57 protein-coding genes (2 of these 57 running past the window's edge) are annotated in these 55,754 nt (G+C 63.3%); 33 read left to right on the top strand and 24 right to left on the bottom strand.

Features of this window, described 5'->3' with window-relative positions; genetic code table 11:
• The 3 genes from PAF12_RS10975 to PAF12_RS10965 all read left to right on the top strand — a co-directional run.
• Window positions 1–17, top strand: the 3' end of a protein-coding gene (locus PAF12_RS10975) for a GAF domain-containing protein (RefSeq protein WP_271106972.1). The gene continues 934 nt to the left of window position 1, outside the view; only the last 17 of its 951 coding nucleotides appear in the window; its start codon lies off the left edge, out of view; its stop codon occupies window positions 15–17.
• Window positions 18–148: 131 nt separating this feature from the next.
• Window positions 149–1,675, top strand: coding sequence for an aldehyde dehydrogenase (gene adh, locus PAF12_RS10970; protein ID WP_271106971.1), 1,527 nt, complete (start codon window positions 149–151; stop codon window positions 1,673–1,675).
• 73 nt (window positions 1,676–1,748) lie between these two features.
• Complete coding sequence (locus PAF12_RS10965; protein ID WP_271106970.1) at window positions 1,749–2,075, top strand: DUF779 domain-containing protein; 327 nt, start codon at window positions 1,749–1,751, stop codon at window positions 2,073–2,075.
• Window positions 2,076–2,115: 40 nt separating this feature from the next.
• Here PAF12_RS10965 and PAF12_RS10960 read toward each other — a convergent pair whose 3' ends face one another.
• On the bottom strand, window positions 2,116–3,021 hold the full coding sequence (locus tag PAF12_RS10960) for a MurR/RpiR family transcriptional regulator (protein ID WP_271106969.1): 906 nt from the start codon (window positions 3,019–3,021) through the stop codon (window positions 2,116–2,118).
• A 397-nt stretch (window positions 3,022–3,418) separates the two neighbouring features.
• On the opposite strand from PAF12_RS10960, the gene PAF12_RS10955 reads away from it, so the two are divergent.
• Window positions 3,419–5,095 carry a GMC family oxidoreductase gene (locus PAF12_RS10955; RefSeq protein ID WP_271106968.1) on the top strand — a complete coding sequence of 559 codons (1,677 nt, stop codon included), beginning with the start codon at window positions 3,419–3,421 and terminating at the stop codon, window positions 5,093–5,095.
• Window positions 5,096–5,115: 20 nt separating this feature from the next.
• Here the strand turns inward: PAF12_RS10955 and PAF12_RS10950 are convergent, their stop codons facing one another.
• The 6 genes from PAF12_RS10950 to PAF12_RS10925 form a co-directional block, all read right to left on the bottom strand.
• On the bottom strand, window positions 5,116–5,940 hold the full coding sequence (locus PAF12_RS10950; protein WP_271106966.1) for an alpha/beta fold hydrolase: 825 nt from the start codon (window positions 5,938–5,940) through the stop codon (window positions 5,116–5,118).
• Window positions 5,941–5,995: 55 nt separating this feature from the next.
• Entirely contained in the window at window positions 5,996–6,784 is a 789-nt protein-coding gene (locus PAF12_RS10945) for an enoyl-ACP reductase (protein ID WP_271106965.1), read from the bottom strand.
• Window positions 6,785–6,792: 8 nt separating this feature from the next.
• Complete coding sequence (gene fabB, locus PAF12_RS10940; protein WP_271106963.1) at window positions 6,793–8,022, bottom strand: beta-ketoacyl-ACP synthase I; 1,230 nt, start codon at window positions 8,020–8,022, stop codon at window positions 6,793–6,795.
• A 166-nt stretch (window positions 8,023–8,188) separates the two neighbouring features.
• Complete coding sequence (fabA, locus tag PAF12_RS10935; protein ID WP_271106962.1) at window positions 8,189–8,698, bottom strand: bifunctional 3-hydroxydecanoyl-ACP dehydratase/trans-2-decenoyl-ACP isomerase; 510 nt, start codon at window positions 8,696–8,698, stop codon at window positions 8,189–8,191.
• 88 nt (window positions 8,699–8,786) lie between these two features.
• Window positions 8,787–9,647: a hypothetical protein gene (locus tag PAF12_RS10930; RefSeq protein ID WP_271106961.1), complete on the bottom strand. Its 861-nt coding sequence runs from the start codon at window positions 9,645–9,647 to the stop codon at window positions 8,787–8,789.
• The gene (locus tag PAF12_RS10925; RefSeq protein ID WP_271106960.1) at window positions 9,647–10,348 is read right to left on the bottom strand and encodes a hypothetical protein; all 702 of its coding nucleotides are present in this window, start codon (window positions 10,346–10,348) and stop codon (window positions 9,647–9,649) included. Before PAF12_RS10925 ends, PAF12_RS10930 begins: the two co-directional genes overlap by 1 nt.
• Window positions 10,349–10,512: 164 nt before the next feature.
• Here PAF12_RS10925 and infC point away from each other — a divergent pair, with 164 nt between their 5' ends.
• The 4 genes from infC to PAF12_RS10905 are packed head-to-tail and all read left to right on the top strand — an operon-like array spanning window position 10,513 to window position 14,695.
• On the top strand, window positions 10,513–11,055 hold the full coding sequence (gene infC / locus PAF12_RS10920; RefSeq protein ID WP_271109692.1) for a translation initiation factor IF-3: 543 nt from the start codon (window positions 10,513–10,515) through the stop codon (window positions 11,053–11,055).
• A 47-nt stretch (window positions 11,056–11,102) separates the two neighbouring features.
• Window positions 11,103–11,558, top strand: coding sequence for a dUTP diphosphatase (gene dut / locus PAF12_RS10915; RefSeq protein WP_271106959.1), 456 nt, complete (start codon window positions 11,103–11,105; stop codon window positions 11,556–11,558).
• Window positions 11,559–11,570: 12 nt separating this feature from the next.
• Complete coding sequence (locus PAF12_RS10910; protein ID WP_271109691.1) at window positions 11,571–12,647, top strand: HesA/MoeB/ThiF family protein; 1,077 nt, start codon at window positions 11,571–11,573, stop codon at window positions 12,645–12,647.
• 23 nt (window positions 12,648–12,670) lie between these two features.
• Window positions 12,671–14,695, top strand: a complete 2,025-nt coding sequence (locus PAF12_RS10905) for a M3 family metallopeptidase (protein ID WP_271106958.1) — start codon at window positions 12,671–12,673, stop codon at window positions 14,693–14,695.
• Window positions 14,696–14,731: 36 nt separating this feature from the next.
• Here the strand turns inward: PAF12_RS10905 and selD are convergent, their stop codons facing one another.
• Window positions 14,732–15,757, bottom strand: coding sequence for a selenide, water dikinase SelD (gene selD, locus PAF12_RS10900; protein WP_271106957.1), 1,026 nt, complete (start codon window positions 15,755–15,757; stop codon window positions 14,732–14,734).
• A gap of 107 nt (window positions 15,758–15,864) precedes the next feature.
• Here selD and PAF12_RS10895 point away from each other — a divergent pair, with 107 nt between their 5' ends.
• The 5 genes from PAF12_RS10895 (at window position 15,865) to glmM (ending at window position 22,335) form a co-directional block, all read left to right on the top strand.
• Window positions 15,865–18,408, top strand: a complete 2,544-nt coding sequence (locus PAF12_RS10895) for a putative PEP-binding protein (RefSeq protein ID WP_271106956.1) — start codon at window positions 15,865–15,867, stop codon at window positions 18,406–18,408.
• A gap of 235 nt (window positions 18,409–18,643) precedes the next feature.
• Window positions 18,644–19,156, top strand: coding sequence for a cell wall hydrolase (locus tag PAF12_RS10890; protein ID WP_271106955.1), 513 nt, complete (start codon window positions 18,644–18,646; stop codon window positions 19,154–19,156).
• A 79-nt stretch (window positions 19,157–19,235) separates the two neighbouring features.
• On the top strand, window positions 19,236–20,018 hold the full coding sequence (locus tag PAF12_RS10885) for a dihydroneopterin aldolase (RefSeq protein ID WP_271106954.1): 783 nt from the start codon (window positions 19,236–19,238) through the stop codon (window positions 20,016–20,018).
• Complete coding sequence (gene folP / locus PAF12_RS10880) at window positions 20,015–20,995, top strand: dihydropteroate synthase (protein ID WP_271106952.1); 981 nt, start codon at window positions 20,015–20,017, stop codon at window positions 20,993–20,995. Before PAF12_RS10885 ends, folP begins: the two co-directional genes overlap by 4 nt.
• On the top strand, window positions 20,992–22,335 hold the full coding sequence (gene glmM, locus PAF12_RS10875) for a phosphoglucosamine mutase (protein WP_271106951.1): 1,344 nt from the start codon (window positions 20,992–20,994) through the stop codon (window positions 22,333–22,335). The genes folP and glmM overlap by 4 nt, the downstream gene beginning before the upstream one ends.
• Before the next feature lie 6 nt (window positions 22,336–22,341).
• Here the strand turns inward: glmM and PAF12_RS10870 are convergent, their stop codons facing one another.
• On the bottom strand, window positions 22,342–23,466 hold the full coding sequence (locus PAF12_RS10870) for an FAD-dependent oxidoreductase (RefSeq protein ID WP_271106950.1): 1,125 nt from the start codon (window positions 23,464–23,466) through the stop codon (window positions 22,342–22,344).
• Window positions 23,467–23,495: 29 nt separating this feature from the next.
• On the bottom strand, window positions 23,496–23,918 hold the full coding sequence (dksA, locus tag PAF12_RS10865; protein WP_271106949.1) for an RNA polymerase-binding protein DksA: 423 nt from the start codon (window positions 23,916–23,918) through the stop codon (window positions 23,496–23,498).
• A 163-nt stretch (window positions 23,919–24,081) separates the two neighbouring features.
• Between dksA and PAF12_RS10860 the strand changes: the two genes are divergently transcribed.
• Window positions 24,082–24,924 carry a MoxR family ATPase gene (locus PAF12_RS10860; RefSeq protein ID WP_271106948.1) on the top strand — a complete coding sequence of 281 codons (843 nt, stop codon included), beginning with the start codon at window positions 24,082–24,084 and terminating at the stop codon, window positions 24,922–24,924.
• Window positions 24,925–25,056: 132 nt separating this feature from the next.
• A complete protein-coding gene (gene aroQ, locus PAF12_RS10855) occupies window positions 25,057–25,488 on the top strand; it encodes a type II 3-dehydroquinate dehydratase (RefSeq protein ID WP_271106947.1) in 432 nt (143 codons plus the stop codon).
• Here aroQ and PAF12_RS10850 read toward each other — a convergent pair.
• Together PAF12_RS10850 and PAF12_RS10845 are read right to left on the bottom strand one after the other, a co-directional pair.
• A complete protein-coding gene (locus tag PAF12_RS10850) occupies window positions 25,485–25,826 on the bottom strand; it encodes a putative quinol monooxygenase (protein WP_271106946.1) in 342 nt (113 codons plus the stop codon). The genes aroQ and PAF12_RS10850 overlap by 4 nt on opposite strands.
• Window positions 25,823–26,554 carry a DUF72 domain-containing protein gene (locus tag PAF12_RS10845; RefSeq protein ID WP_271106945.1) on the bottom strand — a complete coding sequence of 244 codons (732 nt, stop codon included), beginning with the start codon at window positions 26,552–26,554 and terminating at the stop codon, window positions 25,823–25,825. The genes PAF12_RS10850 and PAF12_RS10845 overlap by 4 nt, the downstream gene beginning before the upstream one ends.
• A 399-nt stretch (window positions 26,555–26,953) precedes the next feature.
• On the opposite strand from PAF12_RS10845, the gene PAF12_RS10840 reads away from it, so the two are divergent.
• Window positions 26,954–27,862: a 3-hydroxyacyl-CoA dehydrogenase gene (locus PAF12_RS10840; RefSeq protein WP_271106944.1), complete on the top strand. Its 909-nt coding sequence runs from the start codon at window positions 26,954–26,956 to the stop codon at window positions 27,860–27,862.
• Window positions 27,863–27,893: 31 nt separating this feature from the next.
• On the opposite strand, the gene guaA is transcribed toward PAF12_RS10840, so the two are convergent.
• Window positions 27,894–29,447 (bottom strand): glutamine-hydrolyzing GMP synthase, encoded by a 1,554-nt coding sequence (gene guaA / locus PAF12_RS10835; protein WP_271106943.1) that lies wholly within the window; start codon window positions 29,445–29,447, stop codon window positions 27,894–27,896.
• Between the two features lie 179 nt (window positions 29,448–29,626).
• On the opposite strand from guaA, the gene PAF12_RS10830 reads away from it, so the two are divergent.
• Window positions 29,627–30,202 carry a CAP domain-containing protein gene (locus PAF12_RS10830; protein ID WP_271106942.1) on the top strand — a complete coding sequence of 192 codons (576 nt, stop codon included), beginning with the start codon at window positions 29,627–29,629 and terminating at the stop codon, window positions 30,200–30,202.
• 28 nt (window positions 30,203–30,230) lie between these two features.
• A complete protein-coding gene (locus tag PAF12_RS10825) occupies window positions 30,231–30,755 on the top strand; it encodes a CAP domain-containing protein (RefSeq protein WP_271106941.1) in 525 nt (174 codons plus the stop codon).
• A 206-nt stretch (window positions 30,756–30,961) separates the two neighbouring features.
• Here the strand turns inward: PAF12_RS10825 and PAF12_RS10820 are convergent, their stop codons facing one another.
• The 7 genes from PAF12_RS10820 to PAF12_RS10790 all read right to left on the bottom strand — a co-directional run bounded on the left by PAF12_RS10820 (window position 30,962) and on the right by PAF12_RS10790 (window position 37,047).
• The gene (locus PAF12_RS10820; protein ID WP_271106940.1) at window positions 30,962–32,302 is read right to left on the bottom strand and encodes a branched-chain amino acid ABC transporter permease; all 1,341 of its coding nucleotides are present in this window, start codon (window positions 32,300–32,302) and stop codon (window positions 30,962–30,964) included.
• Between the two features lie 12 nt (window positions 32,303–32,314).
• Window positions 32,315–33,319 (bottom strand): branched-chain amino acid ABC transporter permease, encoded by a 1,005-nt coding sequence (locus tag PAF12_RS10815; RefSeq protein ID WP_271106939.1) that lies wholly within the window; start codon window positions 33,317–33,319, stop codon window positions 32,315–32,317.
• The gene (locus PAF12_RS10810; RefSeq protein ID WP_271106938.1) at window positions 33,319–33,657 is read right to left on the bottom strand and encodes a hypothetical protein; all 339 of its coding nucleotides are present in this window, start codon (window positions 33,655–33,657) and stop codon (window positions 33,319–33,321) included. The genes PAF12_RS10815 and PAF12_RS10810 overlap by 1 nt, the downstream gene beginning before the upstream one ends.
• A complete protein-coding gene (locus tag PAF12_RS10805) occupies window positions 33,654–34,121 on the bottom strand; it encodes a hypothetical protein (RefSeq protein WP_271106937.1) in 468 nt (155 codons plus the stop codon). Before PAF12_RS10805 ends, PAF12_RS10810 begins: the two co-directional genes overlap by 4 nt.
• Before the next feature lie 4 nt (window positions 34,122–34,125).
• Window positions 34,126–34,956, bottom strand: coding sequence for an ABC transporter ATP-binding protein (locus tag PAF12_RS10800; protein ID WP_271106936.1), 831 nt, complete (start codon window positions 34,954–34,956; stop codon window positions 34,126–34,128).
• Window positions 34,953–35,735, bottom strand: coding sequence for an ABC transporter ATP-binding protein (locus PAF12_RS10795; protein WP_271109690.1), 783 nt, complete (start codon window positions 35,733–35,735; stop codon window positions 34,953–34,955). The genes PAF12_RS10800 and PAF12_RS10795 overlap by 4 nt, the downstream gene beginning before the upstream one ends.
• A 130-nt stretch (window positions 35,736–35,865) precedes the next feature.
• The gene (locus tag PAF12_RS10790) at window positions 35,866–37,047 is read right to left on the bottom strand and encodes an ABC transporter substrate-binding protein (protein ID WP_271106935.1); all 1,182 of its coding nucleotides are present in this window, start codon (window positions 37,045–37,047) and stop codon (window positions 35,866–35,868) included.
• A 191-nt stretch (window positions 37,048–37,238) separates the two neighbouring features.
• Here PAF12_RS10790 and PAF12_RS10785 point away from each other — a divergent pair, with 191 nt between their 5' ends.
• Window positions 37,239–38,645 (top strand): class II 3-deoxy-7-phosphoheptulonate synthase, encoded by a 1,407-nt coding sequence (locus PAF12_RS10785; protein WP_271106934.1) that lies wholly within the window; start codon window positions 37,239–37,241, stop codon window positions 38,643–38,645.
• A 356-nt stretch (window positions 38,646–39,001) separates the two neighbouring features.
• On the opposite strand, the gene PAF12_RS10780 is transcribed toward PAF12_RS10785, so the two are convergent.
• Window positions 39,002–39,622 (bottom strand): thiamine phosphate synthase, encoded by a 621-nt coding sequence (locus PAF12_RS10780; RefSeq protein ID WP_271106933.1) that lies wholly within the window; start codon window positions 39,620–39,622, stop codon window positions 39,002–39,004.
• A gap of 86 nt (window positions 39,623–39,708) precedes the next feature.
• Between PAF12_RS10780 and PAF12_RS10775 the strand changes: the two genes are divergently transcribed.
• From PAF12_RS10775 to PAF12_RS10735, 9 genes are all read left to right on the top strand, one after another.
• Window positions 39,709–40,449: an RNA methyltransferase gene (locus tag PAF12_RS10775; protein ID WP_271106932.1), complete on the top strand. Its 741-nt coding sequence runs from the start codon at window positions 39,709–39,711 to the stop codon at window positions 40,447–40,449.
• 32 nt (window positions 40,450–40,481) lie between these two features.
• Window positions 40,482–40,649: a hypothetical protein gene (locus PAF12_RS10770; RefSeq protein WP_271106931.1), complete on the top strand. Its 168-nt coding sequence runs from the start codon at window positions 40,482–40,484 to the stop codon at window positions 40,647–40,649.
• Window positions 40,649–41,932, top strand: coding sequence for a UDP-N-acetylglucosamine 1-carboxyvinyltransferase (gene murA, locus PAF12_RS10765; RefSeq protein ID WP_271106930.1), 1,284 nt, complete (start codon window positions 40,649–40,651; stop codon window positions 41,930–41,932). The genes PAF12_RS10770 and murA overlap by 1 nt, the downstream gene beginning before the upstream one ends.
• Window positions 41,925–42,404, top strand: coding sequence for a DUF2948 family protein (locus tag PAF12_RS10760; protein ID WP_271106929.1), 480 nt, complete (start codon window positions 41,925–41,927; stop codon window positions 42,402–42,404). The genes murA and PAF12_RS10760 overlap by 8 nt, the downstream gene beginning before the upstream one ends.
• Complete coding sequence (locus tag PAF12_RS10755) at window positions 42,401–42,934, top strand: GNAT family N-acetyltransferase (RefSeq protein ID WP_271106928.1); 534 nt, start codon at window positions 42,401–42,403, stop codon at window positions 42,932–42,934. The genes PAF12_RS10760 and PAF12_RS10755 overlap by 4 nt, the downstream gene beginning before the upstream one ends.
• 48 nt (window positions 42,935–42,982) lie before the next feature.
• A complete protein-coding gene (gene hisD / locus PAF12_RS10750; RefSeq protein WP_271106927.1) occupies window positions 42,983–44,299 on the top strand; it encodes a histidinol dehydrogenase in 1,317 nt (438 codons plus the stop codon).
• 220 nt (window positions 44,300–44,519) lie between these two features.
• Window positions 44,520–44,999, top strand: coding sequence for a UPF0262 family protein (locus PAF12_RS10745; RefSeq protein WP_271106926.1), 480 nt, complete (start codon window positions 44,520–44,522; stop codon window positions 44,997–44,999).
• Between the two features lie 3 nt (window positions 45,000–45,002).
• A complete protein-coding gene (locus PAF12_RS10740) occupies window positions 45,003–45,461 on the top strand; it encodes a low molecular weight phosphatase family protein (RefSeq protein ID WP_271106925.1) in 459 nt (152 codons plus the stop codon).
• 36 nt (window positions 45,462–45,497) lie between these two features.
• Window positions 45,498–46,688, top strand: a complete 1,191-nt coding sequence (locus PAF12_RS10735) for an acetyl-CoA C-acetyltransferase (RefSeq protein ID WP_271106924.1) — start codon at window positions 45,498–45,500, stop codon at window positions 46,686–46,688.
• A 7-nt stretch (window positions 46,689–46,695) separates the two neighbouring features.
• On the opposite strand, the gene edd is transcribed toward PAF12_RS10735, so the two are convergent.
• The gene (gene edd, locus PAF12_RS10730; protein ID WP_271106923.1) at window positions 46,696–48,501 is read right to left on the bottom strand and encodes a phosphogluconate dehydratase; all 1,806 of its coding nucleotides are present in this window, start codon (window positions 48,499–48,501) and stop codon (window positions 46,696–46,698) included.
• Window positions 48,502–48,637: 136 nt separating this feature from the next.
• On the opposite strand from edd, the gene PAF12_RS10725 reads away from it, so the two are divergent.
• The 5 genes from PAF12_RS10725 to pgi are packed head-to-tail and all read left to right on the top strand — an operon-like array spanning window position 48,638 to window position 54,154.
• Window positions 48,638–49,831 carry an RSP_2647 family RNA methyltransferase gene (locus PAF12_RS10725; RefSeq protein ID WP_271106922.1) on the top strand — a complete coding sequence of 398 codons (1,194 nt, stop codon included), beginning with the start codon at window positions 48,638–48,640 and terminating at the stop codon, window positions 49,829–49,831.
• Window positions 49,828–50,367: an RSP_2648 family PIN domain-containing protein gene (locus PAF12_RS10720; protein ID WP_271106921.1), complete on the top strand. Its 540-nt coding sequence runs from the start codon at window positions 49,828–49,830 to the stop codon at window positions 50,365–50,367. Before PAF12_RS10725 ends, PAF12_RS10720 begins: the two co-directional genes overlap by 4 nt.
• A 55-nt stretch (window positions 50,368–50,422) precedes the next feature.
• Window positions 50,423–51,871: a glucose-6-phosphate dehydrogenase gene (zwf, locus tag PAF12_RS10715; RefSeq protein ID WP_271106920.1), complete on the top strand. Its 1,449-nt coding sequence runs from the start codon at window positions 50,423–50,425 to the stop codon at window positions 51,869–51,871.
• Entirely contained in the window at window positions 51,868–52,542 is a 675-nt protein-coding gene (pgl, locus tag PAF12_RS10710) for a 6-phosphogluconolactonase (RefSeq protein WP_271106919.1), read from the top strand. Before zwf ends, pgl begins: the two co-directional genes overlap by 4 nt.
• Window positions 52,532–54,154, top strand: a complete 1,623-nt coding sequence (gene pgi, locus PAF12_RS10705; protein ID WP_271106918.1) for a glucose-6-phosphate isomerase — start codon at window positions 52,532–52,534, stop codon at window positions 54,152–54,154. Before pgl ends, pgi begins: the two co-directional genes overlap by 11 nt.
• A 30-nt stretch (window positions 54,155–54,184) precedes the next feature.
• Here pgi and PAF12_RS10700 read toward each other — a convergent pair whose 3' ends face one another.
• Entirely contained in the window at window positions 54,185–55,384 is a 1,200-nt protein-coding gene (locus PAF12_RS10700; RefSeq protein ID WP_271106917.1) for an MFS transporter, read from the bottom strand.
• A 35-nt stretch (window positions 55,385–55,419) separates the two neighbouring features.
• Window positions 55,420–55,754, bottom strand: the 3' portion of a protein-coding gene (gene eda, locus PAF12_RS10695; protein WP_271106916.1) for a bifunctional 4-hydroxy-2-oxoglutarate aldolase/2-dehydro-3-deoxy-phosphogluconate aldolase. The gene runs 307 nt beyond the window's last position; 335 of the gene's 642 nt are visible here — the last part of the coding sequence; its start codon lies off the right edge, out of view; the stop codon is at window positions 55,420–55,422.

Here is a 55,754-nt window from a genome sequence, read left to right as displayed (position 1 = left end):
GGCTCGACCAAAAATAGCGTCCGACTGTCTCAGGGCTGAGACAGATGCCTCACCATGCGCGCGGCACCCCGATTGTCCGAATCTTCAGTTGCGACAAAATGACCCCTGATCGCCGGCGCGGGAGGCCGGTTGACACATGGAGGAAAAAATGGCCAACGATCAATCAGCCGAATTCAAGGGCGCGAATGCGGTCCCTTTCGCCAGCCGCTACGATAATTTCATCGGTGGCGAGTTCGTCGCGCCGCGTTCGGGACAATATTTCAACAATGTAACCCCGATCACCGGGGCCGAGGTGGGCGAGATCGCGCGCTCCAATGCCGACGACGTCGAACTGGCGCTCGATGCGGCGCACAAGGCGCGGGAGGCGTGGGGGAACAGTTCGACGACCGAACGCAGCAACGCGCTGCTGAAGATCGCCGACCGGATCGAGCAGAACCTGGAGAAACTCGCCATCGCCGAGACCTGGGACAATGGCAAGCCGATCCGTGAGACGATGGCCGCCGACCTGCCGCTGGCGGTCGATCATTTCCGCTATTTCGCCGGTGTCCTGCGCGCGCAGGAGGGCGGGATTTCGGAGATCGACCACGACACGATTGCCTATCACTACCACGAACCACTGGGCGTGGTGGGTCAGATCATCCCGTGGAACTTCCCGCTCCTGATGGCGACGTGGAAGCTGGCACCGGCGCTTGCAGCGGGCAATTGCATCGTGCTGAAACCGGCGGAACAGACCCCCGCCAGCATCATGGTTCTGGCCGAACTGATCGCGGATATCCTGCCGCCGGGCGTGCTGAACATCGTCAACGGCTTCGGGCTGGAGGCGGGCAAACCGCTGGCATCCAATCCCCGCATCGCCAAGATTGCCTTTACCGGCGAGACGACGACGGGCCGCCTGATCATGCAATACGCCGCCGAGAACCTGATCCCGGTGACGCTGGAACTGGGCGGGAAATCCCCGAATATCTTCTTCGAGGATGTGGCCCGCGAGGACGACGATTTCTTCGACAAGGCGCTGGAAGGTTTCGCCATGTTCGCGCTGAATCAGGGCGAGGTCTGCACCTGCCCGTCACGCGCGCTGATCCAGGAATCGATCTACGAGAAGTTCATGGAAAAGGCCGTGAAGCGGGTCGAGGCGATCCAGCAGGGCGATCCGCGCGCGCAAGGCACGATGATCGGCGCGCAGGCATCGAGCGAGCAGAAGGAGAAGATTCTCTCCTATCTCGACATCGGCAAGAAGGAAGGTGCCGAGGTGCTGACAGGGGGCGAGGCTGCCGATCTGGGGGGCGAACTGTCGAACGGCTATTACATCAAGCCGACGATCTTCAAGGGCACCAACAAGATGCGGGTCTTTCAGGAGGAAATCTTCGGTCCAGTGGTGTCCGTTGCCACCTTCAAGACCAAGGAGGAGGCTTTGGAGATTGCCAATGACACGCTTTACGGTCTCGGTGCCGGGGTGTGGAGCCGCGAGGCGAACACCTGCTACCGTGCCGGTCGCGCGATCAAGGCGGGGCGGGTCTGGACGAACTGCTATCACGCCTATCCAGCGCATGCGGCTTTTGGCGGCTACAAGCAGTCGGGCATCGGGCGGGAAAATCACCGCATGATGCTGGACCACTATCAGCAGACGAAGAACCTGCTTGTCAGCTACAGCCCCAAGAAGCTGGGCTTCTTCTGATATGCTGAAACCGGGCCGGGGCGATGCGTCCCCGGCCCGTGCCGTCGCCACAGGATCTGTCAGGGAGGAACATATGTCCACAGTCACTGCCACCCAAGCCGCGCTGGAGTTTCTGGATGAGATCGTCGCGGATCATGGTCCGGTCCTGTTTCACCAATCGGGCGGCTGCTGCGATGGCTCTTCGCCGATGTGCTACCCGGCGGGGGACTTCAGGATCAGTGAGCGTGACGTGAAAATCGGCGAGATCGGCGGCGCGCCCTTTTATATCTCCGCCAGCCAGTATGAGACGTGGAAGCACACCGATCTGGTGATCGATGTCGTGCCGGGGCGGGGCGGGATGTTCAGCCTTGATAACGGGCGCGAGAGGCGGTTTCTGGTTCGTTCGGATCTGTGCGTGTAAATGCCGCCTTTCTGGAGCGTAAACGCCGTGCAACTGACACTTAGTCGCCCATGACCTGCCTGTCATCGCCGTCGCGATGCCGGACAAGCTGCTCCTTGATATTCCTCAGATGGCGGGTGGACCGTTCCCGATCCTCATAAGCCACGAGATTGGCAAGCATGTCGATCACCGCGAGGAATGCGAAACGTGTCGATGTCGGGCGGAATATATTCTGCCCCTCCGGCAGGTCGACCGCCAGCAGCAGGTCTGAGGCGGCGGCAACGGGCGAGCCGCTCTGGGTCAGCGCAATGGTTGGGATGCCGCGTTCGCGCAGCATCTCGAAGCAGCGGACCAATTCGTCATTCCGACCCGTGAAGGAGGAGCCGAAGATGACCGCCCCCCGCTCCGCCGCGGCTGACAGCATTAGGTTCATGCCTTGATCGCTTGAGGCTGAAATCGTGCAGCCCAGCCTGAACAGCCGGTTCTGCAACTCGCTGGCGATGATGGTCGATCCGCCACCGGCGCCGAATGCGTAGATTATCCGCGCTTCGTTCAGCAGCGAGGCGGCTTTCGATATCGCGTCGAGGTCAAGGCTGTGATGCAGGTCGAACAAGGCGTTCCGAGCTTTGGTGACAATATCCTCCGCAACCTCTGCGGGCGTGGCGGTGATCGCCTCCGGCCGGAGATATCGCATGCCGACATAGGCGCTTCTGGCGAGCTGCAGCTTGAAGTCGGAAAACGATGCGCAACCCAGTCGGCGGCAAAACCGCGTTACAGTCGGCGGAGACACGCCAGCGCGGGCTGCGATATGGGTGATAGACGCATTGGTCGCGAAATTCAGATCCGCCAGGATGGAGTCCGCAAGCTGATGTTCGAGCGCGGAAACCAGCCCCGATTTCTGGGTAAGTGCGGCGATCAGATCCGGCGGGCCCGGCTTTTGGTATCCGTTCTTGATAGGGTCCGCCATTTTAGGGCTCATCCTGTAAATCCGATCGGCTTGAAAGACCCGGTGAAATGGCGGTTCAGCCTGAAAACGATATGAAATTGTTTTTTGTTACTGGTGTTATCTAGCCACGCGAAGAATGAATATTCCAGAAATTTCAGTATGATGACGAAAATTTTGTCACTTACGCGAGTGATGCGAGTGACCGGGTGCCGGGCTGAAATCCATATGGCGCGAACCTCCCCTGAGCCCGACGCCCGGTCGGTAAAATTAGGACGGGTCGAGATACTCGGTGATCTGTTCTGGAAAATCATTTTGCGGGGCAGATTGTCTCACAACCTGCGCCGCGCTTGCTGATCCACGAACGCCATGCATTAGTATTCAGCACCGTTTAGCGGGAAAACGAAACTTCGGGGGGAAGATGAGCAGTACAGCAGGGGGCCATGCAGGCTTTGATTACATTGTCGTCGGCGCTGGTTCGGCTGGCTGTCTTCTCGCTAATAGGTTGAGCGAAAATCCCGACAACCGGGTGCTGCTGCTGGAGGCCGGGAAACGCGATAATTATGCGTGGGTGCATATTCCCGTGGGTTATCTCTACTGCATCGGCAATCCGCGCACCGACTGGATGTTCCAGACCGCGCCCTCTGACGGGCTGAATGGCCGCAGCCTGCGATATCCGCGGGGCAAGACGCTGGGCGGGTCGTCCTCGATCAACGGCATGATCTATATGCGTGGACAGGCGCGGGATTATGATGGCTGGGCTGCGGCCACAGGTGAACCGGCCTGGGGCTGGCAGGCATCTCTGAAAGATTTCGTGCGGCACGAGAACCACTACCGACTGGATAATGGCAACGATCCGGTTACCGGGGACAACAGCCGTTTCTCTGATCTGCACGGTCATGGCGGGGAATGGCGCGTCGAAAAGCAGCGGCTTCGCTGGGATGTGCTGGACAGCTTTATCGAGGCGGCGGGTCAGAACGGCATCGCTCCCAGCGAGGATTTCAACAGCGGTGACAATGCCGGGATCGGGTATTTTGAGGTCAACCAGCGCGCAGGCTGGCGATGGAATACCTCCAAGGCGTTTCTGCGGCCCGCCCGGTCACGCAAGAACCTGACCGTCTGGACTGAAGCGCAGGTCGAAAGACTGATGCTGAAGCGTGACGATAATGGCCAGCTTCGCTGCACGGGCGTGGTGGTCAATCGGCGTGGGATCGGTCAGCAGGTTCCGGCCCGGGGCGAGGTGATCCTGTCCGCCGGTGCGGTCGCCTCACCCCAGATCTTGCAGCTTTCGGGTATTGGACCGGCAGCTTTGCTGAAGTCGCATGGTATCGAGCCTGTCGCAGATGCACCCGGTGTAGGGGAGAATTTGCAGGATCACCTGCAATTGCGCACGATATATAAGGTCTCCGGCGCGAAGACATTGAACACGCTGGCGGGGTCGCTGTTCGGCAAGGCGCGGATCGGGGCGGAATATCTGTTCCGTCGCACCGGGCCGATGAGCATGGCACCCAGCCAGCTTGGGGCGTTCACCCGGTCCGATCCCGACCGGCCGCACGCCAATCTTGAATATCACGTCCAGCCGCTGAGTCTGGAGGCGTTTGGCGGCAATCTCCACGATTTCCCGGCGATCACTGTCAGCGTCTGCGATCTCAACCCGACCAGCCGCGGACATATCCGCATTGCCTCGCCCGATTTCCGTGACCCGCCAGAAATCCAGCCGAATTACCTGTCCACCGATGAGGATCGCAAAACCGCCGCCGATGCGATCCGCCAAGTGCGCGAGATCATGTCGCAGCCCGCGATGACGCAATACACGCCTGAAGAATACAAGCCCGGACCAGATTTCCAGAGCGATGAAGAACTGGCAGAGGCTGCCGGAGAGATTGGCACAACGATTTTCCACCCCGTCGGGACCGTCCGGATGGGGCGGGCAGGTGACACGGAAGCCGTTCTCGATCCGCATCTGCGGGTCAAGGGTGTTCAGTCGCTGCGGGTCGTGGATGCGAGCATCATGCCCAGCATCACCAGCGGCAACACCAATTCACCGACCATCATGATCGCGGAGAAGGCGGCAGGCTGGATATTGGCTGGTGCCTGAGCCTGACGCTGCCGCAAGGCTTACCCGCAGGCGGCCAGCCAATCACGGATGACCTGCAAACTCTCCGGTTCGTCCAGCCACGGGATATGCGCCCTTCCCGGCACCTCGGCATAGATCCCATCGGGCCTCCGCCGCTGCATCTCCTCGTAGGAATCGCGGGAGAACAGTTCGGAATTCGCACCCCGGATCACGGCCACCGGGAACCCCGCCGTTGCATCCCAAAGCGGCCAGAGATCGGCGGGCTCTCCCTCGAAAGCAGCCATAAACGCCTCCCGCAAGGCCGGGTCGTATTTGATTTCCAGCCCGTCCGGGGTTTCGTAATAATGGCGCTGTGCGTCGTCCAGCCAGCGCCCCTCCGGCACGTTCTCAAAACCCTGCATGCTGGCGGGCAGTTTTGCGGCCAGTTCGGCATGGGTGGCTGACGCCGGGTTACGCCCGACATAGGCGAAAATATTCTCCAGCCCCGCACGCTCGATAACCGGGCCGACATCGTTCAGGCACAGCCCCGACAGCCGGTCATGCGCCGTTGCGGCCAGGAACAACCCGATCAGCCCGCCTCGCGAGGTGCCCAGAAGGGCGGCCTTCTCGATTTCCAGATGATCGAGCAACTGCACCGCATCCTGTGCCTCGCGCGGCACGGTGTAGCTGTCGGCCCCGGTCTGGTCGGACTGCCCGCGCCCGCGATAATCCATGCGGATCATCCGGCACCCGGACAAATGCGGCGCGACATAATCGAAATCGGCCATATTGCGGGTCAGCCCGGCGAGGCACAGCAGCGGCAACCCGCTCCCCTCATCCGAATAGGCCAGTTTCGCACCGTCATCAGCATTGAAAAACTTCGTCACCACACTCACCCTGGTCAAAATATCCCGGGGTCCGGGGCGGCGCCCCGGTCCGGCGTCAGAGATTTTCGCTCTGCGGCATACCCAAAACGTGATAGCCGCCGTCCACCATGACGATCTCGCCAGTGGTGCAAGCGCCCCAGTCGCTCGTCAACCAGACTGCCGTTCCGCCAATCGCTTCCAATGTGGCATTTGCCCGCAGCGGCGCGTTTGCCGCAGTGTGACGGTAGGTCTTGCGCGCCCCGCCAATGGCCGCACCTGCCAGCGTTTTCATCGGCCCGGGGCTGACTGCGTTCACCCGGATTCCGTCCGGGCCGAGATCGTTGGCAAGGTAACGCACGGTTGCTTCAAGCGCGGCCTTCGCGACCCCCATGACGTTGTAGAACGGCGTCACCCGGTTCGATCCGCCATAGGTCAGCGTCAGGATGCTGCTGCCCTCGGACATCATCGGATGGGCACGGCGGGCGACCTCGATCAGCGAGTAGCAGGAGATATCCAGCGAATGTTTGAAATTCTGCCGCGAGGTGTTCATGAACCGCCCGGTCAGCTCGTCCTTGTTGGAATAGGCGATGGCGTGGACCAGAAAATCAAGGCTGCCCCAGCGGTCGCTGATCTGCGCGAATGCCGCGTCGAGGCTGTCGTCATCGGTCACATCGACATCGACCAGAAAATCAGAGCCGACCGATTCCGCCAGCGGCTTCACCCGCTGCGCGAACATGTCGCCCTGATAGGAAAAGGCGAGCTCCGCCCCCTCTGCCGCCAGGGCACGCGCAATGCCCCAGGCGATCGAACGATCATTCGCGACTCCCATAACCAGTCCGCGCTTACCTTTTAAAAGATCGCCCATCACACCGTTCACTCCGCGTATTTTGACATCACAAGTGTCGCATTGGTGCCGCCGAAGCCGAAGCTGTTGGACAGGACGGAGTCGAATTCGACGTTATCCCTGCGGGCCAGCACAATCTCCTCGGGTTTCAACTCCGGATCGAGCTCCGTGACATTGGCCGAGGCGGCGATAAAGCCGTTCTCCATCATCAACAGCGAATAAATCGCCTCATGCACCCCGGTCGCGCCGAGGCTGTGGCCGGTCAGGGACTTGGTCGAGGCAATGGGTGGCGTGCTGCCTTCGCCGAAGATATTGCGGACGGCGCGGACTTCCCCGATATCACCGACCGGGGTCGAGGTGCCGTGCGCGTTGATATAGCTGATGCTGCGCCCCTCGGGCAGCGTGGCCAATGCGACGCGCATGGAACGCTCGCCACCCTCGCCGGAGGGCGCGACCATGTCATAGCCGTCGGAGGTCGCGCCATAGCCGGTGACTTCTGCATAGATTTTCGCGCCGCGCGCCTTCGCGTGCTCCAGCTCTTCCAGAACGACCACGCCGCCGCCGCCTGCGATGACGAACCCGTCGCGGGTCGCGTCATAGGGGCGGGAGGCGCTTTCCGGCGTGTCGTTATATTTCGACGACATCGCGCCCATTGCGTCGAACAGGCAGGACAGGGTCCAGTCCAGTTCCTCGCCGCCGCCCGCGAAGACGACATCCTGCTTGCCCATCTGGATCTGTTCGACCCCGTTGCCGATGCAATGCGCGGAGGTGGAGCAGGCGGAGGTGATCGAGTAGTTCACCCCCTTGATCTTGAACGGTGTGGCCAGACAGGCGGAGTTGGTGGAGGACATGCAGCGCGTGACCATGAACGGTCCCATACGCTTCGGCGCGCCTTTCTCGATCACGATCTGATGCGCGTCGAAGAAATTCGACGTCGACGGCCCGCCAGACCCCATGACCAGCCCGGTGCGCGGGTTGGAGACGTCGCTTTCCTCCAGCCCGGAATCTTCGATCGCCTGTTGCATGGCGATGAAATTATAGGCGGCACCCGGTCCCATGAAGCGCAGGTTGCGCTTGTCGATATGGTCCTCAAGCACGATTTCCGGCTTGCCGTGAACCTGGCTGCGGAAACCATGCTCCGCATATTCCGGCGCGAACACGATGCCGGAGCGACCGGCTTTCAGGCTTTCGGTGACTTCTGCGGCATTATTGCCGATGGGCGAGACGATCCCCAGCCCGGTGATGACGACGCGGCGCATAAACGCTCCCTTTCCGTTCGTGCAAGGGTCCGGCCCTTTTCACATGACGATAGTCACGCGGTTGCGACCAGACAACCCCGCGGGCGGTCGCAGGCGGCCCTGCTGTTCACTGCAAAACAATAACTCTCATGCGGAGACGATGATCGGCCCGTCCCCGAAACCCATGTCAGCTTTCCGACAGAGCGACTTTCATGTCCTTGACCTGATAGATCACCTCGCCATCGGCTTCGACGATCCCGTCGGCGACACCCATTGTCAGGCGGCGCGTCTGCACGGCCTTGGTGAAATTCACCCTGTAGGTCAGCAGCTTGCGATCGGGGCGCACCATGCCGGTCAGCTTGACCTCGCCCACGCCGAGCGCATATCCGCGCCCCTGCCAGCCGCGCCAGCCCAGATTGAAGCCGGTCAGCTGCCACAGCCCGTCCAGCCCCAGGCAGCCCGGCATGATCGGATTGCCCGGAAAATGACATTCGAAGAACCACAGATCGGGTTTGATGTCGAATTCCGCGATGACATGGCCCTTGCCATGTTCGCCGCCATCCTCCGAAATCTCGGTAATGCGATCCATCATCAGCATTGGCGGTTCCGGCAGCTGTGCGTTGCCGGGGCCGAACAGCTCGCCGCGCGCGCAGGCCAGAAGATCGTCTTTGTCGAATGATGTTTGTTGCATCGCCATTTATGGTTCAGCCTTCCATGTCAGACGCGGAAATCCGCAATTTGCAGCGACCTCTACCATCTGCACGGCTTTGCGCGCAAGAACGGCGCTAGAACCACTGGCCCGGCTCCATCAGGCCGAGATCCATGAGTTGCTGTGCCCGCCACTCGAATCTGCGGGAATTGCGCCATCTGAAGCTGCCGATTTCGTGGCGGGAGCCGGGGTTGCGCGCCAGTGCCTTGGCAACCCGGAATGAGGTGATTGCCGCCGTCAGATTATGATGCCACGGGCAGGCATAGGTGTTGTATTCCTCGAAATTGAACCGATGATCTGACAGAAGCCGCAGCCCTTTTTCGGTGCGGAACAAGGCGATCCTGTCGATACGGCGCTTGGCCTCGGGGATGAATTCCTCGAACCGCCAGCGAAGCCCGCCGTGAAAATCAAGCTGCCGCTCCATGATCTCGCCATCGGCATTCTGTCGGCCGAGCGCGTAGTAGCCGCTCTGGTCGAACATGGCTTCACCGAGGCTGACGGCGTTCGGATGGCGCGACAGGTCGGCGGCGTACAGGTCGATCACATAGGTCAGCATCGCGCGCCGGCGTTCTTCGGTGTGGAAGGTCAGCATTTCCCCGACCCGGCGCGATTCGGAGAAGGGGAAGAACAGGTATTCGGCATTATAGCCGTAATACATCCAGGTATTCTCCGGCACAGCCTGAATGACCGCATTGACCGCTTTGACATGCGCGTCGGGATGGCGCGTGTTCATGGTGACGTTGATGGTTCCGGTCGGCAGCAAGTCTTCGCTCAGCGGTTCGGAGGACACGGCGAGCGTGACCTTGAACCCGGCCTGCGCCGCGTGGGAGAGGGTGGTATCTATCTCGACATCATCTTCGCAAAGGATGATCGCGATTGGCCCCTTTACCAATTGTGCCGCTTGCGTGGCCAGAAAATCATTCAGGTTCTGCGCCATTACAGAAGCTCCCGAATCTCGGCGATGAATGGTGCGAAGTCGAAAACATCCACGCTGCCGGATGTTTCGCCGTCAGATGCTGCGGTTTCGCCCGCCTGCTGAGCTTCCGGCTCAGGCGATGCTACGTCGCTTTGCGCCGCCCGGGCGCGGTCGAGAATTTCCTTGATCTCCGTTTCCAGCGCGGCACGCTGCTGGCTTACCTGCGCGTCATCTGCCGGGGGCAATTCGGTCAATGCACGGGCGACGCTCTCCGGGGTTGCGGCGGGGGAGGTTGCCGACAATGCGGGTCCGAGAAGCTCTGCAAGCTGAGCCTGCGCGACTTCCATCGCCTTGGCCTCGGCGCGGGCGATTGCTTCAGCCTCAGCGCGGGCATCGGCGGCAGCGATTGCTGCTTCCGCAACACGCTCAACCTCAATCGCCATGTCGCTGCCGGTTTCGGGAGGGAGCGGATCGTCCTGCGGCGGTTGCGTCAGGGCAGCGGTTCCTGCGTCGTCGGTGGCTGGGTCTTGCGATGCCGTTGCGCCTTCCGGTTGTGTGGTTTTGGCTGTCTCGCCAAGGGTGGCGGGTGTTTCAGGGACACTGGTTTCCGCTTCTGCGGGGCGATCCGTTCCCCCCGGAAGCAGACCCGTCTGTGACAGGCCCCACCATGCTGCGGCCAGCATGGCGAGCAGGACGAGGCCAAATGCAAGCAATCTGATCATCCGAGTTCTCCGAATCCGACCTTTGTATTGCCACACGCATCGCGTGTGCGAAACCCCGTGAAAAGGGCGTGTCTTTTGTCGAGAACGTCGCGATTCCGGTTGAACAGGCTGTTGGGAGTGCCTATTTTGCGCGCCATTCAACGGATCATAAAAGGAATCCTGCCATAGCCCGTCGACCTCATAACGCGCCGCCCCCGAACCGAGACTCCGGCCCCCGTGTCAATGAACGCATTCGTGTCGCCGAAATCCGCCTGATTGGCGCGGATGGCGAAAACGTAGGCGTTGTTCCGCCTGCGCGCGGTCTGGAAATGGCCCGTGACGCGGGTCTGGATCTCGTCGAAATCTCGCCCAATGCGACGCCGCCGGTCTGCAAGATCATGGATCTCGGCAAGTTCAAATACGAACAGCAAAAGCGTGAGGCCGAGGCGCGGAAGAAGCAGAAGGTCATCGACGTCAAGGAAGTGAAGTTCCGTCCCGGCACGGACACGCATGATTACGACGTGAAGATGCGTAACGTGATGAAGTTTCTTGAGGGCGGCGACAAGGTCAAGGTGACGCTGCGCTTCCGTGGCCGCGAGATGGCGCACCAGCAGCTCGGCATGGATCTGCTCAACCGGGTGCGTGAAGACGTCGGAGAGGCCGGCAAGATCGAGAATATGCCGAAGCTGGAAGGCCGGCAGATGGTGATGATGATCGCGCCGAAATAAGGCCGGTCAAGCGAAAGGGGGCCGCCGAAGGGCGGCCTTTTTGTCAGATGAAACCAGAAATCCTGATCCTGCGCGACGATGGCGCGGATGGCGCGCTGCCGCTGCCATCCTATGAAACCGGCGGGGCTGCGGGTGCGGATCTGCGCGCCGATCTCGGTGGTGGCGAGATCACGCTGGCACCGCTTGAACGTCGGCTGATCCCGACCGGGCTGAAGATGCAGATCCCGCCGGGATATGAGGTTCAGGTCCGGGCTCGCTCGGGCGCTGCGCTGCGTGATGGTCTGTCGCTCGTTAATGGTGTCGGCACCATCGATTCCGATTATCGCGGCCCGGTCGGCGTCATCGCGATTAACCTGTCCGACACGCCGCTGGTCATCCGGCATGGCGACCGGATCGCCCAGATCGTTGTCGCGCCTGTGGTACAGGCGACGTTCACGGCGGTTGATGATCTGGATGAGACCGCGCGCGGCAGCGGCGGTTTTGGATCGACCGGAAAGGGCTGAGGCGTGGCCCTGCTGCTGCCCCTCGGACTGATCAGCGTCGCGGCAGTGGCGTGGATTATGGGTTGGGGCGTACTGCGGGTGCTGGCCGTTTTGCTGCTGACCTGGCTAGTCATTCTGGCGTTTCTGCTGGCCGCTCCGGCGTCCGAGTTCCGCGCCGCGATTGGCATTGATCCGCGCGCCTGGGTGGCGTTCGGCGTGATCTCCGCAATCGTCATGGGCTACGCCTCGATCATTCGCAGCGCAAAACGGAAAGCGACGGAGAAATGGGGCGATCCGCAGGCAGTCCCGGTTCCATCACCCGAAGAGGCGCATTCGGCGGCGGAAAGCGCCGATGCGCTTGATCGTTACGCGCGGCATTATGTCCTGCGGGAAATCGGCGGCCCGGGTCAGAAGCAGCTCCGCAATGCCTCGGTGCTGATTGTGGGCGCAGGCGGTCTTGGCGCGCCCGCGGCGCTGTATTTGGCGGCTGCGGGGGTGGGTCGGCTAAGCATTGCCGACCCCGATGAGGTCAGCATCTCCAACCTGCAACGCCAGATTATCTATCGCACGGACGACGATGGCCGTCCCAAGGGGCTGGCGGCGGCCGAGGCGCTGCGCGCGCTCAACCCCTATATCGACATCCACGCTATGCGCCGCCGGATTGGGAAGGATGATGCGGAACTGATCGCGGATTTCGATCTCGTGCTGGATGGCTGCGACAGCTTTGCCGACCGGGCGGCGGTCAATGCGGCCTGCGTCGCGGCGCGTGTGCCGCTGATTGCCGGTGCCATCGGGCAGTGGGAGGGGCAGGTCACGACCTACGATCCCGCTGGCGGTGCGCCCTGTTTCGCCTGCCTCTTCCCGGAGCCGCCCGCCGACGGTCTCGCCCCGTCATGTGCTGAGGCGGGGGTGGTCGGGCCGCTGCCCGGCGTGATCGGCTCCATGATGGCGCTTGAGGCGATCAAGCATATTGCCGGGGCTGGCGAGGGGCTGCGCGGTAAAATGGTCATCTTCGACGGGCTCTATGGCGAGACGCGGCGCATCGCCATTCATCGCCGCGAGGATTGTCCGGTTTGTTCAGGGGTGGAACCGCGCGGTTCGGAGACATAGGTTTCCGGCAAAGGAGACCCAGCATGAACCCTGAACTCACAGAATGGAGCGGCACGTTCGGGTTGCCGCGTTTCGACCTGATCGACGACGAAGATTTTGCGCCCGCAATGGATCAGGCGCTTACGGATGCCGAAGCTTCGATGGAGGCGATTGCCGCCAATCCAGAACCGGCCAGCTTCGCCAACACCGTCGCCGCGCTTGAAACGGCGGAGGAGCCGCTGAACAGGATTTGCGCAATCTTCTACACGCTGACCGGGGTGGATTCGAATGACCGGCGAGAGGCGCTGAGCCGTGAATTTGCACCGAAGCTTGCGGCGTATAACAGCCGTGTCGGGATGGATAAGCGGCTTTATGACCGCGTCGAAACCGTCTGGAACTCGGCGGATCAATTGCCCCCGGAGGATCGCCGCATCACCGAACTGGCACTGCGCCATTTTCGCCGCGCCGGGGCTGCGCTGACCGGGACGGAGCGCGAACGGATGGCGGAGATCCGGCAACGTCTGGCGGTGCTCTGTACGCAGTTCGGGCAGAATGTGCTGGCCGATGAGCGTGATTTCGTCATGCAGGTGGATGAGGCGCGTCTGGCCGGTCTGCCAGACTGGCTGCTGTCGTCGATGCGGGCAGCGGCGAAGGAGCGCGGGCGGAGCGGGCTGGTGGTGACGCTCAACCGCTCCCTGATCGTGCCGTTTCTGCAATATGCCGATGATCGCGAGTTGCGGGAACTGGCGTGGCGCGGCTGGATCGCGCGCGGCTCTGGCGACGGCGCGAACGGGGCGGAGACGGATAACACCGGCATCATCGCCGAAATCCTCGCCCTTCGGCATGAGCGCGCGCAGCTTCTGGGTTACGAGGATTTTGCCGCCTTCAAGCTGGAGCCGGAGATGGCGGGGACCGCCGCGCGTGTCGAGGAATTGCTGAGCGAGGTCTGGTCCGCCGCTAAGGCGCGGACGGATGAGGACGCGCAGATCCTGTCGGCGATGATGCAGCAAGACGGCGTCAACGCCGAACTCGCCCCGTGGGACTGGCGCTATTACGCGGAGCGGCGTCGCCAGCAGGAACATGATTTCGATCAGGGGGCGGTCAAACCCTATCTGACACTCGATGCCATGTTGGGCGCGGTTTTCGATGTCGCGAACCGGCTGTTTGCACTGGAGTTCGAACCGTTCGACGCGCCGCTCTGGTCGCCGGATGTCCGGGCGTGGCGGGTGACGCGGAACGGGCTGGAAATGGCGATCCTGCTGGGGGATTACTATGCCCGCCCCTCCAAACGCTCCGGCGCGTGGTGCGGCGCGCTGCGTTATCAGCACAATATGGGTGCAGGGCAGAGGGCGATTGTGACCAATGTCTGCAATTTCACCCCGCCCGCCGAGGCCGGTGCCCCTGCCTTCCTGTCATGGGACGATGCGCGGACGCTGTTTCATGAATTCGGCCATGCGCTTCACCATATCCTTTCGGATGTGAAATGGCCGTCGATCTCCGGGACATCGGTCGCCCGCGACTTCGTCGAACTGCCGAGCCAGCTTTATGAGCATTGGCTGGAACAACCCGAGGTGCTGGACCGCCATGCCCGCCATGCGGAGACGGGTGCTGCGATGCCAGCCGATCTGCGCGACCGGGTGATTGCAGCGGGCAATGCCGATCAGGGGTTCGCGACGCTGGAATATCTGCAAAGTGCGCTCGTCGATCTGGCGCTGCATCGTGGTGCGCCTGCAACGGACGTGATGGCGCGGCAGGCGGAGATACTCGCCGGGCTGGACGCGCCCGCAGCGATCCCGATGCGCCATGCCTCGCCACATTTCGGGCATGTGTTCTCCGGCGACGGCTATTCGTCAGGCTATTATTCTTACCTTTGGTCAGAGGTGATGGATGCCGATGCTTTCGATGCCTTTGTCGAGGCGGGGGATATCTTCGACCCGGAGACCGCGAAACGGCTGGAGCAGACGATCCTTTCGCGGGGTGGGTCCGCGCAAGCCGATGAGCTGTGGATGGCGTTCCGCGAACGGATGCCGGGTGTCGGCCCGCTGCTGAAAGGGCGCGGACTGGCCTGAGCGGCGCGGGCGGCGACAGCGCCGCCCGGCGAATTTCTATACGACCGTTATTCCGGCACCTTCGACGGCCTGACCGATGATGGCGGCCTTGGGATGGCGCTCGCGGATTGTTGCAAGCACCCCGTCCGCTTCGTCCGGCGCGACCGCGACCAGCAACCCGCCAGAGGTCTGTGGGTCGGTCAGGATCGTTTGCTGGGCATCGGTGAGGTCCGCCGGAAGCGTCACGGCGTCATGCACAGCGTTCCAGTTCCGACCGCTGGCGCCGGTGCCGTGACCGCTTTCTGCCAGCTCGGCGGCGCGGTTCAGCAGCGGGATCACTGCCCGCTCGATCCGCAGGGCGCAGCCTGCGCCGCGCGCCATCTCCAGCCCATGCCCGAGAATGCCGAAGCCGGTGACATCGGTGATCGCATGAACCCCCGGCATCTGCGCCAGATCCTGACCGATCCGGTTCAGCGTCGTGCAGCTTTCCACCATCTCGGCAATATCGGCCTCGGTCGCAGTGCCTTTCTTGATCGCGTTGGAATAGATGCCGACGCCAACAGGCTTGGTCAGGATCAGCTTGTCCCCGGCCTCGGCGCCGCCATTCCTGCGAACATCCTCCGGCGCGCAGATCCCGATCACGGCGAGGCCGTAAATCGGCTCCGGCGCATCGATGGAATGCCCCCCGGCGACAGGTATCCCGGCTTCGGCGCAGATATCCGCCCCGCCAGCAAGGATGTCGCGGATCGTCGCGGGGGCCATCACATTGATCGGCATCCCCAGAATGGCCAGCGCCATGATCGGGCGGCCGCCCATTGCGTAGATATCCGAAATCGCATTGGTCGCGGCGATCCGGCCAAAGTCGCGGGCATTATCGACCATCGGCATGAAAAAATCGGTCGTCGCTATGACGCAGGTCTTGTCGTCGATCTGCCAGACTGCGGCGTCATCCGATTCGGCATTGCCGACCAGAAGCTGCGGAAACATCTGCGCCACGGGCTGATCCGCCAGCAAATCGCGCAGCACAGCGGGTCCGAGTTTGCATCCGCATCCGCCGCCATGTGCCAGTTCTGTCAGCTTCATATCGGTCTCCTTGCTATCTCGGCGGCATTATCGGCGCATTTCACCGGCAGACAAGCTTATCTCGCACTTGCAGCATAAGCCGCGCCGTGGCTAATGTACCCGTCAAGATGACTCGTGTTTTTGATCCTTCCGACATTGTGGAAATCGCAGCCTGTGCCGCGGTCGGCGCGGATGTGCATGGCTGGCGGGCGAAATGCCTGCAGCGTTTGGTGCGGATGGACCTGCCGGTTCCACGCTCTTTCGCTATTGCGGCGAAGGCGGTGCGGGCGATGGCTCAGGGTGCGCGGCCCGAGGCACAGGCGCTGAGCGCGTTGTTTGCCAACGGCTCCGGTCTGGTCAGCGTCCGGCCCTCGGCGGTCAATCCCGAATGGGGCGGACCAGGAACGGTGCTGAATGTCGGCATCAATGATGAGAAATATCAGCGGCTGGCGGAAAGCCACGGCAAGGATGCGGCGGATGCGATCTATCTGGCCTTCGTGCAATCCTACGCGATCAATGTCGCCCGGCTGGACCCGGATATGTTCTCCGAAAGCGGCGATGGTGCGCTGACGCGGGTGCTGTCGGCCTATCGCGCCGAGATGGACGAGGAATTCCCGCAGGATCCCGTGCGCCAGTTGACCGAGGTGCTGCGCTCTATGGCGCGGTCATGGGATGCGCCGACGGCACGGATGCTGCGGCAGGCCAAGGGCGCGCCGGAGAATGCGCCGCTCGGTCTGGTGGTTCAGCAGATGGCGCTTGCGGTCGGTCCGGGAATTACCGGGTCCGGCACCATTCAGTTCGTTGACAGCGTATCGGGAACGGCGCGGATCACCGGGCGGTTTCGCGGACAGACCCACGGCACCACACGCGGGCAGGGGGGCGAGACGCTGTATCTGACCCGTGACGAACGCGGTCCGTCGCTGGAGGAGCTTGCCCCGGATGTGTTCGCGGCGCTTGTTTCGCACGGGCGGAAGGCACGGGAAAAGCTGCGCGAAGAGATGATGATCGAGTTCGTGATCTCTGACGGTGAGCTTGCGATCATCGACGCGGTCAGGGTGCAGCGATCTTCGCGCGCGGCAGTGCGGATTGCGGTCTCGCTGGCGGAGGACGGGGTGATCCCGGCGCAGGAGGCCGTGATGCGGGTCGAACCGCGCGCGCTTTCCGAGCTGATGCATTATCAGGTCGATCCCCGTGCGACACGCGACATTATCGCCAAAGGCATCGACGCCAGCCCCGGTGCTGCGACCGGAAAGCTGGTGTTTTCGGCCACGGCGGCGCAGGCATCCGCCGCGCGTGGCGAGGCCTGCGTTCTGGTCCGCCGGGAAACCGCGCCGGAGGATATTCGCGGCATGCACGCCGCCGTCGCCGTGCTGACCGAACGTGGCGGGATGACCAGCCACGCGGCGGTTATCGCCCGCGGCCTCGGCCTGCCCTGCATCGTGGGGGCAAGCGGCATTCGCATCGACGCCCGCGCCAGAATGCTGCGCGTTGACGGGCGCAGCTTCAAGGAAGGCGAGGAAATCACCATCGACGGCACGTCGGGCGAGGTGTTGGCCGGTGCGCCTGAAATGCTGGAACCGGCGCTTGATGACAGCTTCAACAAGCTGCTCGACTGGGCCGATGCCGAGCGTGATCTGGGCGTGCGCGCCAACGCCGACACGCCGGAGGACGCCCGTACCGCGCGGATGTTCAGCGCCGAGGGCATCGGGCTGTGCCGGACGGAGCATATGTTCTTCGACGAGATGCGCCTGCCGATCATGCGGGAGATGATCTTCGCCGACAGCCCGGAGGACCGGCGCGTCGCACTCGCCCGGTTGCTGCCGATCCAGCGTCAGGACTTTGCCGAGCTGTTCCGCATCATGGCCGGGCTGCCGGTCACGATCCGGCTGTTCGACCCGCCCTTGCATGAGTTTTTGCCGCAGGATCGCGACGGCATCCGCGAACTGGCCGAGTCGCTGGATCTGCCGCTGTCGAACGTCACCCGCCGGATCGAGGCGCTTTCGGAATTCAACCCGATGCTGGGAATGCGCGGCGTGCGCCTTGGCCTGACCGTGCCGGAAATCTACGACATGCAGGCCCGTGCAATTTTCGAGGCGGCGATTGCGACGGCCAGCACCGGCGAAGCCGTGGTGCCGGAAATCATGATCCCGCTGGTCAGCGCACGTCGCGAGGTGGAGATCGTCAAGAACCGCGTCGATGCCGTGGCCGCTGCGGTGCGCAATGAAACCGGGCAGGATTTCACCTACCGGCTCGGCGTGATGGTCGAAACGCCGCGCGCGGCGCTGCGGGCGGGGGATATTGCGCGACACTCTGCATTTCTGTCCTTCGGGACGAACGACCTGACGCAGATGACCTATGGCTTGTCGCGCGACGATGCCGGTCGGTTCATGGGGAAATATGTGCAGCAAGGCGTCTATGACGAAGACCCGTTCCATATTCTGGACGAGGATGGCGTCGGGGAATTGCTGCTGACCGGGGCCAAGCGCGCCCGCGATGTCGAGCCGGAGATCACGATTTCCGTCTGTGGGGAGCATGGCGGCAACCCGCAATCCATCGCGTTCTGTCACCGGGCCGGGCTCGACTATATATCCTGCTCGCCCTTCCGTGTGCCCGTGGCACGTCTTGCTGCGGCGCAGGAATCGATTCGGGGACGGCAGGCTAAAATATCCTGATTCGGGTCGATTATGGGGCATTTGTAGGTTTTCTGCGATTGCAAAATGGCGCGATCTTGCCAAATGTTGGTTTTGCGGTCGGCAGGTTCTTGCCCAAATACGGCCTAACTCGGCCTTCCAGCGAACCGGGCGGCCAACACCGTAGCCTGAACTGATCCGATCTGTGTAGTTTTCGCGTCAATCCACCGGCCTCTGCTCGGTCGGGTATTCGGAAACTAACAGGACTGCCAATTTCATGACGACGCTGACCCGCAAGATCTCCGCGCTCATTCTGAGCGCCTCGCTCGCTCTGCCCGTGACCGCCCCGATTGCTGCTGCCGATCCCGCTCGTGGTCCCGAGACGCTGACCCAGGCACGCTATGGCGGCGCAGATTCGCTCGCCTGCCTGACGGAGGCGCTGTATTTCGAAGCCCGTGGCGAAGGCCGTGCCGGCCAGCAGGCGGTTGCGGAAGTGATCCTGAACCGCGTCGACAGCCGGGCGTTCCCGGGCTCCGTCTGCGGGGTCATCTATCAGCGTGGCCAGTTCAGCTACAAGAAGGGTCGCCGCATGTCGAATGCCAAGGCCGCTGCGCGCGCTCGCCAGATCGCGACCGAAGCGCTTTCCGGCGCGCCGCGCGACCTGACCGATGGCGCCACCTATTTCCACACCACGGCGGTTCGCCCGTCCTGGTCGCGCCGTTTCACCCGGACGACGAAGATCGGCAGCCACATCTTTTATCGCAATGGCCGCCGCGTCGCGTCGAACTGATTGCGCGATACGACCGGAAGCGATTTAGGAACCGGCCCTGCCTCTTGCGGCGGGGCCTTTTCTTTGAAATCTGGTGGATATGGAAGAACCCGATCAGATTCACCTGCGCGATCACGTTATCGAGGCCGAAATCGGCGCGTTCCAGTCCGAGCGTGGCCGCAGGCAGCGTCTGCGCTTTAACCTGACGGTTGATCTGGCCGACCCGGTGATCGGCGTCGCGGATGATGTGGATCGCATCCTGTCCTATGACGTGCTGACCGAGGCCATTGCGACAGGCCTCGCGGATGAGCGGTTCAATCTGTTGGAAACGCTGGCAGAGAAAATCGCGGCCGAAATTCTGGCGCATCCGCGCGCCGGACGGGTGCATGTCACGCTGGAGAAGCTGGACCGGGTGCCGGGGGCGCTTGGGGTCACGCTGGTGCGGCGGCGCGGGCGTGTCGATGCAGATGGCGTCGCCTTCGCGCCCGTAATCCTGTTCCACGCGGCGGAAACGCAGCGCCCGTCCGGGGCCGTGGTACTGACGCCGGATGCGCCGGGGCTGGCCGTTCCGGCAGGCGGAAATGAGCGGCGCATCGCGCTTCTTGCCCTCGATCAGGCGGCGTGGGCGCTTGGCGGGCGGTTGGGTCTCGACGTCGCGGATAACCGGGCGGAGCTGGACTGGGCCGTCAAGGAGGCGCGTCCGATCGTCTGGGCACCCGCCCGGATGACCGCCGACATTGCCGGGATGGAGGCCGACCCGCTGGCGCTTGCGGTCTGGCTGGCGGAGAAGATGAAGGCGCAGCGCCTCGATCTGGCTTTGCCGGAGGGCACGGCGATGCCCGATCTTGCCACTGATATTCCTTTGCGCCGGGTTGGTTCATGACCGATTACTGGCGGGCAATACCGGAAGAGGGCGGGGTTTTCCCGCTCGCCGGGGGCTGGCTGCGTTTTTCGCGGGTGGAGCGGCTGAGCCGCGTTGAGCCGCCGGAGATCCTGCCCGCAAACGCCGCGCCGCAGGATGTCATCGACCGCCTGACCACGCCGCGCGATCCGATTTGCGGTCTGGGGCCGGGGCGTCCGCGCATCATGGGGATCGTCAATGTCACCCCGGACAGTTTTTCTGATGGCGGCGCCTATGACGGCGTCGAGCAGGGGCGGAAGCTGATTGGGGAGGGGGCAGAGATCCTCGACATTGGCGGCGAATCGACACGGCCCGGTGCGGCATTCGTCAGCGAGGACGACGAAATCGCGCGGGTGCGGCCGGTGATCTCCGCGCTGCGTGGATCGGTGCCGGTGTCGGTCGATACCCGCAAGGCGAGGGTCGCACAGGACGCGATTTCCGCCGGGGCGCAAATGATCAACGATGTCTCCGGCTTCGACTTCGATCCCGGCATGGGTGCCACTGTCGCCGCATCGGGTCTGCCGGTCTGTCTGATGCACGCACAGGGCGTGCCGGAGACGATGCAGGACGATCCGCGCTATGACGATGTGCTGCTGGATGTCTATGACGCGCTTGCCGCGCGGATTGCGCGGGCAGAGGCGGCAGGGATTGGCCGGGGGCGTATCCTCATCGATCCGGGCGTCGGCTTCGGCAAGACGCTTGACCATAATCTTGCCATACTGCGCCGCATCGGGCTGTTTCACACGCTTGGATGTGCTATCCTTATAGGCGTATCTCGAAAGACATTTATCGGAAAAGTTGCGCGCCAGCCCGATGCGACGGCGCGGTTGCCCGGCTCGCTCGCGGTGACGCTGGCAGCGGTGGCACAGGGTATACAGTTCCACAGGGTACATGACGTGGCCGCCACGGCGCAGGCATTTGCGCTCTGGCAGGCCGTAACGGAGACGAGGACGCAATGACACGCAAGATTTTCGGCACGGACGGGGTTCGGGGCCGGGCCAATACGGAGCCGATGACGGCGGATATGGCGCTTAGGCTGGGGGCCGCAGCGGGGCGGTATTTCCGTCGGGACGGGCGCAATGGTCACCGTGTGGTGATCGGGAAGGACACGCGGCTGTCGGGCTATATGCTGGAGAACGCGCTGACCGCAGGGCTGACCTCGACCGGGATGAACGTGCTGCTGCTTGGGCCCGTGCCGACGCCTGCGGTCGGGTATCTGACCCGTTCCATGCGCGCCGATATCGGGATCATGATCTCCGCCAGCCACAACCCGGCCCATGATAACGGCATCAAGTTCTTCGGGCCGGACGGTTTCAAGCTGTCGGACGAGGCGGAGGCGGAAATCGAAGCGATCCTGTCCGGTCAGGTCCGCCCCGCCGAGCCGCAGAATATCGGCCGGGCGCGGCGCATCGATGACGGGCGTGGCCGCTATGTCGAATACGCCAAGACCACCTTCCCGGCGGGGCGGCGGCTGGACGGGCTGAAAGTGGTCATCGACAGCGCCAACGGTGCTGCTTATCGCGCTGCGCCGGATGTGCTTTACGAACTCGGTGCGGATCTGGTCGCAATCGGTGACGATCCCGACGGGCATAATATCAATGACGGCGTCGGCTCGACCCATCCTGAGACTGCCGCGCAGGCGGTTCTGGATCACCGCGCCGATCTGGGCATCTGCCTTGATGGCGATGCCGACCGGGTGATCCTGATTGACGAAAAGGGCCGGGTCGCGGATGGCGATCAACTCATGGCGCTTATGGCAGCCCGCTGGGCGGAGCAGGACAAGCTGGCTGGGGGTGCCTTGGTCGCGACGGTGATGTCGAACCTTGGGCTGGAGCGGTTCCTTCAGGCGCGCGGTCTGCGGCTGGAACGGACCAAGGTCGGCGACCGCTATGTCGTCGAACGGATGCGCGAAGGCGGGTTCAATCTCGGCGGCGAACAGTCAGGCCATATCGTGATGACCGACTACGCCACCACGGGCGACGGGCTGATCGCCGGACTGCAATTCCTTGCCGCGATGATCGAGACCGGGCACAGCGCCTCCGATCTGGTTCACCAGTTCGATCCGGTGCCGCAGCTTCTGAAGAATGTGCGCTACGCAGCAGGCTCCGACCCGCTGTCGGTGGAGAAGGTGCAGGCGGCGATCTCGGCAGGCGAGGCGCGGCTGAACGGGACGGGACGGGTGCTGATCCGCAAATCCGGGACCGAACCGCTGATCCGGGTGATGGCCGAGGCCGAAGATGAGGTCATGCTGCGTGACGTGGTGGACAGCATCGTCGCTGCCGTTGAAGACGCGGTCTGAGACTGTTCAGGGGCGCTCGGCCAGCGGATCGTAATCATAGATCCAGTCGAACCGCGCCATCAGCGCCCCCGGTGCAAGACGGGAAATGGTCCGCAGCCCAAGATGGCCGGCCAGCCTTGCCGGGCCGCGCAGATGGTAGTTGCGGGCATTGCCATTCGCGGCCTCGACAATCCGGCGCACGCGGGGCACGCGCAGCGCCTGATACCGCTGCAATGCCGCGCCCTGATCGCCGATCCGGTCGAGGCATTCGGTCAGTACCCACGCATCCTCGATCGCCATGACCGCGCCTTGCGCCATGAAGGGCAGGGTCGGGTGCGCTGCGTCGCCCAGAATGACGCGCTGTCCGTCCTGCCAGACCGGCGCGACCTCATGGCGGAACAGACCCCAGATGCCGGTGCTTTCGACGCGCGCCAGCCAATCCGGCACCGGCCCGCCAAAGCTGGCGAATGCGGCACGCAGATTGTCGGGATCGTCCTCATGCGCCCAGCCTTCGTCCGCCCATGCCGTCTGCTCCCTGACGGCGACGATATTGCGCAACCCGTCGCCCAGCCGGTAGCTGACCAGATGCTGCCCCGGCCCCATATAGACACGGGCAAAGGCATCGGGCCGGTCATCTGCAATCAGCGCGCGCCATGCGGTCTGGCCGGTGAAGAAGGGTTTTGCCGCGCCGTTGAGAACCGTACGCACCCGGCTGTGCAAACCGTCCGCGCCGATCAGCAGGGGGACATCCGGCAGCTCGGTTACTTCGTGATCCAGCGTGATCCGGACGCCAGCATCACGCGCGGCATGCTCCAGCAGCTCGACCAGACGGGCCCGATGGATGAAACGGAAATTCTGATCCGGCCTGCGCGCTGCGAGCGGCAAGGAAGCCACGCGATGTCCGTTCTGGTTATGGAGCAACACCCCTTCCGAGCGGACCGCAACCCGGTTAAGCGCCTCCGTCAGGCCAAGCGCCTCAAGCACACGCCCGGCATTCGGCGAGATTTGCAGACCGGCCCCGACCTCGCGGAACGCCCCCGCCTTCTCCAGCACAGTCACATTCGCGCCGCGCCGGGTCATGGCGAGCGCCACGCTGAGACCGGCGACACCTGCGCCGATCACCGTGACGTCCCTGTTTTTCAGATAGCTCATTCCGGGTTTACAGCAGTGTCAGTCTCGCCTCAGTCGTCGCGATGCACACGCTCGCGGCGTTCGTGCTTTTCCTGCGCGGCGACGGTCATGGTTGCAATCGGACGTGCGTCCAGCCGTCTGAGGCTGATCGGCTCTCCGGTGACCTCGCAATAGCCGTATTCGCCTTCTGCGATCCGGCGCAGTGCGGCGTCGATCTTGCCGACCAGCTTGCGCTGACGGTCGCGGGTGCGCAGTTCAAGCGCGCGGTCGGTTTCTTCCGAGGCGCGGTCGGCGAGATCGGGGACGTTGCGCGCGCTTTGCTGCAAACCCTCCAGCGTCTCGGCTGACTGCTCGATCAGCTCGGCCTTCCATGTCTCCAGCTTTCGACGAAAATACTCCAGCTGACGATCGTTCATAAACGGCTCGTCATCGGCAGGGCGGTAATCATCTGGCAGGAAAATCTGCGGTTTCATGCGTCCTCCGACAGGTCGGGTGTTGGTCCCCCCGGATCCTCGGGCCTCCCATAATGGATGCGGATGACGATGTCACTACCCCCGACGCCAAAGCTCACATCATCGCGAGCTTGCCGCGCGGGCGGGGGCCGGATAGGGTCGCGCGCGAAAGAGAGGGTCCGCCATGCAATTCGCCTCCACTGCCAGCTATGTCGCGCCGCCGGAACTGGCCATTGCGGTCAATGCCGCGGTCACGCTGGAGCGTCCGCTTCTGGTCAAGGGCGAACCCGGCACCGGCAAGACCGAGCTCGCCCGTCAGGTCGCCGCCTCGCTGGAATTGCCGATCATCGAATGGAACGTGAAATCAACCACCAAGGCGCAGCAAGGCCTGTATGAATACGACGCGGTCAGCCGGTTGCGCGACAGCCAGCTTGGTGATGCCCGGGTGCATGACGTGGCCAATTACATCCGCAAGGGCAAGCTGTGGCAGGCCTTTGAAGCTCCGGGGAAGGTTGTGCTGCTGATCGACGAGATCGACAAGGCGGATATCGAGTTTCCGAATGACCTGCTGCAGGAACTCGACCGGATGGAATTTCATGTCTACGAGACCGGAGAAACCGTAGAGGCCGCGCATCGCCCGGTGGTCATCATCACCTCCAACAACGAAAAGGAACTGCCCGACGCATTCCTGCGGCGGTGCTTTTTCCACTATATCCGCTTCCCGGATTCGGAGACGCTGAAAGAGATCGTGGAGGTGCATTACCCCGGTCTGAAGCCGCGCCTGCTGGATGCCGCGCTGAGCCAGTTCTTCGAGATCCGCGAGGTGCCGGGGCTGAAGAAGAAACCTTCGACCTCCGAGTTGCTGGACTGGCTTAAACTTATCCTTGCCGAAGATCTCGGGCCGGAGGATCTGAAGAAAGAGCCGGGGGAGATGCTGCCGAAGCTGCACGGGGCCCTGCTGAAGAACGAGCAGGACGTGGCCCTGTTCGAAAAGCTGGCCTTCATGGCCCGGCGTCAGGGTCGCTGAAACGGGGCAGGGGCGCTGCCCCCTCGCGCCGAGGCGGCGCTTACCCCCGGGATATTTGGGCCAGGGTGAAGGGCGCTTGTCAGTCTGGCGGCGATGGCTGACAGTCGGGTTGGTGCTGCGAAGGAGAGTTGAATGAAAAGTGTTTTACTTCTGAACGGTCCGAACCTGAATCTGCTGGGGCAGCGGGAGCCGGAGATTTATGGCCATGAGACGTTGGCCGATGTCGAAGCGCTGGCGCGCGCGGCCTGTGCAGACGGGTTCGATGTCGTGCAGAAGCAGTCGAACTGGGAAGGTCAGCTGATCGACTGGATTCATGAGGCGCGGGAAAATGCGGTCGGGATCGTGATTAATCCGGGGGCGCTGACGCATACCTCCGTGGCGGTGCTCGATGCGCTGAACACGTTTGCGGGTCCGGTGATCGAGGTGCATATCAGCCAGGTCCATAAACGCGAGGCGTTCCGGCATGTTTCTTATGTCAGCAAGCGCGCCGATGCGGTGATTGCCGGGCTGGGCGTGGACGGCTATGCGGCCGCGGTGGCGCGGATCTGCAAGCTGGTCGGTTAGCCGTCGATGCGGTGAATATCGCGGGTGAGGGCGGCGGTTTTCTCGGCCCAGATGCTGGCGGCGGTGCGGGCTTTATGGGCCTTCAGCGCGGCTTCGTCTTCGTAGAGTTCCTCCACCTGCCAGATCAGCGGGTCGTCGGTCTGGGCGATGTCGAAGAACAGGCATCCCGGCTCTGCCCGGCTGGCGGCGATGTGGTCGGAAAGATGGGACAGAACGATCAGAAGTTGACTGCTGTCAACACAGATCAGCCTGCCGCTGAGGGCGATCTGGCCGGGGGCGGGTGCTGGGCGGTTGAGGGAGGCGGACGGGGCGTGATTCTGGCCGCAGGAGCAGGTCATGTGAGCCTTTCGATCAGGGCAAGGGCACAGGCCGGATTGCGGTGTTTCTGCCCTGAGATGACATAGAGGTAAAGGTCGCGATTGGCGGCCATGCGCCGCGCCTCCGCCGCCCAATGGTCCAGCCCCTGCTGGTCATATCCGTTCTCGATATCGGTCGTGCCCATGATGCGCAGATAGGCGAAATCCGCTGTTTCAACGTCGATATCGGGGAACTTGCTGTCGCCGGAGCGGATCAGCGCGATATTGCGCGCGCGGCAGAGAACGGCGGCTTCGGGGGCGGCGAAGCTGGGGTGACGCGCCTCGATGGCGTGACGAAGGGGCAGGCCGTCTTGCGCGTCCGGGAGCAGGGCGAGGAAGGCTGCGAAATCATCTGCGTCGAACTGCTTGGTTTCCGCGAATTGCCAGTTGATCGGACCCAGCTTCGGGCCGAGTTCGGTGATGCCAGAGGTCAGGAAACGCTGGACGGAGTCCCCGGCATCGGCCAGTATTTTGCGGTTGGTGGCGAAGCGGCTGGCCTTCAGCGCAAAGACGAAATCGTCAGGGGCTTCGGCGCGCCATTTGGCGAAGGTCTCGGGTTTCTGGCCGCGATAATAGGTGGCGTTGATCTCGATGCTGGAAAGCGCGTTACTGGCAAATTCCAGCTCGCGTTTCTGGGGCAGGCCTTCAGGGTAGAACACGCCGCCGCGCCATTCCGGGAAGTTCCAGCCGCCGATGCCGATGCGGATCATGTTGTCCTCCGTTTTGCTTGTCTTAGCTTATCGCAAAATCCGGCAGGCAACAGGATCGGGCGTTGCATTCCTGAGGATTGCGGGGTGGCGGCGGGGCGGGCCAGTGATTGCTGGGTTTGGCGGGGCACAGCGCGTACACAGGGCGTACACAGGCTGTACACAGATGGTACACGGATCGCGGCGCGGATCCGGGTGCGACGCTGAAATGCCGCGACGGATTTGCGTGGCTTTGTTTCGACGCGATGCCCGTGTCCCGATTGGCCGACGCCTTTGCCCGATGCGGCATGGCCGGCGCATTCGGCGGCGCGCGCGGTAGACAGTTCGCTGGCTTTTGTAGTTAAGTTGTCAGGTACTGTTTTTAGGATATTCGGAACATCCGCTCATCCAGAGGAGATAAGCATGAGTGTCGTTGAAAGCCTTGTTGTGGCTGGCGCAGGTGTCATGGGATCGCAGGTTGCCTGGCAGGCGGCGTGGCATGGCAAAACTGTCGTTGTCTACGATGCGTTTGAGGAAGGATTGAAACGCAGCGAGACATTTTTTTCGTCCTATGGGGATGAGTTCGTAAAAGAGCGTGGTGCGAGCCGCGAAGAGGTCGAGGCGGCAATGGCCCGGATCACCCGGACCACGGATCTGGAGGCGGCGCTTGCCGATGCCGATCTTGTCATCGAGCAGGTGCCGGAGAACCTGAAGATCAAGCAGGAGTTCTGGCAGAATGCTTCGCGCCTTGCGCCCGAAAAGACGATTTTCTGCACCAATACTTCATCGCTTCTGCCCAGCATGATGCTGGATTTCGTGGACCGTCCGAAGAAATTCCTGACGCTGCATTTCTGCGTGAAAGTGTGGGAGGCGAATATCGGTGAGGTGATGCTGACGCCGCAGACCGATCCCGCGATGCGCGAGACGGTTTCCGAATTTGCGCGCGAAATCGGGTTGGTGCCGATCCAGATCGAGAAGGAACAGCCGGGCTATATCCTCAACTCGCTTCTGATCCCGTTCATGCGTGCGGCAATCGAGCTGGTACGGACCGGTGTCGGCAGTCATCAGGATGTCGACCGGGTCTGGCGTATCTGCATGGGCGGGACCGGCCCGATCGAGATGCTGGACAAGGTCGGGATGCAGGTCGCCTATCACCTGTTGGAGGGGCTGGCGGAGATGGGCGATCCGACCGCTAAGGAACAGGCGGAATTCGTCAAGACCGAGTTCATCGACAAGGGCAAGCTCGGCATCGGCTCAGGCGCGGGTTTCTACAACTATCCCGATCCGGAATTCGCCCGCGAGGGGTTCCTTGAGCCAGACGGCAAGGGCTGAGATCACGGGCTGGGGCGGCGTGCCAGCCGCCCTATTCCCATTCGATTGTGCCGGGGGGTTTTGAGGTGATGTCGTAGGTGACCCGGTTTATGCCCTTCACCTCGTTGATGATGCGGGTGGCGGTCTCGCCCAGGAAATCGTGGCTGAACGGGTAGTAATCCGCAGTCATGCCGTCCACGCTGGTGACCGCGCGCAGGGCGCAGGCGTAATCATAGGTGCGCCCGTCACCCATGACGCCAACGGTGCGGACCGGCAGGATGGCGACGAAGGCCTGCCAGATTTCGTCATAGAGCCCGTGCTTGCGGATCTGGTCGATATAGACGGCGTCGGCCTTGCGCAGGATTTCCAGTTTCTCACGGGTGATCTCGCCGGGGCAGCGGATGGCGAGGCCGGGGCCGGGGAAGGGGTGACGGCCGATGAAGCTGTCGGGGAGGCCGAGTTCGCGGCCCAGTGCCCGGACCTCGTCCTTGAACAGCTCGCGGAGGGGTTCGACCAGTTTCAGGCCCATCTTCTCCGGCAGGCCGCCGACATTATGGTGCGACTTGATGGTGACCGAGGGGCCGCCCGAGAAGGACACGCTTTCGATGACATCGGGGTAGAGCGTGCCCTGGGCGAGGAATTCTGCGCCGTCGATCCCGTTGGCGTATTTCTGGAAGACGTCGATGAACAGCTTGCCGATGGTCTTGCGCTTGACCTCAGGGTCGGAGACGCCTTCGAGCGCGCCGATGAACAGATCGGATTCGTCGGCGTGGATCAGCGGGATGTTGTAGTTGTCGCGGAACATGGTCACGACTTCCTCGGCCTCGTTCTGCCTGAGCAGCCCGTGATCGACGAAGACGCAGGTGAGCTGGTCGCCGATCGCCTCGTGGATCAGCACGGCGGCGACTGAGCTGTCGACGCCGCCCGACAGCCCGCAAATGACGCGTTTGTCGCCGACCTGTTCGCGGATCTTGCGGATCGCCTCATCCCGGTAAGCGGCCATGGTCCAGTCGCCGGTGAAGCCTGCCATGCGGATGAAATTCTCCAGCATGGTTTTGCCGTTCGGGGTGTGATGGACCTCCGGGTGGAACTGCACGGCGAAGAAGCTGCGCGATTCGTCGGCGGTGATGGCGAAAGGCGCATTGGGCGAGGTGCCGATCACCTCGAACCCCGGGGCGAGTTCGGTGACGCGGTCGCCGTGGCTCATCCAGACCTGTTCGCGGTCGGAGAGGCCGGCGAAGATGCCGTCCTTTCTATGGCCTGGTGCGGGGGTCACGAAGGCGCGGCCATATTCGGCGTGGTGGCCCGCCTCGACCCGACCGCCAAGCTGGGTCATCATTACCTGCTGGCCATAACAGATGCCGAAGACCGGCACGCCCATCGACCACAGCGCATCCGGCGCGCGCGGGCTGCCTTCGCGGGTCACGCTGTCCGGCCCGCCCGAGAGGATCACGGCTTTCGGCGCAATCTCCGCCAGCGTGGCATCGGTGACGTTCTGATAGGGGTGGATCTCGCAATACACATCCAGCTCGCGCAGGCGGCGCGCGATAAGCTGAGTGACCTGGGAACCGAAATCGATGATGAGGAGGCGCTGATGCTGGGTCATGCTTGGGCATTTACGGCGCGGCGCGCGGCGAGGCAAGGGGCGCGGCGCTGCCGCAGCCCCGTCTGGCCCTGTCACTTTTAGGTTGCAGTTTATGTAAAGAACCGGGGAAACGCATTGCAAAACGGGCAGTTGTGAAATCAACTGTGGGAACAATGACTTCTAGCTGTCGGGAGCAAATTATGATTCGCACCCCTTCGCGACTGTTCATGGCGCTGATCGGCGTCGCTGCCTTGGGGCTCGCCGGCTGCACACCGGACGAGTTCGCCTCTGCCGGGGACAGCAATGCCTCGCTGTCCGTGGGTCAGGTGTTCGACCCGACACTGCCCGATCCTGCGGTTGAGGTGATTGGTCCCGTCTGCGCGGCGCCGGATGCCGATCTGGTTGCGCAGATGCAGGAGCAGATAAATGCCGAGCGGGTGAGGCTTGGCCGCTCCCCGTTGAAGTTTGTCGAAAACCTGGGCTTCGCGGCGCAGGCCCATGCCTGTGATATGGCGACGATGGGTCGGGCGACGGTGGTGGGATCAAACGGGTCGTCTGTGGTGCACAGGGTCCGTGCGGTCGAATATACCGCGTGTTCGTCGGCGCAGTTGATTGGGCGCGCGCGCGATCCTTATGCGCAGGTTGCGGCGTGGATGGGGCATCCGCCTGATGAAGAAATTGCCGTGCATCAGAAATTCGATGATGCCGGTATTGGGGTCGTCCAGTCGGGTGGCCGTTATTGGTGGTCGGTTGTTATGGCAGATAATTGCGGCTGATCGCAGCCCGCAACCTAAGGATACTTGAATGAAAATTATGAAGACGATTGCCGCGACGGCGGCTTTAACCGCTCTGGCGGGCTGTGTTGTGACGCTTCCGGTCGGGACACTCAGCGGCGGCGGCGGGGCGGCCGGGGCGATGGATATTCCTGAAAGCTGTCAGCTTTTGCCGGCAGAGGGGAATGCGGTTTTCGCCGGGGTCAATGCCAAGCGGCAGGCAGCCGGGCTGGCACCGGTTCAGCGCGTTGCCACGCTGGATCGCGCGGCGCAGGTGCAGGCCTGTTACATGGCAAAGACGCAATCGCTTGGCCACACCGGCGCGGGCGGCAGTTCAGCGGGACAGCGTGTGTATGCCGCGTGCGGGCGCTATTGTCAGATTTCGGAGAATGTCGGGAACACGCCGAATATTCCGATGGCGCTGCAATTGTGGACTGAATCGCCGGGTCACCGGAAGAACATGATGAACCGCCGTTACAAGCAGGGCGGTGCGGCGGTGGCGCGTGATGCCAATGGGCGGCTGTGGTCGTCTTCGGTTTTTGCGCGGAACTGCTGACCTGGCAGGCTGAGGGCCGTTGGTCCGCAGGGCCGTCATGCCCTGCGGAAATCGGCAAATGAGCCTGTCACAACAGCTTATCTGTCCCGATGGATGGAAGCAGGGCCGGGGATGGCAATCATCCCCGGCCCTTGCTTTCGGCGTTACAGGCAGATTGGGCCGGAAATAACGGGGCCGGTTGTCCGGCCCCGGTTCCGGGTGTTGCCCTACTTCTCCGGCACCAGCCCGCGTGGGGCGAAGCGCAGGACCAGAAGCAGCACCAACCCCATAGCGATGAAGCGCATATGCGGGGCGCTGCCGAGCAGATGTGATTTCACCTCGCCCGGCGGCAGCGGTGCGGTCAGCAGGCTGATCAGTTGCGGCCCCCAGCTTTCCGCCTTGATCCACAGGAACCAGATCAGGATCCCGCCAAGGGCGGCGCCCCAGTTATTGCCTGAACCACCCACAATCACCATCACCCAGATCAGGAAGGTGTAGCGCAGCGGGTTATACTGGGTCGGGGCCATCAGCCCGTCATGGGTGATCATCATCGCCCCGGCCACACCGATCACGGCGCAGCCGATGACGAAGACCTGCAAATGACGGCCGGTGACATCCTTGCCCATAGCCTCTGCCGCGGTTTCATTGTCGCGGATGGCGCGCATCATGCGGCCCCAGGGCGATTTCAGCGAAAGTTCCGCCAGCAGGATCATCAGGAGCAGCACGGCGGCGAAGAGCGCGGAGTAGTGCAGCTTCACCCAGATCCCCGACAGCTCCGCCGAGGACATGCCCCAGTCTGCGGCGCGCTGAACGAAATCGGGGTCCTGCTGAAGGTTGATCTCATACGGGACGGGACGCGGGATGCCGGTGACGTTCTTGACGCCGCGCGCCAGCCACTCCTCGTTCTTCAGGACGGCGACGATGATCTCCCCAATACCAAGCGTGGCGATGGCGAGATAGTCGGAGCGCAGCCCGAGCGCGACCTTGCCCACGCCCCATGCGGCGGCGGCGGCGAACAGGCCGCCGACCGGCCAGGACAACAGCACCGGCAGGCCGAGGCCGCCGAGATTGCCGAACTGCGCCGCCTGATTGGCCTCGATCGCGTCGACCGCCGGGTCGAACAGGAAGCGATAGGCGAAGAAGCCCACGATCAGCAGCGCGATGATGGCCGGTGCGCGGATGGCTTTCGGCGCACGTTGCCAGGTGATTGCGGTCAGCACGAGGGTTCCGAAACCCACGACGAGGGCGAACATCACCCGCAGGCCGCCCGCTGCCCATGCCCCTTCGACCGGCGCGACGGAGATCAGCACCGGGGCGAGGCCACCGATGGCGATGAAGCCGACGACGCCGGAGTTGAACAGCCCCGCATAGCCCCATTGCATATTCAGCCCGAGCGCCATGACGGCAGAAATCAGCCCCATATTCAGCATGGAGAGCGAGGTGTTCCATGAGCCGGTAAACAGCGCGTTGCTGGTTGTCCCCTCCAGCACGAACAGCACCACGAGGATTGCGAAGATCGCCGGTGCGCGCCAGGGGCTGGTGGCTTCGGCTTGACGTGTCGTTGCCATGATAGGTCCCCCTTACACCGATTTGCCGCGGAACAGGCCGGTTGGCCGGAACAGCAGGACGACGATCAGAATGATGAAGCTGACGGCGAATTTATATTCGGTCGACAGCAGTTGCAGCATGGCATCGCCGGTGTCGAAGCCCAGATACTCGACCACGCGTTTCCACGGATAGGTCACTGCGACCTCTGAGAAGGCGACGATGAAGCCGCCGGCGATGGCGCCAATCGGGCTGCCCAGCCCGCCCACGATGGCGGAGGCGAAGATCGGCAGCAAAAGCTGGAAGTAGTTGAACGGCTTGAACGCCTTGTCCAGCCCGTACATGGTGCCTGCAATGGTGGCGAGTGCCGCGGCGATCAGCCATGTCATGCGCACGACCCGCTCCGGGTCGATGCCGGACAGCAGCGCCAGATCCTCGTTATCCGAATAGGCGCGCATGGCCTTGCCCGACCGGGTCTTGTTCAGGAACCAGAACAGCGCCCAGACGACCAGCACGGCGACGATCAGCGTGATGACCTGGGTGGTGCGCAGGGCGAGGCCCTCTGACAGCCCGGTCATTTCGCGGAAGCTGCGCACGTCGATGACGAAGCGCGCGCCGTCCGCGAAGCGGATTTCATCGACGCCGATCAGCAGGCGGGTGATGCCGTTCATGATGAACATGACCCCGACAGAGGCCATGACGAGGATGATCGGGTCGGATTTCTTGCGGCGGTAGAAGCGATAGACCACCCGGTCGGTCAGCAGCATGGCGATGGCGCATCCGGCGATGCCGAAGGGCAGGGCCAGAAGGGCGACCGGGATCGGGCCGAGGCTGAGGCCGATGGACTGGAACGCCCATGTCACAAGGATGGTCACGGCGGTGCCGAATGCCATCGTGTCACCATGCGCGAAGTTGGAGAAGCGCAGGATGCCATAGATCAGCGTCACCCCGAGCGCGCCGAGCGCAAGCTGCGCGCCATAGGCCGCGGCGGGGATGAAAACGAAGTTCAGAAACACGACAATCGCGTTGAGGAGTTCCATCAGCGGACCCTCCCGCAGGTGCCGGCGTCCATTGAGGCGATGCCGCTGCCGTTCATGATGTTGAAACCATATCTTCCGGTCTGGGTGTTCAGCATAAGGGTAAACAAGTCTCCGGTTTCGGTCTGGCCCTGCCAGATCGGGTCGGTCCCGCCGTTCAGCAATTCGAGCGGCACGCGTTGCCCGCCGGTGCTCAGCGCGGCGTTGGTGCCGTCGTAATCTTTAACGATGATCTGCGGCCCGCCCTCGTCGGAGCGGCAGGACAGGTCGTCCGCGACCGCGACGGGCGGGACAGCGCAGATGGCGGCGATTGTGGGGGCGGCAATGCAACGTGGGTTCATTCGCATTGCCCCGCATAGGTGATCGACATGATCGGGTCGGTCAGATGGGTGGTGAACCGCGCCTCGCCGGTTTCGAGCAGGGTCAGAAGGCGTTGCTTGGCGGGCGACGTTTCCGTGGCCGAGGCAAGGGTGGTGCTGCCATTGTTGACCGCGGCCATTGCCACGGTTTCCGTCGGGTCGGACCACTCCGCCTCCGCCATGCCTGCGCCGTCGCTGATAACCGTCAGCGTGCCGGTATAGCCCGAGTCCGCACATTCATCGTCGATGCATTCGGTTGCGAATGTGCAGGTCAGTTGCACCGATGATGCATCCGGGACGCCGTTCGCGTCCGGTGCCGCGTCGGAGATCGGGGCGATCCCGTCAACCGGGGCTTCGCCGCCGGGCGGCAGCTCTTCGGTTGCGTCCTGCGCGAAGGCGGGCAGGGCGATGGCCAGCAGGCTGGCCGCGATGATGCTGGTTCTCATGGTCTCAGCCCCCCAGGAAGGTGCGGCGCACCTCGTCATTTTCCATCAGCTCCTTGCCGGTGCCAGTATGGGCGTTTGCGCCTTGCACCAGAACGTAAGCCTTGTCGGCGATGTTCATCGCCTGCTTGGCGTTCTGTTCGACCATCAGCACCGGCAGCCCGCCACGGGCAATGGCGATGATGCGGTCGAACAATTCGTCCATCACGATGGGAGAGACGCCTGCCGTCGGTTCGTCCAGCATCAGCAGGCTGGGTTGCGTCATCAGCGCGCGGCTGACGGCGACCTGCTGGCGCTGCCCGCCCGAAAGCTCCCCGGCGGCCTGCTTGCGCTTGTCGGCGACGGCGGGGAACAACTCATAGACCTGTTCCATCGTCTGACGGAAATCGTCGTCGCGGATGAAGGCGCCCATTTCGAGGTTTTCCTCGACCGTCATCGACGGGAAGATATTGTTCACCTGCGGCACAAAGCCCATCCCGGCCTTGACCCGGTCTTGCGGGTTCAGCGCCGTGATGTCGCGCCCGTTCAGTCGGACCGAGCCTTCGCGCAGGTTCAGCATCCCGAAGATGGCTTTCATCGCCGTGGATTTCCCGGCCCCGTTCGGGCCGACGATCACGGCGATTTCTCCCTGCTCGACGGAGATGGTGCAGTCATGCAGAATATCCGGCCCGCTGCCATAACCGCCAGTCATATTCTCACCGATCAGGAACGGGTCGCCCGCGTGGCCTGGACCGACCGGGCCTGAGCGGCGCGTGCCGTCGATCTCGCCCCGGCCCTTGGTGTTCACGATTGATGCGTCGCGGTTGCCGCGCCCGCTGAAGGGATCGCTGTCGCTCATGCGCCGATCATCTCCTTGTTCTTCAGACCCCGGCCAAGATAGGCTTCGATCACGGCTTCGTTCTGCATGATGCTGTCGGCGGAGCCTTCGGCCAGAACCTTGCCCTCGGCCATGACGATCACCGGATCGCAGAGCTTGCCGATGAAATCCATGTCATGCTCGATCACGCAGAACGTATAGCCGCGTTCCTTGTTGAGCCGGGTGATGGCGTCGGCGATGGTCATCAGAAGCGTGCGGTTCACACCCGCCCCGACCTCGTCCAGGAAGACGATCTTGGCGTCCACCATCATCGTCCGGCCCAGTTCGAGCAGCTTCTTCTGCCCGCCCGACAGGTTGCCCGCCTTTTCGTCGGCAAGGTGGTCGATGGTCAGGAATTCCAGCACCTCATCGGCTTTCTTGCGGAGCGCCGCTTCCTCATTGCGGATGCGGCTGCGCGCGAACCAGGTGTTGACGATCCGTTCGCCCGCCTGTCCCGCGGGGACCATCATCAGGTTCTCCCGCACGGTCATGGTGCTGAATTCATGGGCAAGCTGGAAGGTCCGCAGCAGCCCCTTGTGGAACAACTCATGCGGGGGCAGGCCGGTGATGTCCTCGCCATCCATGATGACGCGACCCTCTGTCGGTGCGTAGACCCCGGCGATGACGTTGAAGAGCGTTGATTTCCCGGCCCCGTTCGGGCCGATCAGCCCGGTGATAGAGCCGGTTTCGATTGTCAGGCTGGCGCCGTCCACGGCGGAAAAACCGCCAAACTTCTTGTGCAGGTTCTCGACCTGAATCATCATACCTCCCGTTGCGCACGGATGATGTTCATGCGGCAAGCTCGCCTATCATAAACCAGTTTTTACGTTTTTGTTACAAAAAGCCCGGCGCAGATTTTGCGCCGGGCCGTTTGATGTCACATCCAACCGATCAGTGGAAGCCCACAACCTCAAGCGCACCATCGGTGATGGTGGTTTCGCGGTAGGAGCCCGCGCTTTCGCCCGGTTCGACCAGCTCGACGGCAGTTGCGCCGACATAGTCGATATCGGTGCCAGCGGCGAGCAGTTCGAGGCCCTTGGCCAGCTCACCCGGCAGGATCTGTTCGCCCGGTGCGTTGGCGACTTCCATCACCTTGTCCTTGGCGGCAGCCGGATCGGAGGAGCCAGCAGCCTGCATCGACAGCAGGATCAGGGCTGCGGCGTCATAAGCCTCGCCCGAATAGGCACCGCTGCCGTCGAAACCGCCGGCTTCCGACAGTTCCATGAAGCGGTCGCGACCGTCGCCTTCGGCGGCAGGGTTGATACCGATGGAGCCGTTGATTTCCGAACCGAAGCGGTCAACCAGTTCCTGACCGACCATGCCGTCGGGGAAGACGAACATATCGAACGCGCCGGTGTCGAGTGCGCCACGGGTCACGCCCGAGCCACCCTGATCGACGTAACCGGCCACGACCAGCGCCTCGCCACCGGCAGCGGCCAGTGCCGCGACTTCGGCGGAGTAGTCGCCCTTGCCGTCGTCATGCGCGGCGGAGGTGGTGACATTGCCTTCCATACCCTCGAACGCGGCCTGAATGCTGTCGGCCAGACCCTTGCCGTAGTCGTTGTTGGTGTAGGTGATGGCAATCGATTCGATGCCCTTGTCCTTCAGCAGCTGTGCGATCACCTCACCCTGCCGCGCGTCGGACGGGGCGGTGCGGAAGAACAGACCCTGATCCTCGATGGTGGTCAGTGCCGGCGAGGTGGCCGAGGGCGAGATCATCATGACGCCATTCGGAATCGCCACGTTTTCCAGCGCGGCGATGGTTTCGCCCGAGCACTGGCCGCCGACCATCGCACGCACGCCTTCTGCAACCTGACGTTCAGCCGCGGCGGTACCGGCGGCTGCGTCGATGCAGGTGGTGTCCGACCGCGAGGTCGTCACCGTGGAGCCGTCGAGCAGAAGGCCGGATTCGCTGACTTCCTTGGCCGCGGCCTCTGCACCGGCGGCAATATCGGGAGCCATGGATTCCAGCGGGCCGGTAAAGCCCAGATGCAGACCGAGCTTCACTTCCTCGGCCCCGGCGGCCCCGGCGATCAGCGCGGTGGTGGCGGTGGCAAGAAGCAGATGTTTCATTCTGATTACCCCTGTTGGTCTTGTTGATGAACGAAAGCCTATCGGTGCAAGGTGTCGAAAGTAAAGATCATTATGAACTCGTGTTCAATTGAATCTATTTCGGGCCACCCCTGTTAGCGCTGGGGTTTCCCTTTGTTCCGGTGCGCATTATATAGCGACCTCGCATTGTATTTTATCAGAAGGGCCTCGCCATGACGCAGGAACACCGCACGACTTCCGCCGCCCCCGCTTGGGACAAGGCCGGCTGGCGCGGCTATCCGCGCGTTCAGATGCCGGATTATCCCGATAAGGCGGCGCTGAATGCCGCCGAGGCGCAGCTTGCGAAATACCCGCCACTGGTCTTCGCCGGTGAGGCGCGTCGTCTGCGCGCGGATCTGGCCGAGGTTGCTGCGGGACGCGCCTTCCTTCTGCAAGGCGGCGATTGCGCGGAAAGCTTTGGCGAGTTCTCCGCCGATAATATCCGCGACACGTTCAAGGTCATGCTGCAAATGGCCGTGGTGCTGACCTGGGGCGCGCAGCTTCCGGTGGTCAAGGTCGGTCGCATGGCCGGTCAGTTCGCCAAGCCGCGCAGCTCTGCGACGGAGACGGTGGATGGCGTGGAACTGCCCTCCTATCGCGGCGACATCATCAACGGGTTCGACTTCACCGCCGAGGCACGGATCCCCGATCCGCAGCGGATGCTGGCGGCGTACACGCAGGCGGCCGCATCGCTGAACCTGCTGCGGGCGTTCAGCACTGGTGGCTTCGCGGATATGCATCGCGTGCAAAGCTGGATCGCCGATTTCGTTGGCGGCCCGGAAGCGGAGCGTTACCGCGATATCGCCGGGCGAATCAGCGATGCGATGGCGTTCATGCGGGCGGCAGGAATCACCGCGAAGAATGCGCCGTCACTGGGCGAGGTCGATTTCTACACCAGCCATGAGGCGCTGCTTCTCGAATATGAAGAGGCGCTGGCACGGGTCGACACCACGACGGGTCTGCCGATTGCAGGTTCCGGCCATATGATCTGGATCGGCGACCGTACGCGGCAGCCCGATGGTGCGCATGTCGAATTCTGCCGAGGGGTGCAGAACCCGATCGGTCTGAAATGCGGCCCGACCACGACCGAGGACGATCTGAAAGTGCTGATGGAGAAGCTGAACCCGCAGAATGAAGCGGGCCGGCTGACCCTGATCGCGCGCTTCGGTGCGGGCAAGGTCGGCGACAATCTGCCGCGCCTGATCAAGGCGGTTCAGGCAGAAGGTGCGAATGTCGTCTGGTCCTGTGACCCGATGCACGGCAACGTCATCAAATCCTCAACCGGCTACAAAACCCGCCAGTTCGATTCGATCCTGCGCGAGGTGCGTGAGTTCTTCGCCATCCATAAGGCTGAAGGCACGATCCCCGGCGGCGTCCATTTCGAGATGACCGGCAAGGATGTCACCGAGTGTACGGGCGGTGTACGCGCTGTGACCGATGAGGATCTGTCGGACCGCTACCACACGGCCTGCGATCCGCGGCTGAATGCCAGCCAGTCGCTTGAGCTGGCGTTCCTCGTCGCGGAGGAACTCGGCAACCGTCGCGCGGAGGAGCAGGTGGCGCAAAGCAAGGCGGGGTGAGCCGTCGGGACATGTCGAAGGAAGGGGCCCTTGTGAGGGGCCTTTTTCGTTCGGGTCGGGGTATGGATCGGCGGCGGGTGTTGGTTGGGGTTGGGTGTGGTGCGCTGAAGCGCACCCTACGGGGTTGGAACGGCGGCGTGGATTGTTTGGGGTGGGGCACGGTGCGCTGAAGCGCACCCTACGGGATTGGAACGGCGGCGTGGATTGTTTGGGGTGCGACACGGTGCGCTGAAGCGCACCCTATGGGATTGGAACGGCGGCGTGGATTGTTTGGGGCGCGACACGGTGCGCTAAAGCGCACCCTACGGAATTGAATACGGAGGCGTAGGGTGCGCTTCAGCGCACCATAAAACCACCTACCGCCACAACATCGATAACGCCGAGACCGGATCGTCCTCGCCCCAAATCTCCGCGCCCAAGGCGAAAAAATCCGTGACCGGGCTGAGCCTGCCGATCAGCGTCGCATCTAGGCCCCCTTCCGCGACCACGGGCACCTCGATCATTTCCGACCACCAGGCGAACAGATCAGCCGGGGCCGTTTCGCCATCGCCCAGCCCGGTTTCACCTGCCGGGCCGAAGCTGACATAATCCGCGCCCGCCTCGCCGGCATTCATGCCGTCATGGCGTGAGTTGCCGCAGAACGCGCCGACGATGGCGTCGGGTCCGAGTTCCTTGCGGGCGTAGCGGACCTGCTTCGCGCCGCCGGTCAGGTGGACGCCGTCCAGCCCGTGCCGTTGCGCCAGCTGGATATGATCTTCGATGACAACCGCGACATCCTTGCCATGCGCCACGTCGCGCACCGCGTCTGCGATCCGGCCAAGCTGGGTCTCGTCGCCTGCGCCGGGAATGCGGATGCAAGACACCTCGAACCGTTCGAGCAATTCGGACAGCATCGGGGCGAACGCCCCCGGCTCGGCCCCGACCGGGGTGATAAGGTAAAGCTGAGGTGCCGTGGGGGCGTCGGGCAGTTCGGTCATGGCAGGTCCTTTTTCCCTTGCCTTAGCAGCGGCGTCCGGCACACGCCAGAGCTTGCGGGCTTCAGGGCGGGGCGCTAACAGACCGCATGACCGAGACCGCAACCCAGCCCGTTATCATCCTGACCCGCCCCCAGATGGGTGAGAATATCGGTGCCGCCGCGCGCGCCATGCTGAATTTCGGCCTGACCGAGATGCGGCTGGTCGCGCCCCGCGATGGCTGGCCAAATCCGAAAGCGGTCGCGATGGCCTCGGGTGCGGCAGGGCGAGTGCTCGACCGGGCGCGCGTGTTTCCGACGCTGGATGCGGCGATGGAGGGGATCACCTATGCGTTCGCGACCACGGCACGGGGGCGGGAACTGACCAAGCCGGTCTTCACGCCGGAAACCGCTGCCGCGCGAAACCGTGACGAGATTTCGCAGGGCGGGCGCTGTGCGTTCATCTTCGGACCGGAGCGGGCCGGGCTGGAGAATGACGACATTGCGCGGGCAAATGCCATTCTGACGGTGCCGGTGAACCCGGATTTCCCGTCGCTCAATCTCGGGCAGGCGGTTCTGCTGACGGGTTACGAGTTGTCGCGGGGCGCGCTGCCGGATCAGCCGATGCCGACGCATCGGCGACCAGCAGGCGAAGTTGCGGCTGACCGGGTGGAGATCCAGAAACTCGCCGATCATTACGAGGAAAAGCTGGGCGATGCGGGATATTTCTTCCCGGATGAAAAAGCGCCGTCGATGAAACTCAATTTGCGGAATATGTGGTCGCGCATGCCGCTGACCCGTGCCGATGTGCAGGTTCTTCACGGTTTGCTGCGCCAGCTCACCCGGCGCTAGACCTCTGCTTGCCGAAGGTTTAACACGACGCAATGAACACGACGCGCAAGCCAGAGAAGAGCCGACCGGACAGCCGCGAGGATCGGCTGGGAAAGGCGCTGCGTGCCAATCTGGCGCGGCGCAAGGCACAGGCGCGCGCACGGGCAGACAGCGACAAGGGCGGACAGGCAGAAAACGACGCCCCGGAAAGCGAGGAATAATGGATCAGATCATCGTTCAGGGCGGGGGAGAGCTTCACGGCGAGATACCGATTGCCGGGGCCAAGAATGCCTGCCTGACGCTGATGCCGGCGACGCTGCTGACGGATCAGCCGCTGATGCTGACCAATGCGCCGCGACTGTCGGACATCCGGACCATGACGGCGCTGCTGCAATCACTGGGCGCGGAAGTCGTCTCCATGCAGGAGGGCGAGGTGCTGGCCATGTCCAGCCACAATCTGACCAGCCACCGTGCGGATTATGAAATCGTGCGGAAGATGCGGGCCTCGATCCTGGTTCTCGGCCCGATGCTGGCCCGCGACGGCGAGGCTGTCGTTTCGCTGCCCGGCGGCTGCGCTATTGGCGCACGTCCAGTTGACCTGCATCTGAAGGCGCTTGAGGCTATGGGGGCGGAGCTGGACCTGCGCGATGGCTACGTCCATGCCAAAGCGCCGAGCGGGCGGCTGAAAGGTGCGGAGATCGAATTTCCGGTCGTCTCCGTCGGGGCGACGGAAAACGCGCTCATGGCGGCAACGCTGGCGAAGGGAACGACGGTGCTGAAACACGCCGCCCGCGAGCCGGAGATCGTCGATCTGGCCGAATGCCTTCGCCGCATGGGTGCCGAGATCGAAGGCGAGGCGACCGGCACGATCACCATTCAGGGCGTCGACAAGCTGTCCGGAGCCACGCATCCCGTCGTTGCGGACCGGATCGAATTGGGCACCTATATGCTGGCACCCGCGATCTGCGGGGGCGAGGTTGAATGTCTGGGCGGCCGGCTGGAGCTCATTCAGGCCTTTGCCGACAAGCTGGAAGAAGCCGGTATCGAGGTGACGGAAACCGAACGGGGCGTGAAGGTCTCGCGGAAGAACGGGCGGGTGCGTGCCGTTGACGTGGTGACGGAGCCGTTCCCCGGCTTCCCGACCGATTTGCAGGCGCAGATGATGGCGTTGATGTGTACCGCACAGGGAACCTCGGTTCTTGAGGAGCGTATCTTCGAGAACCGCTTCATGCATGCGCCGGAACTGACCCGCATGGGTGCGCGGATCGACGTTCAGGGCGGACATGCGACCGTGACCGGCGTTGAGAAACTGCGCGGTGCGCCGGTGATGGCGACCGATCTTCGCGCCTCGATCAGCCTGATCCTCGCCGGGCTTGCCGCGGAAGGGGAGACCGTGGTGAGCCGCGTCTATCACCTCGACCGTGGATATGAGCGCGTGGTGCGCAAGCTGCGGGGGGTCGGGGCAAATCTGGAACGGATCAAGGAAACCAATCCCGATGAATGATGCGAGTTTTCACGACGCCGATCCCGGCCCGCTGATGCTGCGTGCCGAGGGGGCGGAGGATATCTCTGTCCTGTCGATGCTGGTGCAGGATGCGGTGCTGACCGGGGCGGATATCACCTTCGACCGCAAGCGCCGTCAGTTGGCCATGCTGATCAACCGTTTCCGCTGGGAAGATGCGGATGACGCACAGCGTGAGGGGCGGGAGTTTGAGCGGGTGCGCTCGGTTCTGGTCGTCTCGGACATTACCGCCATTCGCAGTGATGGCATCGACCGCAATGATGCGGATGCCGTCTTCTCGCTGCTGGCGATGATCTGGGAGCCGGGCGAGGACGGCACAGGCCGGCTGCTGCTGGAATTTGCCGGTGACGGGACGATTGCTGTGGATGCGGAATGCGTCTCCATCGATCTGCGCGACGTCACCCGGCCCTATATCGCGCCGTCACGGCATATGCCGCGTCACGAGGATATGTGACCCCGCCATTCCAGCTCTGGCAGCTGACGCCGGATCGCGCAGAGGAATGGCGCGACATCCGGCTGGAGGCGCTGCGCACGGCACCGGAGGCCTTCGGGTCCAGCTTCGACGAATGGGAAGATCGCCCGCTGGAGGATTTCGCCGCCCGGCTGGCGGGGTGCGAGATGTGGGCGGCAGGGCCTGCGCCCGGTACGCCCAGGGCCGTCGCGAGTTGGGAGCGGGATATTTCCCCCGCAGAGCCGGATCTGGGCTGGGTCATGTCGGTCTATGTCGCCCCTGACGCGCGTGGGCAGGGCTTGGGCGATGCGATTTTTGCCCGGCTGGCCCGGAACGCGGCGAATGCCGGTATGTCCAGGCTGGGCCTGCATGTCGCGCGGGATAACCTTCGGGCGCAGGCGCTTTATGCGCGGGCGGGTTTCATCGCCACTGGCGGGCCGCCGATGCTGAACCATCGGGGGACTTGGGAAATCGAGATGCGCCGGATGCTGCGCCAGCCATTGCGGGTCAGGCTCAGGTCTTTGCGCGCTTGAGCGTTGCGGGCCGGACCGTTAAGACTCCTCGCGCAACAGGAGTGCCCGATGCCGATCAGACTGACGACGACCTCTCCCGATTTCGAGGAACGCTTCACCGCGATGCTCTCTGCCAAGCGCGAGGATTCGGCGGATGTGGGCGATGTGGTGTCGGCGATTATCGCTGACGTCCGCGCGCGCGGCGATGCGGCGCTGATCGACTATACCGCGCGGTTTGACCGGCTGGAACTGACGGCAGAAACGCTGCGGGTCTCGGACGCGGAGATCGCGGAGCAGGTGGCGAAGGTGCCTGACGACGAACGCGCGGCGCTTGAACTGGCGGCGGCGCGGATCCGGGCCTATCACGCGCGCCAGCTTCCTGCCGATGAAAGCTGGACGGACGACGCCGGTGCGACACTTGGCTGGAGATGGACGCCGGTCTCTGCCGCCGGTCTCTATGTGCCGGGCGGGCTGGCGAGTTATCCTTCTTCTGTGCTGATGAATGCGGTTCCGGCGCGGGTTGCCGGGGTTGAGCGGCTGGTGGTCTGTGTGCCGACACCTGACGGGGTGGTGAACCCGCTGGTGCTGCTCGCCTGCCAGATTGCCGGGGTGGATGAGATCTACCGTGTCGGCGGCGCGCAGGCGATTGCCGCGATGGCCTACGGGACGGCAAGCATTGCGCCTGTGGACAAGATCACCGGGCCGGGCAATGCCTATGTCGCCGCCGCCAAGCGGCAGGTCTTCGGCAAGGTGGGGATCGACATGATCGCCGGGCCGTCGGAGGTGCTGGTGATCGCGGATGCGGATCAGAACCCGGACTGGCTGGCGCTCGATCTGATGGCGCAGGCGGAACATGATGCGGACGCCCAGTCGATCCTGATCACCCCGGATGCCGCGATGGCCGACGCGGTCGCAGATGCGGTCGAGCGGCTGATCCCGACGCTGGAGCGGTCCAAAATTGCCGGTGCAAGCTGGCGCGATTACGGCACCATCATCGTAACCCGCGATCTGGCGGAAGCGGCGGCGCTGTCGGATCGCGTCGCGCCGGAACATCTTGAGCTTTGCGTGGCGGAACCGGAGCGGCTGGCGGAACAGACCCGCCATGCCGGTGCGATCTTCCTTGGCGCGCATACGCCGGAGGCCGTGGGGGATTATGTCAGCGGACCGAACCATGTCCTACCGACGGCGCGCTCGGCGCGGTTTTCGTCCGGACTGTCGGTGATGGATTTCATCAAGCGCACGACGCTGGCCCGGCTGACCCCGGGTGCGCTTGCTGCCATCGGTCCGGCAGCGGTCCGGCTGGCGCAATCGGAAGGGCTTGGCGCGCATGGGCAGTCGGTGTCGGCGCGGCTTGCAATCCTGAACGAAGGCGGGCAAGACGAATGACAGGCCGGGTTCCCGCAGCTTTGTCAGTGACGCGCTGTGAGACCTTGCTTCCGGGTCCTGCGAAGGGCAGTCTGCTGAACGCAGCATTCCCGTGCGCCATGACCTTGTTCTTGTTCGCCGGTTTGTTGCCGGCAGATATTTGGTCAATTCATCCGGTGCGTTTCGCGAGTATGCTGGCAGCCTTTATGTTTATGGCTGCCACTGTTTTGGGGAAGAAATCATGAGCCGTCTCATCCGCGTCGAAATCGACGACAGTGCGATCCCGCCCGCATCTTCGCAGGTCGAACAGGACCGGAAGGTCGCGATCTACGATCTGCTGGAGGAGAACAGTTTCGCGCTGCCCGACCGCGACCGGCAGGACGTGCCGCCCGGACCTTACGGCCTGTTGCTGGCGATCCGCGAGGGGCGGCTGGTATTCGATATCTCGACGAAGAATGGCGACAAGGTCGGTGAATTTCACCTCTCCCTCGGCCCGTTCCGTCAGGTGGTGAAGGATTATTTCCAGATCTGCGCCAGCTATTATGACGCGGTGAAAAACCTGCCGCCCGCGAAGATCGAGGCGATCGATATGGCGCGGCGCGGTATCCACAATGAAGGTGCGCGGACCCTTCAGGAACGGCTGGAGGGCAAGGCGGAGATCGACAGCGACACGTCCCGCCGTCTGTTCACGCTGATCTGCGCGCTTATTCCCGAGGGGTGATCCATGCCCGGACAGATACCTCACTCGGTGCTGTTCTGCTGTGATCACAATGCCGTCCGTTCGCCAATGGCCGAAGGGATGATGAAGAAATTCTATGGCCGTGCCGCCTATATTCAATCGGCCGGGGTCAAGAACGATCTGGAGATTGATGGCTTCGCCGTCGCGGTCTGCCAGGAACTGGGGGTGGAGTTGTCCCGGCACCGATCCCGCAGCTTCGAGGAGATGCAGAGCTGGGGCGACGATCTGAGCAGTTTCGATCTGGTCATCGCGCTCTCGCCCGCCTCGCAACGGCAGGCGATTGAACTGACCCGCCACGCGCATCTGGATATTGAATACTGGCCCGTGCTTGACCCGACCGGGCTGGCCGAGGGGCGCGAGGCGGTCTTGCAGAAATACCGCGAAACCCGCGACCAGATCCGCGCCCGGATTATCGAGCGTTTCGGCGACCCGACCGTCCCATAGCGGCGCAGCGCCGCAGGCCATGAACAGGAGGAACTCATGCCCAGCACCGACCCTATCGTTATCGTTTCCGCCGCGCGAACCCCGATGGGCGGGTTTCAGGGGGATTTCGCCACGGTTCCGGCGGCAGATCTCGGCGCGGCGGCGGTCAGGGCTGCGGTCGAGCGCAGCGGGGTCGCGGCTGATCAGGTCGAAGAAATCGTCATGGGCTGCGTTCTGCCTGCTGGGCAAGGGCAGGCCCCGGCCCGGCAGGCGGGGCTTGGGGCAGGCTTGCCGCTTGGCGTCGGGGCGACGACGGTCAACAAGATGTGCGGTTCGGGTATGAAAGCGGCGATGCTGGTTCATGATCTGCTTCTGGCAGGCAGCGCCGATATTGCCGTGGCGGGCGGCATGGAGAGCATGTCGAATGCGCCCTATCTGCTGCCGAAAGCGCGTGCAGGAATGCGCATGGGGCATGGTCAGGTCATGGATCACATGTTCCTCGACGGGCTGGAGGACGCTTACGACAAGGGCCGGCTTATGGGCACCTTCGCCGAGGACTGCGCGCAGAGCTATGGTTTCACGCGCCAGGAGCAGGACGGTTTTGCCATCGAATCCCTCACACGCGCGCAGAAGGCGATTGAGGAGGGGAAATTTGCCACGGAGGTCACGCCGGTCACGGTGCCGGGGCGCAAGGGCGATGTCGTGGTGGAGATTGACGAACAGCCGGGCAAGGCCAATCTCGACAAGATCCCGACGCTGAAACCGGCCTTCCGGAAGGACGGGACGGTCACGGCGGCGAACAGTTCCTCAATCTCGGACGGGGCGGCGGCAATGGTTCTGATGCGGCGCAGTCAGGCGGAGAAGCTGGGTGTCACGCCGCTGGCCGTGATTGTGGGCCATGCCACCTATGCCGACAAGCCAAGCCTGTTTCCGACCGCCCCTGTCGGTGCGATGACGCGGCTGGCGGAGCGGATCGGCTGGGATCTGGCGGATGTCGATCTGTTCGAGATCAACGAGGCATTCGCCGTTGTTACAATGGCCGCGATGCGCGATCTGACGCTTCCGCATGACAAGGTGAACGTGCATGGCGGGGCCTGCGCGCTCGGCCATCCGATCGGGGCGTCCGGTGCACGGGTGATGGTGACGCTGCTTGCCGCGCTTGAAACATATGGGCTGAAACGCGGCGTCGCCTCGCTTTGCATTGGCGGCGGCGAGGCGACGGCGGTGGCGGTTGAGTGGATCGGTTAGGCGCGGCTCAGAGGATCGAGCAGGCGCCTTCCGTTGCGGCACAGGCGGCGTTGCGGAACACGCCGAACATCTCCCGGCCCATTCCGTACTGGTTGCCGGAGAGATCGGCGGTCGCCGGTTCGCGGCTCTCGAAATCGCTGGCGAGGCATTCGATGCTGCCGCTTACCGCGTCAAGCCGGATGATGTCGCCATCGCGCACCCGTGCCAGCGGCCCGCCCTTGGCAGCCTCCGGCGCGATATGGATCGCCGCGGGCACCTTGCCCGATGCGCCGGACATGCGGCCATCGGTGACAAGCGCGACCTTCAGACCGCGATCCTGTAGCACGGCGAGGATCGGGGTCAGCGAATGCAACTCCGGCATGCCGTTCGCCGCCGGTCCCTGAAAGCGGACGACGACGATGGTGTCTTCGGTGAACTCGCCCGCCCTGAACGCGGCCTTGACCTGTTCCTGATCGGTAAAGACGCGGGCCGGGGCCTCGATCACATGACGTTCCGGCGCGACGGCAGAGACCTTGATGACGCCGCGACCCAGATTGCCCGCAAGCTGCTTCAGCCCGCCGGTTTTTGCGAAGGGGTCGGAGGCGGGGCGCAGGATCTTGTCGTTCTGCGAATCGCGCGCGCCTTCTTCCCAGACGACGCGACCGTCCTTCAGCTTGGGCTCGGTGATATACTGCGACATGCCGCCGCCCGCGATTGTGCGCACATCCTCATGCAGCAGGCCCGCTTCCAGCAGATGCCGGATCATGTAGCCGAGACCGCCTGCCGCGTGGAAATGGTTCACGTCGGCGAGACCATTCGGATAGACCCGCGCCATCAGCGGCACGTTGTCGGAGATGTCGTTGAAATCCTCGATGTCGATCAGGACGCCTGCCGCCCGTGCCATCGCCGGCAGGTGCAGCACGAGATTGGTCGAACCACCCGTTGCCATCAGCCCGACCATGCCATTGACGAAGGCGCGCTCGTCCAGCACCTCCCCGACCGGCAGGTAGTCGTTGCCGAGCTTGGTGATTGCCGCTGCCCGCTCGACCGCTGCGCCGGTCAGGGCATCACGCATATCGGTGTTCGGGTTGACGAAGCTGGAGCCGGGCAGGTGCAGCCCCATGAACTCCATCAGCATCTGATTGCTGTTCGCCGTGCCGTAGAAGGTGCAGGTGCCGGGGGAGTGGTAGGAGGCCATCTCCGCTTCCATCAGGCGGTCGCGCCCGACCTCTCCGCTGGCGAATTGCTGACGGACCTTCGCCTTTTCGTCATTCGGCAGACCGGAGGGCATCGGACCCGCCGGAACGAAAACAGTGGGGACATGGCCGAAGGTCGCGGCGGCGATGACCAGCCCGGGCACGATCTTGTCGCAGACGCCCAGATACATCGCTGCGTCGAAAGTATCATGTGACATGGCCACACCTGCGGCGAGTGCGATGACGTCGCGGGAGAACAGCGACAGCTCCATTCCCGCGCGGCCCTGTGTGACCCCGTCGCACATCGCGGGAACGCCGCCAGCCACCTGCGCCGTCGCGCCGGATTTCGCGGCGGCGGCGCGGATCAGATCGGGAAAACGCTCATAGGGCTTATGGGCTGACAGCATGTCGTTATAGGCCGTCACGATGCCGATATTGGGTTTTCGGGAGGTCGCCAGATCGTCCTTGTTGTCCATCCCGGCATAGGCGTGGGCCTGATTCCCGCAGGAAAGATGCGCCCGGCGTGGCCCGTCCTCTGCGGCTTTGGCGACGCGGTTCAGATAGGCGGATCGGGCGTCTCTGGAGCGTTCGCGGATGCGGTCGGTGACGCGGTCGATGGTGCTGTGAAGATTGGTCATGGCTGTCTCCCGTGGCTGTGCGCAAAATAAGCTGTTAGCGGTAACTTTTCAATGCCTGTTGGGTGCCGCGATCACCGCCCTTGCCGCTGACCGGACAGCGTGCGACATCGGACCAGAGGTAAGAGGACTGCTGCAAATGACCACACGCCCCGTTATCCGCCTGCGTCCAAAGGCAAAACCGCAGGCCATTCGCCACGGCTTCCCCTGGGTCTTCGCTGACGAGGTGGTGACCGACCGCAGAACACGGGCGATTGCGCCGGGAAGTTTTGCGGTTCTCGAAGATGCGGAGCGGCGGCCAATGGCGCTGGTCACGGTCAATCCGGCCTCAAAAATCATCGGACGGGTGATGGATCCGGCCCCGGAGGCGCAGATCGATTCGGATTGGCTGAAAGCACGGCTGCTGCGCGCGCTCTCGCATCGGGAGCGGCTGTATGATTTGCCGTTCTACCGTCTGGTTCATGCGGAGGCGGACGGGCTGCCCGGTGTGATCATCGACCGTTTCGGGGATACAGCGGTCATTCAGCCCAATGCCGCATGGTCGGACCTGATGGCGGCCGAAATCGCTGCGGCCCTGAAGGATGTCGCAGGCGTGTCCACGGTCATTCTGAACGGGCAGGGCCGCGCGCGCAGCCTTGAAGGGCTGGATGAGCGGATGGCGGTTATCCTGGGCGAGCCGCCCGCTGCGCCGCTTCAGGTGCCGATGAACGGTGCGATCTATATGGCCGATGTGATGAGCGGGCAGAAAACCGGGCTGTTCTATGACCAGCGGCCGAATCATGCCTTTGCGCAGCGCCTCGCCTCCGGCCGGGTGCTGGATGTGTTCAGCCATGTCGGCGGCTTCGGGCTTGCGATGCTTGGCGCGGGTGCAGACCATGCGACGCTGGTCGATGGCTCCGAACCGGCGCTTGCGCTTGCGCGGCAAGGGGCGGAGGCAATGGGTCTGTCGGATCGGGTGGAGACGCGTCAGGAGGATGCGTTCGCCGCGATGGAGGCGCTGGCCGCAGAGGCTGCGCGCTTTGACGTCGTCATCTGCGATCCGCCTGCCTTTGCGCCGTCGAAACCGGCGCTTGAGGCCGGGCTGCGCGCCTATGAGCGTGTGGCGAAGCTTGCAGCGCCGTTGGTTGCGCCGGGCGGTTATCTGGGGCTGTGCTCCTGCTCGCACGCTGCCGACCTGACCAGCTTCCGCAATGTCTCTGCCCGCGGCATCGGGCGGGCCGGGCGGCGCGGCCAACTTATCCATACCGGGCAGGCTGGACCGGATCACCCGACGCTGCCGCAACTGGCGGAGACCGGTTATCTGAAGGCATTGTTTTTCCGGTTGGACGGATGATCGCGGTTCTTGACGCATGTGTCCTGTTCCCCACGGTGCTGAGGGAAATCCTGTCCGATCTGGCCGCGGCGGGCCTCTATCGCGCCATATGGTCTGAGCGGATCATTGCCGAGTGGACGCGGGCGGCGGAGAAGCTGGGGCCGATAGATGCCGGGATTGCGCGGGCGGAAGCGGCCCGGTTGACGGATCGCCTGCCCGATGCTGCCGTGGATGGCGATGAGAATACAGCACTCGCCTTCGATCTGCCGGACCCGGCGGACAGGCATGTCGTGGCAACCGCGCTGAAAGCTAATGCGGATCAGATCGTGACGTTCAATTTACGCGATTTTCCGCGACCTGCGATGGCTGCAGCGGGCTTGCGTGCGATCCATCCTGACGCTTTCCTGACCGATCTTTGGGCGCATCATCCTGATGCTGTCGGAAGGGCGGTTGAGGCCGCGCATCGGAAGGCAGTTGCGCTTGGCGGGGAAATTGAGCTTCGTGCCCTGATGAAGCGTGCGCGGCTGCCCCGGCTTGGTAAGGCGTTAACCCGATGACGGGTTGCTGTTAACGCTAACAGCGGATAGGAAACCCTTGCAGAAGGAGATGCTCATGGTCGTTCGGACAATTCCCGTCGAGGATTTCGATCTGGTTATTTTCGGCGCGACGGGCGATCTTGCCCGGCGCAAGATCCTGCCGGGTCTGTATCGCCGCTACCTCGCTGGCCAGATGCCGGCGGAGGCTCGGATTATCGGCGCCGCGCGCTCCGAACACAGCGATCAGGATTTCCGTGAAGAGGTCCGTGCCGCCATCTATGAATTCGCCAATGGCGTGGACAAGGACCAGATTGACGCGTTTCTGGGGCAGCTTCATTACGTTGCCATCGATGCCAAGGGAACCGGTGGCTGGGAGCAGCTGAAGAAGCTGATCCGCAAGGATGTCGTGCGGGCCTTCTATTTTTCTGTCGCGCCGTCGCTGTTCGGCGATCTCGCCAAGCGGTTATCGGATTACGGCATTGCCGACACGGAAAGCCGGATTGTGGTCGAAAAGCCCTTTGGCCGTGACCTCGAATCGGCGCGCGCGCTGAATGCGACGCTAGCGCAGCATTTCGAAGAGCGGCAGATTTACCGGATCGACCATTATCTCGGCAAGGAAACCGTCCAGAACCTCATGGCGGTTCGGTTTGCGAATATCCTGTTCGAGCCGCTCTGGAATGCGCAATTCATCGACCATGTTCAGATCACCGTTGCGGAAACGGTCGGCGTCGGCGGTCGGGGCGGATATTATGACAACTCCGGTGCGATGCGCGATATGGTGCAGAACCACCTGATGCAGCTTCTCTGCCTCACGGCGATGGAGCCCCCCTATCACTTCGATCCCGATGCCGTGCGCGACGAAAAGCTGAAGGTGATCCGGGCGCTTGAGCCGGTGGCCGAAGGCGATATTGTGCGGGGCCAGTATCAGGCGAGCGGAGATGCACCCGGCTATCTTGAGGATGCGGAGAACCCGGACAGCCGCACCGAAAGCTATGTCGCGCTGAAAGTCCGTATTTCGAACTGGCGCTGGCAGGGAACGCCCTTCTACATGCGCACCGGCAAGAAGATGCGGGCGCGGACCAGCGAGATTGTCATCACCTTCAAGGAGCCGCCGCATTCCATCTTCGACGAAAGCGGAACGCAGCGGGCCAATCAGCTTGTCATTAAGCTGCAACCTGATGAGGGTATGGACCTGACGGTAATGATCAAGGAACCGGGGCCGGGCGGCATGCGGCTGATGCAGGTGCCGCTGGACATGTCCTTCGCAGACACGTTCGGACCGGACGGGGCCGAGATGCCGGATGCGTATGAGCGGCTGATTATGGATGTGATCCGGGGCAACCAGACCCTGTTCATGCGCGGAGACGAGGTCGAGGCCGCCTGGGCCTGGGCCGACCCGATCATCGAGGCGTGGGAGCAGTCGAAGGCACAGCCCGAGCCATATGATGCGGGTTCCTCGGGCCCGGAGGAGGCGCTGCGCCTGATGCACCGCGATAACCGCCGCTGGAAGGAGATTCGCGCATGAGCGGTCCTGAAATCAAGACCTATCCCGACCGGGAAATGATGGCGCTGTCGCTGGCCGACCGTATTGCAGGTCAGTTGCGCCAGACGCTCGCAGCGGTCGGACCGGCCAGCCTGTGCGTGCCGGGCGGATCGACGCCCGCGCCGATGTTCCGCTCGCTGTCGGATTTGCCGCTGGACTGGGACAAGGTCACGGTTTTTCTGAATGATGAACGCTGGGTCGACGGGGACCATCCGCGGTCCAATTCCGCCATGCTGCGCAAGACCCTGCTGAACGGTCCGGCGGCGGCTGCGCACTATCTTGACCTCTATACCGGTGCGGATACGCCCGACGAGGCTGCACCGGGGCTGACCGAACAGATAAAGCCGCATCTGCCGATTACCGTGCTCGTCCTTGGGATGGGCGACGATATGCACACCGCCAGTCTGTTTCCGAACGCGCCCGGTCTGGAACAACTGCTGTCATCCGATGCGCCTGCGGTCATGGCGGCAGGTGGCGGGGCAGAACCCCGCATCACCCTGACTGCACCTGCGCTGCAATCCGCGCTGCACACCCATGTGATCATCACCGGGGCGCAGAAACGCGCGGCGCTTGACGCCGCAATCGGGGCCGATCCGAAGGACGCGCCGATCGCGGCCTTTCTGCGTGATGCAATGGTGCATTATGCCGACTGATCTGGAGCCGATCTGGAACCAACTGGAGGCCGCTGCCCGGGGGAGGGGTCGCCGCATAACCGATCTTTTCGATGCCGATCCGGGCCGCGCGCTTGATTTCCGCATCGATGCGGATGGCATGGTTTTCGACTATTCCAAGACGAGTATCGACCCGGAGATTCGTCAGCTGTTGCTGGAACTGGCGAGGAATGTGCCGGAAAAGCGCGACGCCATGTTCGCGGGTGAGCGCATTAACGAGACCGAGGATCGCGCTGTCCTGCACACGGCCTTGCGCAATTCCGACAGGCCGCTGATGGTGGAAGGTCAGGATATCAGTGCAGGGGTGGCCGCCACGCTGGACCGGATGTCCGGCTTTGCGGAGGCAGTGCGTGATGGCGGCTTTACCGGGCAGGGTGGTCGCATCACCGATGTGGTCAATATCGGTATCGGCGGCTCCGATCTGGGTCCGGCAATGGCCGCGATTGCGCTGTCGCCGTTCCATGACGGGCCGCGTACGCATTTCGTATCGAACGTGGATGGTGCGGATATTGCCGATACGCTGGCCGGGCTCGACCCGACCACCACGCTGGTGATCGTGGCGTCGAAAACCTTCACCACGATTGAGACGATGACCAATGCGCAGACCGCGCTTGACTGGATGAAGGCGCAGGTCAGAGATCCGGCGGCGCAATTCGCGGCGCTCTCTTCCGCGACCGAGCGGACGGCGGAATGGGGTATCGACCCGTCCCGTGTCTTCGGTTTCGAAGACTGGGTTGGCGGGCGTTATTCGATGTGGGGGCCTATCGGCCTGTCGCTGATGATCGGCATCGGCCCGCAGCGTTTCCGCGAATTTCTGAATGGCGGCGCTGTGATGGACGCGCATTTCCGGGAAGCGCCGCTGGTGGAAAACATGCCCGTTCTGCTGGCGCTTGTCGGCATCTGGCATCATCAGATCTGCGGGTATCCGACCCGTGCTGTTCTGCCCTACGATAACCGCCTCTCCCGCTTGCCTGCCTATCTTCAGCAGCTTGAGATGGAATCGAACGGCAAGCGCGTCTCTATGGATGGTGCCGATCTTGCCCGCGCCTCCGGCCCCGTGGTCTGGGGGGAGCCGGGGACAAATGGTCAGCACGCTTTCTACCAGCTGATCCATCAGGGCACGCAGATCGTCCCATGCGAATTCATCGCCGCCGCGCGTGGTCATGAGCCGCAACTGGATCACCACCACAAGCTGCTTCTGGCGAACTGCCTCGCCCAGTCGGAGGCGCTGATGCGTGGCCGCAATCTGGACGCTGCGCGCGGTCTGATGGCGAAGAAAGGGCTTTCCGGCGACGAACTCGAACGGCAGGCGCGGCATCGTGTGTTCCCGGGCAATCGCCCCTCCACGACGCTGCTGATCGGGCAGCTGACGCCCTTTACGCTCGGTCAGATCGTTGCCCTGTATGAGCATCGCGTGTTTGTCGAGGGCGTCATCCTCGGCATCAACAGTTTCGATCAATGGGGTGTGGAACTGGGCAAGGAACTGGCGCTTGCGGTTGCGCCGCTGCTCGACGGCGACGATGCGCCCGGTCACGATGCCTCGACGCTGGCGCTTGCCGCCGCGATCCTCGACATGCGGTCCGACGAAAACTGAGCGTGACGGGGGCGGCATCGCCCCCTTGCCTCAGCTCGCCGGGCTTGGCCGCATCCGCAGCCAGATGAGCGCGCCACCCGCCAGCACCAGAAACGGCACCATCGCCAGATTGACCGCGTTCCAGCCCGATTGCGCGTCAATCGCGCCGGAGCAGTTCATCAGCCCGCCCGATGACAGCGACGCGACAAAGACGCCGCCGAACACCACCAGATCGTTGATGCCCTGAACGCGCCCCCGCTCTTCCGGGCTGTGGGCGCGGGCGACCATTGCGGTTGCGCCGATAAAGCCGAAATTCCAGCCCAGCCCGAGCAGGATCAGCGTCAGGTAAAACTGCCCGATCTGCACCCCGGTCAGCGCGACCGCCCCGGCAGCGGTCAGGATCAACAGGCCAAGCCCGACAATCCGGCCGACACCGAAGCGATTGATCAGATGCCCGGTGAAGAAGGACGGCACGAACATCGCCAGCACATGGGCGGAGACGACGCTGGAGGCCTGATCCCGCGTCAGCCCGCAGCCCACCATTGCGATTGGCGTTGACGTCATGACGAGGTTCATCAGCGAATATGAGACCATGCCGCAGATCATCGCTACGACGATATTCGGATCGCGCAGGATCTCTGCCGTGCTGCGGCCCGTGTTCTGCGCGCCGCCCTCGATACGGGCCGGGCGCGGAATGTCGAGCGCGAAGAACAGCAAGGCACCGATCAGGTTCAGCACGATAATGGCGGCATAGCTGTAAAGGAACGGAATGGCGGTCAGATCGTCTGTCGCGCGCACCAGTGCCGGTCCGATGATGGCGGATGCAAGCCCTCCGGCCATGACCCAGCTGATCGCGCGCGGCTCGAACTCCGGCGGGGCGGTGTCGGTCGCGGCGAAGCGGAAGAAGCCCTGCGAGGACATATACACGCCCGTCAGCGCGGACCCGACCAGATACAGCACAAAACTGTCATTCAGCAGGCCCAGCAGCGCAATCACAGCACCTAACGCACCAGCACCGGCAGCAAGCTGAAACCCCGCACGCCGCCCATGCCGCTGCATCAGCCCCGACAGCGGACGCGCGCTGAGCATCGAGCCCAGCACGATCATCGAGATCGGCAAAGTCGCAAGGCAGGGATTGGGGGCCAGCATCTGCCCGACCAGACCGCCGATGATGAACATCATCGGCATTTGTGATCCCATCAGCGCCTGTGCAGCGATCAGAACCGCCACATTGCGCTTTGCCCGCCGCATCTGCGGCGATGCTACGTCCGCGGCCTCCATCCCCGTCAGCCCCGAAGGTGAGAGGCGCTGCGTGCGCGGCTCTCGATCCCGGCCCAGTCGCCACTGGCAATGGCATCGCCGGAGGCAACCCAGCTGGAGCCGACGCACACCACATTCGGCAGGCTCAGATAGCTGCTGGCGTTATCCGGTGTCACCCCGCCGGTCGGGCAGAAGGACACGCCCTGCAACGGACCCGCCAGCGCCTTGAGCGCCGCCGCGCCGCCCGATGTTTCAGCAGGAAAGAACTTCAGCATGTCATAGCCGAATTCCATCGCCTGCATGACTTCTGATGCGGTCACCGCCCCCGGCAGCAACGGCAGCGACGCATCCTCGCAGGCCC

It is taken from the genome of Paracoccus sp. SCSIO 75233 (genome assembly GCF_027912675.1).
Taxonomy (GTDB): domain Bacteria; phylum Pseudomonadota; class Alphaproteobacteria; order Rhodobacterales; family Rhodobacteraceae; genus Paracoccus.
Note: the sequence above shows the minus strand (reverse complement) of the source record. Positions and strands in the feature narration are given on the sequence as shown.

Bases quoted from the DNA above. Each gene is read 5' to 3' on its own strand.
- selD (WP_271106957.1), bottom strand. From the start codon at position 15,757: ATGAAGCTGACAGAACTGGCACATGGCGGCGGATGCGGATGCAAACTC.
- PAF12_RS10955 (WP_271106968.1), top strand. From the start codon at position 3,419: ATGAGCAGTACAGCAGGGGGCCATGCAGGCTTTGATTACATTGTCGTC.
- PAF12_RS10720 (WP_271106921.1), top strand. From the start codon at position 49,828: ATGATCGCGGTTCTTGACGCATGTGTCCTGTTCCCCACGGTGCTGAGG.
- hisD (WP_271106927.1), top strand. From the start codon at position 42,983: ATGCCGATCAGACTGACGACGACCTCTCCCGATTTCGAGGAACGCTTC.
- PAF12_RS10945 (WP_271106965.1), bottom strand. From the start codon at position 6,784: ATGGGCGATCTTTTAAAAGGTAAGCGCGGACTGGTTATGGGAGTCGCG.
- murA (WP_271106930.1), top strand. From the start codon at position 40,649: ATGGATCAGATCATCGTTCAGGGCGGGGGAGAGCTTCACGGCGAGATA.
- PAF12_RS10845 (WP_271106945.1), bottom strand. From the start codon at position 26,554: ATGATCCGCATCGGCATCGGCGGCTGGAACTTCCCGGAATGGCGCGGC.
- PAF12_RS10725 (WP_271106922.1), top strand. From the start codon at position 48,638: ATGACCACACGCCCCGTTATCCGCCTGCGTCCAAAGGCAAAACCGCAG.
- aroQ (WP_271106947.1), top strand. From the start codon at position 25,057: ATGAAAAGTGTTTTACTTCTGAACGGTCCGAACCTGAATCTGCTGGGG.
- PAF12_RS10930 (WP_271106961.1), bottom strand. From the start codon at position 9,647: ATGGCGCAGAACCTGAATGATTTTCTGGCCACGCAAGCGGCACAATTG.
- PAF12_RS10810 (WP_271106938.1), bottom strand. From the start codon at position 33,657: ATGAACCCACGTTGCATTGCCGCCCCCACAATCGCCGCCATCTGCGCT.
- PAF12_RS10895 (WP_271106956.1), top strand. From the start codon at position 15,865: ATGACTCGTGTTTTTGATCCTTCCGACATTGTGGAAATCGCAGCCTGT.
- PAF12_RS10800 (WP_271106936.1), bottom strand. From the start codon at position 34,956: ATGAGCGACAGCGATCCCTTCAGCGGGCGCGGCAACCGCGACGCATCA.
- PAF12_RS10760 (WP_271106929.1), top strand. From the start codon at position 41,925: ATGAATGATGCGAGTTTTCACGACGCCGATCCCGGCCCGCTGATGCTG.
- PAF12_RS10965 (WP_271106970.1), top strand. From the start codon at position 1,749: ATGTCCACAGTCACTGCCACCCAAGCCGCGCTGGAGTTTCTGGATGAG.
- PAF12_RS10870 (WP_271106950.1), bottom strand. From the start codon at position 23,466: ATGAGCTATCTGAAAAACAGGGACGTCACGGTGATCGGCGCAGGTGTC.
- fabB (WP_271106963.1), bottom strand. From the start codon at position 8,022: ATGCGCCGCGTCGTCATCACCGGGCTGGGGATCGTCTCGCCCATCGGC.
- PAF12_RS10830 (WP_271106942.1), top strand. From the start codon at position 29,627: ATGATTCGCACCCCTTCGCGACTGTTCATGGCGCTGATCGGCGTCGCT.
- PAF12_RS10885 (WP_271106954.1), top strand. From the start codon at position 19,236: ATGGAAGAACCCGATCAGATTCACCTGCGCGATCACGTTATCGAGGCC.
- PAF12_RS10785 (WP_271106934.1), top strand. From the start codon at position 37,239: ATGACGCAGGAACACCGCACGACTTCCGCCGCCCCCGCTTGGGACAAG.
- PAF12_RS10805 (WP_271106937.1), bottom strand. From the start codon at position 34,121: ATGAGAACCAGCATCATCGCGGCCAGCCTGCTGGCCATCGCCCTGCCC.
- folP (WP_271106952.1), top strand. From the start codon at position 20,015: ATGACCGATTACTGGCGGGCAATACCGGAAGAGGGCGGGGTTTTCCCG.
- dksA (WP_271106949.1), bottom strand. From the start codon at position 23,918: ATGAAACCGCAGATTTTCCTGCCAGATGATTACCGCCCTGCCGATGAC.
- adh (WP_271106971.1), top strand. From the start codon at position 149: ATGGCCAACGATCAATCAGCCGAATTCAAGGGCGCGAATGCGGTCCCT.
- PAF12_RS10740 (WP_271106925.1), top strand. From the start codon at position 45,003: ATGCCCGGACAGATACCTCACTCGGTGCTGTTCTGCTGTGATCACAAT.
- pgi (WP_271106918.1), top strand. From the start codon at position 52,532: ATGCCGACTGATCTGGAGCCGATCTGGAACCAACTGGAGGCCGCTGCC.
- PAF12_RS10745 (WP_271106926.1), top strand. From the start codon at position 44,520: ATGAGCCGTCTCATCCGCGTCGAAATCGACGACAGTGCGATCCCGCCC.
- PAF12_RS10775 (WP_271106932.1), top strand. From the start codon at position 39,709: ATGACCGAGACCGCAACCCAGCCCGTTATCATCCTGACCCGCCCCCAG.
- PAF12_RS10905 (WP_271106958.1), top strand. From the start codon at position 12,671: ATGAACCCTGAACTCACAGAATGGAGCGGCACGTTCGGGTTGCCGCGT.
- PAF12_RS10780 (WP_271106933.1), bottom strand. From the start codon at position 39,622: ATGACCGAACTGCCCGACGCCCCCACGGCACCTCAGCTTTACCTTATC.
- PAF12_RS10960 (WP_271106969.1), bottom strand. From the start codon at position 3,021: ATGGCGGACCCTATCAAGAACGGATACCAAAAGCCGGGCCCGCCGGAT.
- edd (WP_271106923.1), bottom strand. From the start codon at position 48,501: ATGACCAATCTTCACAGCACCATCGACCGCGTCACCGACCGCATCCGC.
- PAF12_RS10840 (WP_271106944.1), top strand. From the start codon at position 26,954: ATGAGTGTCGTTGAAAGCCTTGTTGTGGCTGGCGCAGGTGTCATGGGA.
- PAF12_RS10890 (WP_271106955.1), top strand. From the start codon at position 18,644: ATGACGACGCTGACCCGCAAGATCTCCGCGCTCATTCTGAGCGCCTCG.
- fabA (WP_271106962.1), bottom strand. From the start codon at position 8,698: ATGGCGATGCAACAAACATCATTCGACAAAGACGATCTTCTGGCCTGC.
- PAF12_RS10790 (WP_271106935.1), bottom strand. From the start codon at position 37,047: ATGAAACATCTGCTTCTTGCCACCGCCACCACCGCGCTGATCGCCGGG.
- PAF12_RS10860 (WP_271106948.1), top strand. From the start codon at position 24,082: ATGCAATTCGCCTCCACTGCCAGCTATGTCGCGCCGCCGGAACTGGCC.
- PAF12_RS10700 (WP_271106917.1), bottom strand. From the start codon at position 55,384: ATGCGGCGGGCAAAGCGCAATGTGGCGGTTCTGATCGCTGCACAGGCG.
- PAF12_RS10850 (WP_271106946.1), bottom strand. From the start codon at position 25,826: ATGACCTGCTCCTGCGGCCAGAATCACGCCCCGTCCGCCTCCCTCAAC.
- PAF12_RS10770 (WP_271106931.1), top strand. From the start codon at position 40,482: ATGAACACGACGCGCAAGCCAGAGAAGAGCCGACCGGACAGCCGCGAG.
- PAF12_RS10795 (WP_271109690.1), bottom strand. From the start codon at position 35,735: ATGATTCAGGTCGAGAACCTGCACAAGAAGTTTGGCGGTTTTTCCGCC.
- PAF12_RS10735 (WP_271106924.1), top strand. From the start codon at position 45,498: ATGCCCAGCACCGACCCTATCGTTATCGTTTCCGCCGCGCGAACCCCG.
- glmM (WP_271106951.1), top strand. From the start codon at position 20,992: ATGACACGCAAGATTTTCGGCACGGACGGGGTTCGGGGCCGGGCCAAT.
- PAF12_RS10820 (WP_271106940.1), bottom strand. From the start codon at position 32,302: ATGGCAACGACACGTCAAGCCGAAGCCACCAGCCCCTGGCGCGCACCG.
- dut (WP_271106959.1), top strand. From the start codon at position 11,103: ATGAAACCAGAAATCCTGATCCTGCGCGACGATGGCGCGGATGGCGCG.
- pgl (WP_271106919.1), top strand. From the start codon at position 51,868: ATGAGCGGTCCTGAAATCAAGACCTATCCCGACCGGGAAATGATGGCG.
- PAF12_RS10815 (WP_271106939.1), bottom strand. From the start codon at position 33,319: ATGGAACTCCTCAACGCGATTGTCGTGTTTCTGAACTTCGTTTTCATC.
- PAF12_RS10925 (WP_271106960.1), bottom strand. From the start codon at position 10,348: ATGATCAGATTGCTTGCATTTGGCCTCGTCCTGCTCGCCATGCTGGCC.
- guaA (WP_271106943.1), bottom strand. From the start codon at position 29,447: ATGACCCAGCATCAGCGCCTCCTCATCATCGATTTCGGTTCCCAGGTC.
- PAF12_RS10825 (WP_271106941.1), top strand. From the start codon at position 30,231: ATGAAAATTATGAAGACGATTGCCGCGACGGCGGCTTTAACCGCTCTG.
- zwf (WP_271106920.1), top strand. From the start codon at position 50,423: ATGGTCGTTCGGACAATTCCCGTCGAGGATTTCGATCTGGTTATTTTC.